General features: G+C 35.5%; 47 protein-coding genes and 3 tRNA genes (1 of these 50 running past the window's edge). 37 read left to right on the top strand and 13 right to left on the bottom strand.

Annotation, left to right across the window (positions count from 1 at the left end):
• Positions 1-1,831: the 5' portion of an ATP-dependent Clp protease ATP-binding subunit gene (locus tag RM706_RS15665; RefSeq protein WP_311353212.1), read on the bottom strand. Its footprint begins 722 nt before the window's first position; only the first 1,831 of its 2,553 coding nucleotides appear in the window; its start codon is at positions 1,829-1,831; its stop codon lies beyond the left edge, outside the window.
• A 259-nt stretch (positions 1,832-2,090) separates the two neighbouring features.
• Between RM706_RS15665 and gyrA the strand changes: the two genes are divergently transcribed.
• Positions 2,091-4,622 carry a DNA gyrase subunit A gene (gyrA, locus tag RM706_RS15660; RefSeq protein WP_311353211.1) on the top strand — a complete coding sequence of 844 codons (2,532 nt, stop codon included), beginning with the start codon at positions 2,091-2,093 and terminating at the stop codon, positions 4,620-4,622.
• A gap of 34 nt (positions 4,623-4,656) precedes the next feature.
• Entirely contained in the window at positions 4,657-5,907 is a 1,251-nt protein-coding gene (locus RM706_RS15655; RefSeq protein ID WP_311353210.1) for a tetratricopeptide repeat protein, read from the top strand.
• A 49-nt stretch (positions 5,908-5,956) separates the two neighbouring features.
• Here the strand turns inward: RM706_RS15655 and RM706_RS15650 are convergent, their stop codons facing one another.
• On the bottom strand, positions 5,957-6,709 hold the full coding sequence (locus tag RM706_RS15650) for a C40 family peptidase (RefSeq protein WP_311353209.1): 753 nt from the start codon (positions 6,707-6,709) through the stop codon (positions 5,957-5,959).
• Positions 6,710-6,726: 17 nt separating this feature from the next.
• Positions 6,727-7,902: an acetyl-CoA C-acyltransferase gene (locus RM706_RS15645; RefSeq protein WP_311353208.1), complete on the bottom strand. Its 1,176-nt coding sequence runs from the start codon at positions 7,900-7,902 to the stop codon at positions 6,727-6,729.
• Positions 7,903-8,018: 116 nt separating this feature from the next.
• Here RM706_RS15645 and RM706_RS15640 point away from each other — a divergent pair, with 116 nt between their 5' ends.
• The 5 genes from RM706_RS15640 to RM706_RS15620 all read left to right on the top strand — a co-directional run bounded on the left by RM706_RS15640 (position 8,019) and on the right by RM706_RS15620 (position 11,745).
• Entirely contained in the window at positions 8,019-10,058 is a 2,040-nt protein-coding gene (locus tag RM706_RS15640; RefSeq protein ID WP_311353223.1) for an HD family phosphohydrolase, read from the top strand.
• Between the two features lie 121 nt (positions 10,059-10,179).
• Positions 10,180-10,263, top strand: a tRNA-Ser gene (locus RM706_RS15635).
• Between the two features lie 27 nt (positions 10,264-10,290).
• A tRNA-Pro gene (locus RM706_RS15630) sits at positions 10,291-10,365 on the top strand.
• Between the two features lie 44 nt (positions 10,366-10,409).
• Positions 10,410-10,486, top strand: a tRNA-Arg gene (locus tag RM706_RS15625).
• Positions 10,487-11,061: 575 nt separating this feature from the next.
• Entirely contained in the window at positions 11,062-11,745 is a 684-nt protein-coding gene (locus RM706_RS15620) for a DJ-1/PfpI family protein (protein WP_311353207.1), read from the top strand.
• 171 nt (positions 11,746-11,916) lie between these two features.
• On the opposite strand, the gene RM706_RS15615 is transcribed toward RM706_RS15620, so the two are convergent.
• Complete coding sequence (locus RM706_RS15615; protein WP_311353206.1) at positions 11,917-12,360, bottom strand: Lrp/AsnC family transcriptional regulator; 444 nt, start codon at positions 12,358-12,360, stop codon at positions 11,917-11,919.
• A 118-nt stretch (positions 12,361-12,478) separates the two neighbouring features.
• On the opposite strand from RM706_RS15615, the gene RM706_RS15610 reads away from it, so the two are divergent.
• The 15 genes from RM706_RS15610 (at position 12,479) to RM706_RS15540 (ending at position 28,184) form a co-directional block, all read left to right on the top strand.
• Complete coding sequence (locus RM706_RS15610; RefSeq protein ID WP_311353205.1) at positions 12,479-13,261, top strand: hypothetical protein; 783 nt, start codon at positions 12,479-12,481, stop codon at positions 13,259-13,261.
• 7 nt (positions 13,262-13,268) lie between these two features.
• Positions 13,269-13,790: a DinB family protein gene (locus RM706_RS15605; RefSeq protein ID WP_311353204.1), complete on the top strand. Its 522-nt coding sequence runs from the start codon at positions 13,269-13,271 to the stop codon at positions 13,788-13,790.
• A 55-nt stretch (positions 13,791-13,845) separates the two neighbouring features.
• Positions 13,846-15,612, top strand: a complete 1,767-nt coding sequence (locus RM706_RS15600) for a hypothetical protein (protein ID WP_311353203.1) — start codon at positions 13,846-13,848, stop codon at positions 15,610-15,612.
• Between the two features lie 200 nt (positions 15,613-15,812).
• On the top strand, positions 15,813-16,289 hold the full coding sequence (locus RM706_RS15595; protein ID WP_311353202.1) for a hypothetical protein: 477 nt from the start codon (positions 15,813-15,815) through the stop codon (positions 16,287-16,289).
• Positions 16,286-16,636: a nuclear transport factor 2 family protein gene (locus RM706_RS15590; RefSeq protein ID WP_311353201.1), complete on the top strand. Its 351-nt coding sequence runs from the start codon at positions 16,286-16,288 to the stop codon at positions 16,634-16,636. The genes RM706_RS15595 and RM706_RS15590 overlap by 4 nt, the downstream gene beginning before the upstream one ends.
• A 64-nt stretch (positions 16,637-16,700) precedes the next feature.
• Positions 16,701-19,334: a DUF5916 domain-containing protein gene (locus tag RM706_RS15585; RefSeq protein WP_311353200.1), complete on the top strand. Its 2,634-nt coding sequence runs from the start codon at positions 16,701-16,703 to the stop codon at positions 19,332-19,334.
• A 4-nt stretch (positions 19,335-19,338) separates the two neighbouring features.
• Positions 19,339-19,800: a GNAT family N-acetyltransferase gene (locus tag RM706_RS15580; protein ID WP_311353199.1), complete on the top strand. Its 462-nt coding sequence runs from the start codon at positions 19,339-19,341 to the stop codon at positions 19,798-19,800.
• 6 nt (positions 19,801-19,806) lie between these two features.
• On the top strand, positions 19,807-22,380 hold the full coding sequence (locus RM706_RS15575) for a M1 family aminopeptidase (protein ID WP_311353198.1): 2,574 nt from the start codon (positions 19,807-19,809) through the stop codon (positions 22,378-22,380).
• A gap of 71 nt (positions 22,381-22,451) precedes the next feature.
• Positions 22,452-23,288 (top strand): DUF5694 domain-containing protein, encoded by an 837-nt coding sequence (locus RM706_RS15570; protein WP_311353197.1) that lies wholly within the window; start codon positions 22,452-22,454, stop codon positions 23,286-23,288.
• Entirely contained in the window at positions 23,285-23,791 is a 507-nt protein-coding gene (locus RM706_RS15565) for a hypothetical protein (protein WP_311353196.1), read from the top strand. The genes RM706_RS15570 and RM706_RS15565 overlap by 4 nt, the downstream gene beginning before the upstream one ends.
• A 99-nt stretch (positions 23,792-23,890) precedes the next feature.
• Positions 23,891-24,400 carry a hypothetical protein gene (locus RM706_RS15560; RefSeq protein WP_311353195.1) on the top strand — a complete coding sequence of 170 codons (510 nt, stop codon included), beginning with the start codon at positions 23,891-23,893 and terminating at the stop codon, positions 24,398-24,400.
• A 661-nt stretch (positions 24,401-25,061) separates the two neighbouring features.
• Positions 25,062-26,057, top strand: coding sequence for an endonuclease/exonuclease/phosphatase family protein (locus RM706_RS15555; RefSeq protein WP_311353194.1), 996 nt, complete (start codon positions 25,062-25,064; stop codon positions 26,055-26,057).
• A 170-nt stretch (positions 26,058-26,227) separates the two neighbouring features.
• Positions 26,228-26,749: a 5' nucleotidase, NT5C type gene (locus tag RM706_RS15550; RefSeq protein ID WP_311353193.1), complete on the top strand. Its 522-nt coding sequence runs from the start codon at positions 26,228-26,230 to the stop codon at positions 26,747-26,749.
• The gene (locus tag RM706_RS15545; RefSeq protein WP_311353192.1) at positions 26,746-27,462 is read left to right on the top strand and encodes a carboxylesterase family protein; all 717 of its coding nucleotides are present in this window, start codon (positions 26,746-26,748) and stop codon (positions 27,460-27,462) included. The genes RM706_RS15550 and RM706_RS15545 overlap by 4 nt, the downstream gene beginning before the upstream one ends.
• On the top strand, positions 27,462-28,184 hold the full coding sequence (locus RM706_RS15540; protein WP_311353191.1) for a M15 family metallopeptidase: 723 nt from the start codon (positions 27,462-27,464) through the stop codon (positions 28,182-28,184). Before RM706_RS15545 ends, RM706_RS15540 begins: the two co-directional genes overlap by 1 nt.
• 23 nt (positions 28,185-28,207) lie before the next feature.
• On the opposite strand, the gene RM706_RS15535 is transcribed toward RM706_RS15540, so the two are convergent.
• Genes RM706_RS15535 through RM706_RS15525 form a run of 3 tightly spaced genes read right to left on the bottom strand, consistent with a single transcriptional unit; the run spans position 28,208 to position 31,148 of the window.
• Positions 28,208-29,386 carry a class I SAM-dependent methyltransferase gene (locus tag RM706_RS15535; RefSeq protein ID WP_311353190.1) on the bottom strand — a complete coding sequence of 393 codons (1,179 nt, stop codon included), beginning with the start codon at positions 29,384-29,386 and terminating at the stop codon, positions 28,208-28,210.
• Between the two features lie 7 nt (positions 29,387-29,393).
• Complete coding sequence (locus RM706_RS15530; protein ID WP_311353189.1) at positions 29,394-30,494, bottom strand: AI-2E family transporter; 1,101 nt, start codon at positions 30,492-30,494, stop codon at positions 29,394-29,396.
• 3 nt (positions 30,495-30,497) lie between these two features.
• The gene (locus tag RM706_RS15525) at positions 30,498-31,148 is read right to left on the bottom strand and encodes a DUF4159 domain-containing protein (protein WP_311353188.1); all 651 of its coding nucleotides are present in this window, start codon (positions 31,146-31,148) and stop codon (positions 30,498-30,500) included.
• Positions 31,149-31,190: 42 nt separating this feature from the next.
• Here RM706_RS15525 and RM706_RS15520 point away from each other — a divergent pair, with 42 nt between their 5' ends.
• Positions 31,191-31,970, top strand: a complete 780-nt coding sequence (locus RM706_RS15520) for a DUF1223 domain-containing protein (RefSeq protein WP_311353187.1) — start codon at positions 31,191-31,193, stop codon at positions 31,968-31,970.
• On the opposite strand, the gene RM706_RS15515 is transcribed toward RM706_RS15520, so the two are convergent.
• Genes RM706_RS15515 through tsaD form a run of 4 tightly spaced genes read right to left on the bottom strand, consistent with a single transcriptional unit; the run spans position 31,967 to position 34,642 of the window.
• Positions 31,967-32,671: a 16S rRNA (uracil(1498)-N(3))-methyltransferase gene (locus tag RM706_RS15515; protein WP_311353186.1), complete on the bottom strand. Its 705-nt coding sequence runs from the start codon at positions 32,669-32,671 to the stop codon at positions 31,967-31,969. The genes RM706_RS15520 and RM706_RS15515 overlap by 4 nt on opposite strands.
• A gap of 7 nt (positions 32,672-32,678) precedes the next feature.
• Positions 32,679-33,275: a GNAT family N-acetyltransferase gene (locus tag RM706_RS15510; protein ID WP_311353185.1), complete on the bottom strand. Its 597-nt coding sequence runs from the start codon at positions 33,273-33,275 to the stop codon at positions 32,679-32,681.
• A gap of 12 nt (positions 33,276-33,287) precedes the next feature.
• Positions 33,288-33,617 carry a TfoX/Sxy family protein gene (locus RM706_RS15505; RefSeq protein ID WP_311353184.1) on the bottom strand — a complete coding sequence of 110 codons (330 nt, stop codon included), beginning with the start codon at positions 33,615-33,617 and terminating at the stop codon, positions 33,288-33,290.
• Between the two features lie 2 nt (positions 33,618-33,619).
• Entirely contained in the window at positions 33,620-34,642 is a 1,023-nt protein-coding gene (tsaD, locus tag RM706_RS15500; RefSeq protein WP_311353183.1) for a tRNA (adenosine(37)-N6)-threonylcarbamoyltransferase complex transferase subunit TsaD, read from the bottom strand.
• 48 nt (positions 34,643-34,690) lie between these two features.
• Between tsaD and RM706_RS15495 the strand changes: the two genes are divergently transcribed.
• The 4 genes from RM706_RS15495 to RM706_RS15480 all read left to right on the top strand — a co-directional run bounded on the left by RM706_RS15495 (position 34,691) and on the right by RM706_RS15480 (position 42,246).
• Positions 34,691-39,166: a translocation/assembly module TamB domain-containing protein gene (locus tag RM706_RS15495; protein ID WP_489752981.1), complete on the top strand. Its 4,476-nt coding sequence runs from the start codon at positions 34,691-34,693 to the stop codon at positions 39,164-39,166.
• 134 nt (positions 39,167-39,300) lie between these two features.
• Complete coding sequence (gene pfkA, locus RM706_RS15490; protein ID WP_311353181.1) at positions 39,301-40,287, top strand: 6-phosphofructokinase; 987 nt, start codon at positions 39,301-39,303, stop codon at positions 40,285-40,287.
• A gap of 31 nt (positions 40,288-40,318) precedes the next feature.
• Positions 40,319-41,320 (top strand): type I glyceraldehyde-3-phosphate dehydrogenase, encoded by a 1,002-nt coding sequence (gene gap, locus RM706_RS15485; protein WP_311353180.1) that lies wholly within the window; start codon positions 40,319-40,321, stop codon positions 41,318-41,320.
• 74 nt (positions 41,321-41,394) lie between these two features.
• A complete protein-coding gene (locus RM706_RS15480) occupies positions 41,395-42,246 on the top strand; it encodes an N-acetylglucosamine kinase (protein ID WP_311353179.1) in 852 nt (283 codons plus the stop codon).
• Here the strand turns inward: RM706_RS15480 and RM706_RS15475 are convergent.
• Positions 42,239-42,619 (bottom strand): RidA family protein, encoded by a 381-nt coding sequence (locus tag RM706_RS15475; RefSeq protein ID WP_311353178.1) that lies wholly within the window; start codon positions 42,617-42,619, stop codon positions 42,239-42,241. The genes RM706_RS15480 and RM706_RS15475 overlap by 8 nt on opposite strands.
• A gap of 52 nt (positions 42,620-42,671) precedes the next feature.
• Positions 42,672-45,380, bottom strand: a complete 2,709-nt coding sequence (locus RM706_RS15470; RefSeq protein WP_311353177.1) for a putative LPS assembly protein LptD — start codon at positions 45,378-45,380, stop codon at positions 42,672-42,674.
• Between the two features lie 131 nt (positions 45,381-45,511).
• On the opposite strand from RM706_RS15470, the gene RM706_RS15465 reads away from it, so the two are divergent.
• The 10 genes from RM706_RS15465 to RM706_RS15420 all read left to right on the top strand — a co-directional run.
• Positions 45,512-46,765, top strand: coding sequence for an N-acetylmuramoyl-L-alanine amidase family protein (locus RM706_RS15465; RefSeq protein WP_311353176.1), 1,254 nt, complete (start codon positions 45,512-45,514; stop codon positions 46,763-46,765).
• Between the two features lie 66 nt (positions 46,766-46,831).
• The gene (locus RM706_RS15460; protein WP_311353175.1) at positions 46,832-47,797 is read left to right on the top strand and encodes an MlaD family protein; all 966 of its coding nucleotides are present in this window, start codon (positions 46,832-46,834) and stop codon (positions 47,795-47,797) included.
• A gap of 7 nt (positions 47,798-47,804) precedes the next feature.
• Positions 47,805-49,127 (top strand): 4Fe-4S dicluster domain-containing protein, encoded by a 1,323-nt coding sequence (locus RM706_RS15455; protein WP_311353174.1) that lies wholly within the window; start codon positions 47,805-47,807, stop codon positions 49,125-49,127.
• Between the two features lie 10 nt (positions 49,128-49,137).
• Entirely contained in the window at positions 49,138-49,923 is a 786-nt protein-coding gene (locus RM706_RS15450) for a (Fe-S)-binding protein (RefSeq protein ID WP_311353173.1), read from the top strand.
• A 1-nt stretch (position 49,924) separates the two neighbouring features.
• On the top strand, positions 49,925-50,407 hold the full coding sequence (locus RM706_RS15445; protein ID WP_311353172.1) for an ABC transporter ATPase: 483 nt from the start codon (positions 49,925-49,927) through the stop codon (positions 50,405-50,407).
• Positions 50,408-50,508: 101 nt separating this feature from the next.
• A complete protein-coding gene (locus RM706_RS15440) occupies positions 50,509-53,421 on the top strand; it encodes a serine hydrolase domain-containing protein (RefSeq protein WP_311353171.1) in 2,913 nt (970 codons plus the stop codon).
• Positions 53,422-53,450: 29 nt separating this feature from the next.
• Positions 53,451-54,593, top strand: coding sequence for an N-acetyl-alpha-D-glucosaminyl L-malate synthase BshA (gene bshA, locus RM706_RS15435; RefSeq protein ID WP_311353170.1), 1,143 nt, complete (start codon positions 53,451-53,453; stop codon positions 54,591-54,593).
• Between the two features lie 3 nt (positions 54,594-54,596).
• Positions 54,597-55,034: a hypothetical protein gene (locus RM706_RS15430; RefSeq protein ID WP_311353169.1), complete on the top strand. Its 438-nt coding sequence runs from the start codon at positions 54,597-54,599 to the stop codon at positions 55,032-55,034.
• 120 nt (positions 55,035-55,154) lie between these two features.
• Positions 55,155-56,333: an OmpA family protein gene (locus RM706_RS15425; RefSeq protein ID WP_311353168.1), complete on the top strand. Its 1,179-nt coding sequence runs from the start codon at positions 55,155-55,157 to the stop codon at positions 56,331-56,333.
• 204 nt (positions 56,334-56,537) lie between these two features.
• Positions 56,538-57,671, top strand: a 1,134-nt coding sequence (locus RM706_RS15420; RefSeq protein WP_311353167.1) for an Ig-like domain-containing protein, incomplete at its 3' end; no start/stop codon positions are given.

Raw genomic sequence — 57,671 nt, 5'->3', positions numbered from 1 at the left:
CCATGTATTCACTCATATCAATTCGTATGAGTGTATCTTCAGAATCAAATAGTTCTTTTGCAAGAACTTTAGCAAGTTGAGTTTTACCAACTCCTGTCTGTCCCAAGAAAATAAATGAGCCTATAGGTTTATTCGGATCCTTAAGGCCAGCTCTGTTGCGTTGTATTGCTTTTGCAACTTTAGCAACAGCTTCATCTTGACCAATAACATTGTCTTTGATTAAAGTTGGCAATTCCGCAAGCTTATTGCTTTCTGTTTGTGCTATTCTATTAACAGGTATGCCGCTCATCATTGAAACCACATCCGCAACATTGTCTTCAGATACCGTTTCACGATTTAATTTACTATCCTCTTCCCATCTTGCTTGTGCTGAGGCCAAATCTTTTTCCAGTCTTTTTTCATCATCTCTCAGCTTTGCAGCCTCTTCGTACTTCTGTTTCTTGACTACACTATTCTTAAGCTCCCGCACATCTTCTAATTGTCCTTCAAGCTCGAGAATTTGTTTGGGAACATCCATATTAACAATATGAACTCTAGATCCAGCTTCATCTAATGCATCAATGGCCTTGTCAGGCAAAAACCTATCGGTCATGTACCTGTTCGTCAATTTCACACAGGCAAGAATAGCCTCATCAGTATAAAGAACATTGTGATGGTCTTCATATTTGCCCTTGATGTTCATTAAAATTTCTATGGTTTCTTCTACCGAAGTAGGTTCGACCATTACTTTTTGAAAACGCCTTTCTAAAGCACCGTCTTTCTCTATATACTGTCTGTATTCATCTAAGGTAGTGGCACCTATACATTGAATTTCACCTCTGGCAAGAGCTGGCTTGAACATATTGGAAGCATCAAGACTGCCAGTAGCACCACCTGCACCCACTATGGTATGTATCTCATCAATAAAAAGGATAATATCATCATTCTTTTCGAGTTCGTTCATGACCGCCTTCATACGTTCTTCAAACTGTCCTCGATATTTAGTACCGGCAACTAGTGATGCCAAATCTAATGTGACTACCCGTTTTCCGTATAAAATTCTGGAAACCTTTTTGTTGATAATTCTAAGGGCAAGACCTTCAGCTATCGCACTCTTACCAACACCAGGTTCGCCAATCAATAGCGGATTGTTTTTCTTTCTTCTACTAAGAATCTGCGATACGCGTTCAATTTCTTTCTCACGACCAACAACGGGATCAAGTTTATTTTCCTCCGCCATTTTAGTCAAATCCCTTCCAAAATTATCTAAAACGGGAGTTTTAGACTTCTTATTTCCTTTTTGAGAACTTGAAGAACCAAAAGTACTTTCTTTAGAATCACCACTGGTATCCTCAGGTTCACCCGGGAATGATTCTGAAGTTGGAGAATCTATATAATCATCATCACTTGTAATCATAGATTTAAATTGCTCTTTCACATTATCATAATCTACTTTCAATTTGTGAAGCAATTTTGTGGTCGGATCATTCTCATTTCTGAGAATGCACAATAATAAATGTGCTGTGTTAATAGACGAACTTTGAAAAAGTTTAGCCTCTAAAAAGGTGGTTTTTAAAGCTCGTTCTGCTTGTCTTGTTAAGTGTAGGTTCTTTTTATCTTTTTGCAGAGAACCCGTGTTTGGATTAGCAGGACTTAAAATCTCTACTTTCCTTCTTAGGTGATCCAAATCAACATCAAGTGCATCTAATATATTTATTGCTTTACCATTGCCGTCTCTTAACAGGCCAAGCATTAAATGTTCAGTTCCGATAAAGTCGTGACCAAGACGTAAGGCTTCTTCTTTGCTGTAAGCAATTACATCTTTGACCCTTGGGGAAAAATTATCATCCATAAAATCTCTTTTCAGCAATTAAAATTAATAAAAGTATCCTTACCAAGGTCAAATACCGTACCCTTAATCGATAAACAAGGTTGAAATCACGAAAAAAGACAGCTTTTGGCTACATTTTAACGCTAATTTTGCTGCTATTATTGCCGGGGTTTCATGTTGATAATTTTTTTAATAAACTCTTTTAAACTTGTATGGTAACATATGATTTTCTGTATATTGCTACGATGTTTTAACCACAAAAAACAATTAAGATTTTAGCATGGCTGAAGGAGAAAAATTGATACCTATCAACATCGAAGATGAGATGAAGTCTGCCTACATTGATTACTCAATGTCGGTCATTGTGTCACGTGCCCTGCCAGATGTCAGGGACGGATTGAAACCGGTGCATCGTAGAGTGCTTTTCGGGATGTATGAATTGGGCGTGCGATCTAGCAGTGCGCACAAGAAATCTGCTCGTATAGTTGGTGAGGTATTGGGTAAATATCACCCGCATGGAGACACCTCTGTTTATGACAGTATGGTGCGTATGGCCCAAGAATGGAGTTTGCGCTATATGTTGGTTGATGGACAAGGTAACTTTGGCTCAGTAGATGGCGATAGCCCTGCTGCGATGCGTTACACTGAGGCACGTATGCGCAAGATTGCTGATGAAATGTTGGCAGATATTGACAAAGACACAGTAGATCACCAATTAAATTTTGATGATTCTTTAAAAGAACCCACTGTTTTGCCTACTAGGGTTCCAAGCTTATTGGTCAATGGAGCATCTGGTATAGCAGTTGGTATGGCAACTAATATGCCACCTCATAACCTATCGGAGGTTGTTGCCGGTACTGTGGCATATATCGACAATTCTAATATCGAGATTGAAGAATTAATAACGCATATAAAAGCACCAGATTTTCCCACAGGCGGCATAATTTATGGGTATGATGGTGTGAAAGAAGCATTTCATACAGGTCGTGGACGTGTCGTTATGCGTGCAAAAGCGACTTTCGAAGAAGTTCAAGGTAGGGAGTGTATTATTGTTACAGAGATTCCATATCAAGTCAATAAGGCTGATATGATTAAAAAGACCGCTGATTTGGTCAATGATAAAAAGATTGAGGGGATATCTACAATTAGAGATGAATCTGATAGAAAAGGTATGCGCATCGTCTATATTCTCAAGCGAGATGCCATCCCTAACATCGTACTTAATATGCTCTATAAGTACACGGCCCTCCAATCTTCGTTCAGTGTCAATAATATTGCCTTAGTAAAGGGAAGGCCTCAATTATTGAACTTGAAGGAAATGATTCACCATTTCGTTGACCATAGACATGAAGTTGTTGTTAGACGAACCAAGTTTGAGCTTAAAAAGGCTGAGGATAGGGCACACATTTTAGAGGGGTTAATTATCGCTTCAGACAATATTGACGAAGTAATTGCTATAATAAGGGCATCTTCGAATGTCGATGAAGCTCGAACTAGCCTGATGGAACGCTTCAAGCTTACTGAAATTCAAGCAAAAGCGATTGTAGAAATGCGTCTGCGTCAATTGACTGGTTTAGAGCAAGACAAACTAAGAGAAGAGTATGATGCACTTTTAAAGACTATTGAAGATCTTAAAGATATTCTTGATAAGAAAGAACGCAGAATGCAAATCATTAAAGATGAATTGCTAGAGGTAAAGGCCAAATATGGAGATGATAGACGTTCAGAAATCAACTTTGCAGGTGGAGATTTGAGCATTGAAGATATGATTCCTGATGAGCAGGTGGTCATTACAATTTCACACGCGGGCTATATCAAAAGAACACCGTTATCGGAATATAAAACTCAGAATAGGGGTGGGGTCGGCCAAAAAGCTTCATCTACTAGAAATGAAGACTTTTTAGAGCATCTTTTTGTTGGCACCAATCACCAATATATGTTGTTCTTTACGCAAAAAGGAAAATGCTTTTGGATGCGGGTTTATGAGATTCCTGAAGGAAGCCGTACATCAAAGGGAAGGGCAATCCAAAACCTTATCAATATAGAGAATGAGGACAAAGTAAAAGCTTTTATTTGTACTCAAGACCTTAAAGATGAAGATTATGTAAATAGTCATTATGTAATCATGGCGACCAAGAAAGGCACTGTTAAAAAGACTTCTTTAGAGCAGTATTCAAGGCCACGTCAAAATGGAATCAATGCAATTACAATTCGTGAAGATGATGAGTTGTTAGAAGCAAAGCTTACAACTGGAACCAGTCAGATTTTCTTAGGATTGAAATCAGGAAAGGCCATTCGCTTTGAAGAAAGTAAAACAAGACCAATGGGAAGAAATGCTGCAGGTGTGCGCGGTATTACCCTGGCAAATGTTGAAGATGAGGTAATAGGAATGGTTTCTGTTCATAATTTTGAGGACAACCTACTTGTCGTCTCGGAAAATGGATATGGTAAAAGATCCAATATTGATGATTATCGCGTAACTAATAGAGGTGGAAAAGGAGTAAAAACCATTTCTATTACTGATAAGACCGGCGGACTTGTGGCTATAAAGAATGTCACCGACTCTGATGATTTGATGATCATCAATAAATCTGGTATTGCCATTCGTATGGGAGTGGAAGATTTAAGGGTTATGGGAAGAGCCACTCAAGGGGTTAAACTGATCAACTTAAAGGGTAACGACAGTATTGCAGCTGTAGCTAAGGTAATGAAAGATGAAGATGCTGTGGATGAGATAGATATCCGTGATATTGAAGTCAATGGTGAAGATGGCACGGCTATTGATAATGGTAGTGACGAAACACAAGAATAAATAGATAAACACTAAATTTTAATTACTCAAGACAATGAAAACTAGAATTTTAATACTTCTTGCCTTTGCGGTATCAATGGTAGGATTTTCTCAAAAGAATGAAATTAAAGCTGCCGATAAGGCGATGAAAAGTGGTAATGCTGAAGAGGCAAAAACTATCATAGAGGGTGCAATGTCCCTAATAGACGGAGCAGATGCTAAATATCAAGCTCAAGCATACTCTATATTAGGCAATGCCAAGGTCAATTTATCTGAATTTGATGGCGCCATTGAAGCTTTCAATAAAGTAATTTCAGTAGAAGAAGCTTCTGGAAAGCAAAAATATAGCGCAGATGCTCAGCAAAAGATGGTACAAATGACTGGTGATTTGGTCAGTGCTGCTGTAGAAGATAATAATAATAAAAACTATAAAGAAGGCGCTAGCAAATTATACACTGCATACAAGTTAAGCCCTAGCGATACAATTTACCTCTACTATGCAGCGAGTGGTGCTGTTAATGCTGGACCTGATAACTATGACCAAGCTATAGCTTTTTACGAAGAATTAAAAGACTTGAATTATGATGGTAGTGAAGTGAAGTTTACTGCGGTAAATGTAGCAACTGGTGAAGTTGAAGCAATGGATAAAACCACTCGAGACCTTTATGTTAAAGCTGGTACGCATAAAGATCCTAGCGAAGAAAGAACACCATCTAAGAAAGCTGAGATTGTTAAGAATATTGCCTTGATTTATCAAGAACAAGGTAAAAATGACCAAGCTTTGGCTGCTTATGACGATGCCATTTCAAGTAATCCAGATGATGTGAATTTGGTATTAAATAAAGCAAATTTATATTATGCGATGGGAGAAAAGGATAAATTTAAGGAGTTGATGAACCAAGCTTCCAGTATGGCTCCTGACAATCCTGATTTAATGTATAACATTGGAGTCATTAGTATGGAACAAGGAAATCTTGAAGAAGCTCGTGCTGCGTATAATAAGGTTTTAGAAATAGACCCAACTTATGTAAATGCACAACTAAACCTATCAACTTCTTATGTTAATGAAGGAAATGGTTTAATTGATGAGATGAACACTTTGGGAACTTCAAGGGCAGATACAGCTCGTTATGATGAACTTAAGAAAAAGAAGGATGATTTGTTTCTTGAAGGAGCAAAGATTTTAGAGGGAGCTCTCAAAACAAATCCTAATAATGAAGGTGTTCTTGCCCAATTGAAAAATATTTATGGAGCAATGGGCGACAACGAAAACTTCATGAGAATCAAAAAGTTAATGGGAGAGTAATTTCTTTAAAATTGTATAAAAAAAGGCCTCAAGTCATTGAGGCCTTTTTTTATACAATCTTTTTTATGACTCTCAATTTATGTGAATAGTTCTTTTCTTGAACATTGAATATTCCAGTATGGTCAATCCTATCAATTCGGACTTTACCATGTGCATGAATTATATAATTATCTTTTAGAATTATTCCTACGTGATTTATGATTCCGTCATTGTCGTCAAAAAAGACTAAGTCACCTGGTTCACTTTCTTCAATAAAACTTAATGGTTCGCCTTGTGAGGCTTGTTTTTCCGTTTCTCTAAACAGTTTATAGCCATTAATTTTATAGACCATTTGTGTTAATCCCGAAGCATCTATCCCAAAAGGGGTTTTACCACCAGATAAGTAAGGTGAATTCAAATATAATAAGGCAGTCTTTACCAAATTGGATTTTGATTGTGTTACAGTTGTTGCATTGCCTTCAAAAGAATGATCGATTAATTTTGAAATATCGATTCGAGAACCTAGCAAAATAGGCAAAAGTAGTTGTTGATTGGAACTAACATGGGCTATAAAATCAGTATTTATTCGTTGCTCTTTTTTAGTATGAATAGCTTTGAAATCTGATTCTAGAATGAGTTGGTATTGCTTGTTATTTATCCATCCTTCATGATTATCAAAAGCGACTTGAATTCGACTGTAGTACTTTCGTCTTTCTTTTACTTTAAAATGATCACCGTATAACAATTGGGTGACCATTTCATCATTGACATTGGTGCCGTTTCTAACTGGTACTACACTTAAGTGGCAAATTCCGTATTGCATTTAATTACCAGACTAATTTAGCTACGTTCAATTACCATGGCTGAAGCACCACCACCGCCATTACAAATAGCTGCTGCTCCAATTTTTGCATTGTTTTGTTGCAGTATATGTATTAGTGTAACCAAAATCCTAGCACCAGAGCAACCTAATGGGTGACCTAAAGAAACCGCGCCTCCATTTACATTTACATTGCTATCAGTTAAGCCAAGTAGTTTTGTGTTCGCCAAGCCAACTACAGCAAAGGCTTCATTGAATTCAAAATAATCTACATCTTCAATAGAAATACCAGCCTTATCCAATGCTTTTGGAAGTGCTTTCGCAGGAGCTGTTGTAAACCACTTTGGTTCTTGGGCTGCATCAGCATAACTTTTTATAGTGACAAGTGGTTGCAATTTTAATTCGGATGCTTTTTCAGCACTCATAAGTATTAGGGCGGCCGCTCCATCGTTTATGGTAGATGCATTTGCTGCAGTAACTGTACCATCTTTTGTAAATGCAGGTCGTAAAGATGGAATTTTTTCAATCCTCACATTTTTGTATTCTTCATCTTCAGAAACTAGTATGGGTTCACCACGTCTTTGCGGAACTTCAACAGGAACTACCTCATTTGAAAATTTTCCGGCCTTCCATGCATCTGATGACCGATTATAAGACTGAATTGCATAATTATCTTGATCTTCTCGGCTAAAATCATGCTCTGAAGCGCACGCGTCAGCACAAACTCCCATAGCGTTTTGATCATACACATCTACTAAACCATCTTTTTGCATACCGTCAACAAGTGATGTAGGACCAAACTTTACCCCATTTCTCATGTGCACATAATGAGGAATCAAACTCATGTTTTCCATTCCACCAGCAACTACGATATGGGCATCACCTAAGGCTATGGCCTGTGCTGCCTGCATTACTGTTTTCATGCCAGAGGCACAAACCTTATTTATAGTGGTACAAGGCACCGTATCCGGTATGCCTGCATAAATCGCTGCTTGCCTTGCTGGAGCTTGGCCCGTACCTGCTTGTACTACATTGCCCATTAGAACTTCATCTACCATTTTTGGAGATAAATTAATTTTATCTAAAGCATCTTTTATGGCAATAGAGCCTAATTTTGGAGCTGGAATACTTGATAATGAACCCATAAAACTTCCAATGGGTGTGCGTACTGCAGAAACAATGACAACTTCCTTCATTATGCATAAATTTAATGTTGCGAAAATACTAAAATTAAACGCATTTACTTTTAAAGTGAGGTCTGTTCAATGCATGAATTTATATTTTTCTATTTTTGAGAAGAGGTAAGAGTACTATGGGAAAATCGTTGGACAATTTCTACAAAAAGCAATCACTCTTTTACAAGTATTTTCTTTATCTGATTTCTATTGCGCTTATTGTTTTTTTCTTCCCAAGAGGAGGGAAGTTCAAGTATGAATTTCAAAAAGGAAAACCCTGGCAGTATGAAAACCTTTATGCACCCTTTGATTTTTCGATTAAAAAGACTGCTGAAGAGATTGAAAGTGAACAAAAAAATCTTACTGACAATATCTTAGTATACTATGCCTATGATGATGCTATTTATCAAAGTGCCCAGCAAAAATATTCACAAGAGTTTGAAAAGACTTTTCCAATAGATGCATTGGCCGCATCAAAAAGGCGAGACCTTTTTAGACTAGGCAATAATCTACTTGACTCCATTTATAAAAACGGGGTATTTGAACAGACTATTTCAGGAAAAGGAATTTTGCTGGTGGTAAATAATGAGGCCAAGAATTTACAACCTGACCAAATAGTAGATTTCACTAGAGCAGAGATCATTATTCAAAATGAATTAAAAAACATTTACCCAGAAGCTTTGCGAACTCAATTAACGGCTTTGTTGAAAGGGGTAATTCAGACAAACACTTCTTATGATAAGAATTTATCAGATAAAGCTTTAGAAGATGAATTATCTAAAATTTCGTTTACCAGGGGCGATGTACTAGAAGGAAAACTAATCATAGCCAAAGGAGAAGTGGTAGAATCTGAAAATTTTAATATCCTGAATTCTTTGAAAGAAGAATTTGAATCTGAATTGTGGAAAGGTAGTAACTATTATTTTATACTTTTTGGTTATACGGTTTTAGTGGCGTTGGTATTGATGATGTTGTTTTTATTCTTGAAAAAGTATCGGCCTGAAATCTATTCAAACAATACTAAGGTCACTTTTATTTTTGTGAATATTCTTTTAATGGTTTTCGTAACTACTTTGGTCGTAAAGAACAATGAAAGTTATGTTTATGTCGTTCCACTTTGCATTCTCCCCCTAATACTTAAAAACTTCTTCGATGCCAGATTGGGACTCTTTGTACACGTGTTGACCATCTTGATATTAGGTTTTGTAGTACCAAATAGTTTTGAATATATATTTCTGCAGATTATTGCAGGTATTGTCACTATTTTAACTGTTTCGGAGCTTTACAAAAGAGCAAATTTGTTTATATCTGTCGGCCAGATTACACTTATCTATATCACTGGTTATTTCGCATTTCATACCATTCATGAAGGCAACTTAGAGAACATTGAATTAATAACCTTCGGAATTTTTCTTTTAAATGGAATGATTACACTTTTCGTACAGCCATTAATATATCTTTATGAAAAAATATTTGGTTTGGTATCAGATGTGTCTTTGTTAGAGCTATCTGATACCAATTCAAAACTTTTAAAAGAATTATCGAATAAAGCTCCTGGCACATTTCATCATTCGCTACAGGTAGCAAATCTCGCTGAAGCTGCTGCCAATGAGATTGGGGCAAATTCAATGTTGGTAAGGGTAGGGGCATTGTACCACGATATTGGTAAGATGAACAATCCTACTTATTTTATTGAGAATCAAATTACCAATGTAAATCCTCATGATGATTTACCCCCGAAAGAGAGTGCTAAAATCATTATTGACCATGTAATAGAAGGAATTGAACTAGCGAGGAAAAATGGGCTTCCAGATAGAGTGATTGATTTTCTTAGAACCCATCATGGTACGACATTAGTATATTATTTCTTTAAAAAACAGCAAGAGTTGGACCCAGAAGTAGAAGATTCACAATTTAGATACCCAGGACCCATACCTTTTTCAAAAGAAACTGCAATTTTAATGATGGCTGATTCCGTAGAAGCAGCATCAAAAAGTTTAAAGTCTCCTACCTATATGATGATTGATGAGTTTGTTGAGAAAATCATAAAAGGACAAATGCAAGCCAATCAATTTCTAAACGCCAATATTACCTTTAAAGAGATTGAGACTGTAAAAAAAGTGTTGAAACAAAAATTGACCAATATATATCATTTAAGGGTGGAATATCCTGAATAGTAAATTCATGGGTCGATAAAATTATTCTTTAAAAAACCACTAAAAATAGTTGCGTTGTTGATAATGAAAAAGTATTTTTGCATCCGCGTTTTGCGCAGGTTCTTATACAGACAAGATTAAAGGAGAGGTGCCGGAGTGGTAACGGAGCAGATTGCTAATCTGTCGACGCGTAAGTGTCGCATGGGTTCGAGTCCCATTCTCTCCGCAATTTCTTTTAACAAAAGATAGCCATCGGGGTGTAGCGTAGCCCGGTTATCGCGCCGCGTTTGGGACGCGGAGGTCGCAGGTTCGAATCCTGCCACCCCGACAAAAACCGAATCGGAAGATTCGGTTTTTTTATTTTATTGATAAGGTCGCGTAGCTCAGCTGGATAGAGCATCTGCCTTCTAAGCAGACGGTCATAGGTTCGAATCCTATCGCGATCACCAGAATTCACAGGGCCTCAGAGGTTTATTGCTTCTCTGAGGCTTTTTTATTTGCAAACGCTTCAAAATTCAGCAAATATTAATGTTTATCAAACCAATTAGAATCAATTAAAATGCATTCTTCTTTGGTAATCCATATTCCTATATTTTCGAATAAGCACAAAAAACTTTTGGATGAATCTTCACCCTAATTTTTGCACAAAATTTTTGTTAGATTTTTTTTGATATACTAGAATATTATAAGCTTAAGGGGGAAATGGATAGGTTGACGGAATATGATAATTTTATCCTTAAAGAGAAATAGAGGTCCGAACGCAAGCAAGTTTTTTAATTGCTGGAACATATTACAAATGAAAAAATCAGGATTTTGGGCTTAGAGCACAAAACTGAGTTTCACTAGCTTATTTGTTGCTGATAAATTTTAAAAGAGTAATTACACTTTGTTAAAATTTAATTAGGCATACAGGTTATTAATATTAATAATTTAAATCATAATAGCTGAATAACCTAATTAACTAATATAGTGTTTCGTTCTTTATAAAGATCTTTGTTTTGAACAATTCAAAGTAATAATCAGTATGAAAAATATTCTTATATCTATTTTATGCCTTGCTTCATTCGGTATTCTAAAAGCTAACAAAAATGATAAGGTAAGATTAGATTCTATAACTGAAGGGAAGAGAACTGTTGGGATATTAATTTTTAAAAATGCTGAAGTGTTGGATTTTGCAGGTCCTTTTGAAGTATTTTCAGTATCAAATCAGATTCATAATAATGAATTATTTGAGGTAAGTGTTGTAGCCAAAACAAAAGAGCCGATTATAGCAATGAACGGACTTTCGGTTAATCCTGATTACTCATTTAAAGATGCACCAGATTTTGACGTATTAATTATTTCTGGTGGTATGGGAGCCAGTCTAGTGGCGCAGGATGATGAAGCTCTAAATTGGGTGGCTAAAATGGTTGAGAAGTCAGAACTAACAATGAGCGTATGTACTGGAGCTGCTATCTTAGGTAAGATTGGTAAATTAGACGATAAACCCTATTGTACCCATAATACGGTTTATCCATTCATAGAGAAAATGGTGCCTAGTGCAAAGCCTCAAAAGAATAAGCGTTTTATCCAATCAGATGAGAAAATTTTTACATCAGCCGGTATCTCCGCCGGAATTGATCTTTCCTTTCATATAGTTGAAAAATTCTATGGTAAAGAAGTTGCTAAGAATACTGCAAATTATATGGAGTATAAGGGTTATGAATAAGTAATTACTAATAATATTCTTTTTTCATTGATTTATAGTGAAACTAAATTGCCAAATCATTGATAAAATAAATATTCTGTGGCCTGTGGTATCTCTTCCTCAAACGCTGTCCGGATATCTTTAAAGAAAAGACGTGAAAATAAAAGATACTAATCAAAGCTTATCAAGCTATCAGAAATGTTCGCAATAGATTTTACCATCCATGACAGAGTTCAAAATCAAGGAAGTTGTAAGTTCTCCATACACAGCTAATCTCACATTAAGTTCTTCTAGATGTTTAGGGTCGCGTACAACACCTCTTAAAAGCATACAATCTCTACCTGTAAGTTTGTGACACTCACTAATTTCGGGAACAGTTAAAATAAACTCCTCAAAGCGCTGGGTTTGCCCAAACCGAATTTTAATAGTAATATAAACCCCTAGGGAATAACCTAGTTTATCTAGGTTTACTTTTGTGTTATATGATTCTATAACGCCTGCATCTTCCATTTTTTGAATGCGCTCTGCTACCGTCGGAGATGAAAGCCCAACTTCCTTTGCCAAATCTTTCAACGCCACACGAGCATTCTCTTGTAACATTTGCAGAATTTTCCAGTTAATTTCATCAATTTTCATTTATAAGGATATTTTTAATAAAAACATTATTTAATAAATAAAATATAAAATAATTTCAAATATAATAATTAATTTCTTGTGGTAATTATAATAATTTTATATCACTAAATTTTTTATGATGAAAAGATTGAGTTTGTTCATATTATCAATTTGCTGTTTTAACTGTTCTATTGATGATTCGGAAAATGATATTAAGGACCTCCTAAGGATTCAGCTCGGTTTGGTTGACTACATGACCGACTATGATGGAGATACCACCTGGATTTATCAATATGACAATCACAAAAGACTTACAAAAATTACTTATAGTGACTTAGAGAATAAAAATGAAATACAATTTTTATTCAAGTATGAAAATAATTTTCTTATAGAAATAGAGCGTGATTATATCACTTTTCCTGAATTTTCTTATAAAATCAAATATAATTATGAAGATGATAAAATTAAGAGAGTGACAATTTTAAAAAGTGATAATATCATCAGTACCAGGAATTTAAATTACAATGACATTGATAAGGTCATTTCCATAAATAGAAACGATGAAAAGCCTTATGTTCGTTTCATTTATGATGATCAAAATAAAAATGTTGTTGAAGCTATATTTCTATTGGTAGACTCTTGGACAGGTGAGGAATATGAGCAAGTACATCATTTTGAATATGATGATAGAAAAAAGCCAAATTTTGGACTTCCTTTTACTCCGGGTTTTAGGCCTGAGGTATGGGGTGAAAGTACTAAATGGGAAGTAAGCCTTTCAGAAAACAATATGATTCTTGACAAACATGGAAAGCGAAGTTTTCAAATAGAATATTTAAACGATTTGATTCCAAAGGCAATAACTTATATACCACAAGAATACACAACTGTCGACCCTATAATTCAAAATATAATATATAAATAAACTAAAAATGACTGTAATATCCGATTTAAATGAAGTTGAATATCATCCATATTATTCGAGATATATAAATAAACTTGATGAGTCTACGGGTTTAATTGAATCTTTTCAACTTGCATTGGTCGAAGTGGTAGACTTTTTTAATAATATACCATCTGATCTTCATCTTTTTAGATATGAAGAAGGTAAATGGACCATAAAAGAGGTTTTTCAGCATTTAATTGATACTGAAAGGATTTTTATGTACCGATGCTTTAGGATTGCGAGAAATGATAAAACTGTTCTTGCTGATTTTGACCAGTCAATATACATACAACCTTCTAGGGCGAATGAAAAGAGTATAGAAGTATTGATCGATGAATATCAGATTTCAAGAGCTAACTCCATTGGGCTTTTATCTAGTTTGACCGTAGATGATTTGAAGCGCGTTGGTAAAATCCAGCTAGGTCCAATGTCTTCAAGGGCTGCTGCTTTTACGATTACGGGCCATGAAATATGGCATATGGAAATCATAAACAAAAGATATTTATGAAATAAAAAGACGCTCTAATGCACGGTCATTATTAAACGAATTCGAATACATTATTATGAGATATTTATCATCTAAAATTTTAATAGTTTTTCTATTAGTATGTTCTGAGGCATTCGCTTGTACCATATTTTCAGCCATCGCAAAAAATGGTCAAGTGTGGGTTGGAAATAACGAGGATAACAACTTCAGTTTTTATAATTATATAAACGTTTTCCCAAAAAACCAATCCATAAAATATGGGTACTACACCCTTTCTTATGATTCCCCCGAAAATGGTAAAAACTTTAATATTCAGGGTGGAATGAATGAAGCGGGATTGTTCTATGATTTTAATATACTCACTGAATCGGGTGTACAGTACATTATAAACAACCTGGATAAAAAGAAATCTTTCCCTGGTGGTGATCAAGCAATTTTGAGTCATATACTGGCTAATTTCGGTACTGTTCAGGAGGTAATAGATTTCTTTGAAGTCTATTGGTTTGATATAGGTTTTAAGGGTGCTCAAATGCATTTAGCAGATAAATATGGGAATTTCGGCATGATAGACCCCACCGGTAGTCGTATTTTGAAAAATGCCCCTTATCAATTATCTACAAATTTTAGTATTTGTGCCAAAGAAGATGCTGGCACTTGCTGGAGGTATCCAATTGCAAAAGAAGTTTTAGAAAATAAAGGACCTAGTCTTGATACTTTTAATGCTATATGCAAAAAAACCGCTCAGAAGGGGCCATTAGCAACAATTTACTCGAATATTCAAAATCTCACTACTGGAGATATCTGGTTTTTTTTTGGTCTTGATTATGAAAACTCATTTAATGTTAATATTAAAGAACTATTGGGTTGGGGGCAAAAATCCTATTTGATGAGAGATTTATTTCCCAAACACCCATTGAGTCAGGCCTATAGTCTCTATAAAGCAGGTCATGAAGAAGAGGCATTAAAGACACTTAACTCTTTTGAACTGGATCGTGAGATGAAGAATACAGTTCTTGCAGCATTTGTAACTAATCAAATTGGTAGTCAGTATGATTTGAACGCTTTGCCATTTTTAGAGGAATATCTAAAATCAGACCCTATTGGACATTGGATGATTGGTGCTCGTGCAATCGCATATTATAATAGAGGAAATAAAGGAAAAGCTATTGCAATAGTAAAAGAATATCAGAAAAAATACCCAGACACCAGTATGGATGTACCTTATATACTTACACGTTTTAATGGGGAGTTTGAAAAAGGGTTCAATACGACAATAAAACTTAATGAGAACAGGGATGCCAGAGATGTTTTTGTAAAAGGTTTACCTGGGGGTATATACAATTATATGTCCAAGTCCAATGATGGTTGGGTGTTGAAGGTGAACTTGCCCGATGGAGTTTACGACTACAGTTTTGTTGTTGATGGACGAGAGGTTTTTGATGAGAAGGTTAAACTGTATACTAAGAATAACCCATTTTCTCAGAAAGAAGAAAGAACGCACAGATTGGCTCTTAATACTAGTTTAGAAGCTTATGATACCAGAATTAGGGTAGTCGTTCCAAATGCTTCTGATGAAGTATATATTGCGGGTAATCAAAGGAGTTTAGCTAATTGGGGGTCGGTTTTTCGAATGGAAAGGATATCGGATTTTGAAAGAGAAATTAATGTTAAGCTACATTATCCAACAATGTTAAAGTTTACCAGAGGTAACTGGGCAAGTGAAGCAGTAGTTGAAGGGCTACCATTTGATAATGAAGAAAACTCATATCCTCCTATCCAATTAAAAAAGAAAATTAACGCCGTGGAGTTCAAAATCATAGATTGGAAAGACCAAATTCCATAGTTCTGATTGCTGGATTTAAAACAGTTATATGATGTTAAAAGTTAGACCAAGTTGTGACGCTAATTTTTTACCTAGACCAATAAAGCCAATCGCCATATTAAATAGATTTCCTTCATCAACAAAGGAGTAGTTGAAAGGAAAACTTGAGAACAAGTTGATGAAATGAGAGATAAATATCCAACCATAAAATCATAAGAATGATGAGCAGTGTTTTTGAAGTATATAAACCTAGAACCATACAGTTCAGCGAGCTTTTGAATAGTAGTGATTGGGCTATTAAAATCTATACTATAACTAATAAACCCGAATTCGCTTCTGATCAGATACTTCAAAATTGCAAACGACATTTGCCTGTATGGCTTGGTCAAATAGAAAATGCTAAACTACCTACTTACAGACAGGCATTCTTGATTATTCATGAAGCTAGGGAAGGTGTTTGGATTCTGTTAAACTGGTGGACTGGTGGTGAGATGGTTGAATCTAAAGTATTTTTTTCAAGCTTCGACACACCTGATATCATAACAGATTCTCCTTACAATACAAATTCTTTGTTGTGTGTTTGGGAACTTGAGGTGTTTGCACATGAAAGAGCGTCTTGGATTAAACATATTCTATCAAAGGCAAATCAACCAGATTATATAGGATATATAAAAGCAACTTTTTGTAAAGCAGTATGACAGAGCAACATTTATTGACTTTCGCAGAAGCTTGGTCAACTAAAAATATAGACGAGGTTATGCGGTTTTTTACGGAAGATTGTATGTACCGACCGTCAATCATTTCGGATGGAAAAGAAAGTTATTCGGGTAAGAGTGAAGTAGCCCAAGCAGTAGAAAAAATGATGAAGTTGGACAATTCATTGTCTTCGAAAGTGTCCAATATCTATATAAATGGGGATTTTGGTTTTTGGGAATGGAAATATAAGTTATCAAATAATAGGAACGTAACCGGTTGCGATCTTTTTAAATTTAGAGATGATCTAATTACTATTAAAAATGCCTTTAGAAAAATGGAAGAAAAATAATATACAATTTAACTAATTGTAATTTCCTATAAAATATATATAACTATTTAAAATTCAGTACTTTATGCAAAAAATATATTTTTTTGCCTTAGCTCTTTTTTGCCTTTTTTGTAGGGTTGTATGTGCCCAGGATACAATTCCAAAACGTATCTATAATACTACATATATAGAAGGTAATAAATCTCCTAAAATTGACGGTCTAATCAACGAAGACACATGGAATATAGTTGATTGGAGTGAAAACTATGTTGAATTAAGTCCTGATGAAAACACAGACCCATCTTATCCTACAAAGCTCAAAATTATATACGACGATAAGAGTTTGTACGTTGCTTTTAAGTGTTATGATGATGAACCAGAGAAAATAGTAAGCCGCCTATCGCGTAGGGATGGTTTTGATGGCGATTGGGTAGAAATCAATGTGGGTAGCCTAGGTGATCTTCGTACAGCGTACTCGTTTACCATATCTGTTTCTGGAGTCCAAGGGGAAGAGTATATTACAAATGATGGCCAAAATTGGGACAATACTTGGAATCCTATTTGGTATGCCAAAACAAACATCGATGATGAAGGATGGACTGCAGAAATTAAAATTCCGTTAAGTCAAATACGTTTTGGTAAGGCAGACAATCAAGTCTGGGGGATTCAGTCTACTAGACGTTTTTTTAGGAAAGAAGAAAGGTCTGTTTGGCAGCGCACTCCATTAAATGCACCAGGATGGGTAAGTAGTTTTGGAGAGCTACACGGACTTAAAAATTTGAAGCCGCAACGCCAATTAGAAATTCAACCATATACCGTTGTATCACAAAACGAATTAGGGAAGCAAAGTGTAAATCCGCTTATAAAAAACAGTGAAACCAAATTAAATGCAGGACTTGATGGTAAACTTGGCATTACAAATGACCTTACACTTGACTTTACAATAAATCCAGATTTTGGTCAAGTAGAGGCAGACCCTTCAGCAATTGCCTTAGATGGTTTTCAAATTTTCTTTCAAGAGAGACGCCCATTTTTTATTGAGAACAAGAATATTTTTGATTATGCCTTTTCGAGTTCTGTAAATGGGGGTCGCACTTTTGGTTTTGATAATCTTTTCTACTCTAGGCGTATTGGGAGGTCACCGCAAGGGTTTCCGAATTTACAAGAAGGTGAATTCAACTCACAACCCAATATTTCTACAATTTTGGGTGCCGCTAAATTTAGTGGTAAAACAAGAGATGGCTGGTCTATTGGAGTTCTTGAAGCTACAACTACAAAAGAAATAGCAACGATTACAGATGGCACTTCAGAAAGACAAGAGGCTGTAGAACCTTTTACAAATTATCTCGTTACGAGGGTTCAAAAAGACTTTAACAATAACAACACTTTTATTGGAGGAATATTTACGGCTACCAATCGTAGCCTAACAGACAATCTAGATTTTCTTCATACATCTGCATACACAGGGGGTTTTGACGTTACCCATAACTGGAAAAACAGAACGTATTATGCTAAAGCGAACCTTATTTTTAGCTCGGTAACTGGTTCAGAAAACGCAATAAATAGAACACAGCAATCTATCACTCATTTATTTCAGCGAGAAGGTGCCGACCACGTAAATGTCGACCCTAACGCTACCGCTTTAAATGGTACAGGAGGGAATGTACAAATAGGTAAAGGTGCCGGGAATTTATTATTCCAAACAGGTGTTACTTGGCGTTCACCAGAATTAGAACTCAATGATATTGGATTTCAATTAAGAGCAGATGACTTTCGCTATTATGGCTGGATAGGATATAGAACCACAAAACCTTTAAAATCTATGCGTTCTTGGCGATTAAATTATAATCACTTTGCGGCCTTTGATTTTGGAGGGAATCTCAATGAGCTCATCTTTAATACCAATGCTTGGTTTAACTTAAAGGATAACACCTGGTTTAACGGATCTGTAGATTTTAAACCTATTAATTTTAATAATTTTTTATTGCGCGGAGGTCCTAGATTTAAATTACCCTATGAATACACACTTGGTGGACGCTTTACTTCTGATAGTCGCAAAAAGTTACGTTTTGGAGCAAACGCCTCAACTCAACGAATGGCAGAAAATGCATTGAATCGTCTTTCCCTAGGCGGTTCAGTTACCTACCAACCGACCAATGCACTTACGGTTTCGTTGTTGCCATCTTACACAAAGACTAAGGATAAATTACAATATGTAAGCACCTCCAATTTCGAAAATAATTTAAGATATATTCTGGGCACCGTAAATCAAGAAACGCTCAATTTTCCTTTGCGCATCGATTACATTTTGACACCTACTTTAAGTTTACAATATTGGGGGCAGCCATTTATTTCACAAGGAGTCTATGATGATTTCAAGTTCGTAGATGACCCTATTGGAAATAGTTTAAATCAACGAGTAACGTCATATTCCAACACCCAAATTCAACTAGAATCGGGAAACTATCTCATAGATGAAAATACCGACGGAGTTTCAGATTATAATTTCTTTCAACCTGATTTTGCTTTTATACAATGGCGTTCAAATATGGTATTGCGTTGGGAATATATACCCGGCTCTGAGTTATATCTAGTCTGGAGTCAAGATGCTTCAAATTTTGGTGATTTTAATAATGGATTAACATCCAATCTTCGATACAATATCAAAGAGCTGAATAACATTTTCTTAGTGAAACTAACATATAGGTTTATTAGATAATAAGATGAAAATTCAAGGAAAAATACGATTTGCAAAGCCGGAAGATATTCCCCAAATAATTCAGCTGTGTCATTTACACGCAGCTTATGAAGAAGCTGAGTATGTTATGGAAAGGAAGGCTGAACTTTTAAAGAAAGACTTATTCGAGACATCTCCGAAACTTTACTGTTTAGTCGTAGAATACGATTCGGTTTTATTAGGGTATGCAACTTATATGAAGCAATATGCTACTTGGGATGCACGAGAGTATATCTATATGGATTGCCTATTCATAAGAGAATTTGCAAGAGGGCTAGGGTTGGGCGAAAAGTTGATAGTGAGAATTCAGAAAGAGGCTACTTTTCTAGATTGCGAATTAATACAATGGCAAACTCCTGATTTTAATACTAAGGCGATGAAGTTTTACAGACGCATTGGCGCTAAATCTAAATCTAAAGAACGCTTCTTTTTGAAGACAAAACAATAGCATACTATGACACATAAGAAAATTACCCTTTTCATAATATTTCATCTTACGTTAATGCTAATAGTAGGATGTACATCTAAAACGTTTAATACCACTACAGATTGGGCAAACAGTCATCTTGATGTTTTACATCAAGATATTGATATATCGGTAGATTTGGATAACAAAAGATTATTTGGGAATACGAGACTTGAAATTTTGCCAAATAAAATTGTTGATAGTATTAGATTGAACGCAGTACAAATGTCAATAAAGTACGTTAAAAATAAGGATGGGAATTCAATTGGTTACACAGTAAATGATTCTTTAATTACGATAAATCTTCAAAATAATATTGACTTTACGGATACTCTCATTTTGGATATCGGTTTTGAAACGTTATACGAAAATCAGTCAGACCCATCTAATATTTGGGGAAGTTTTGGGAATGGAGTGCGATATTTCCAGACAACACAAACAGAGAATGAAAGAAGACAACAACTCTGGGCTTTTGGTGAACCTAATTCTAGTAGATACTGGTTTCCTTCAAATGATAACCCAGAAGATTTACGAACAACGAACATAACAATAAGTGTTGAAAAACACCTTTTAGCAATATCAAGTGGTAGTTTGGTATCATCAGTTCAAAATGGCGATAATATAATTTATAACTGGATTAGTAATCAACAATACAGCCCACATAACACGTTTCTAGTTGTTGGAGCGTATGCAAATGTAGAGCAGAAATATCAAGATGTCAATATCAATAATTATGGATATCCTGATGAAAAGTTAGGAACTAAAGAAAGTGTGATACGCTTACCAGATATGATGAAGTTCTTTTCAGAGTATATGGGAGTAAAGTATCCTTACAAGAGCTATTCTCAAATTTTTGTTCAAGATTTTGGTGGTTGGAAACCTGGTTTAGCAACATCAATTATTACTGAAAATATGATTGATGATAAAACCACCCACGAGGATTTTTTTTATGGTTGGGACTTAACTGAGAGTGAGGCTTTAGCAGCACAATGGTTTGGCAGCTACTTAAAACCAAAAAGCTGGAACGACACTTGGTTGACTAAAGGTTTTTCGCGGTATTTTTCAGGTCTTTATAATGAATATAAAAATGGAAATACTGAGTTTCTAACCTATCAGCTTTCTCCTGATTTGTCTGCTTATTTAAGTGATTGGAATGCTGAACTTCAAACAATAGTAGTCCCAGATAATATTGAGGATGTTGATTATTTTGTAAATAGCAATGCTCCTTACCTCAAAGGGGCTAGGGTATTGCATATGTTGCGCAAAGAGTTGGGAGAGAAAAAATGGAAACAATTAATCCAAACTTATGTAAATGAATATAGCGATAAGCTGATTACTACAGAGGACTTTATCGATGTTGTAAACCAAATTGCCAATAAGCCTATGAATTGGTTCTTTGAACAGTGGATTTATGGGGTTGGACATCCAAAATTCAGGGTAGAACACCGTTTTAATGATGCTAGAAACGAGCTGACATTAGATATTTATCAACAACAAAAAGTGGATTCCACTATTGGAGGTAAGCGTATTCCGTTTTTTAAAGGAAAAATGCTTATTGAGATTAATGAAAAAGTTGAGAGCATTAATATCGAAGCAGCCTATAAAAATACTTTTGTGTTTTCCACAAATACATCCCCAAGTTTAGTAAACTTAGACTTTGAAGATACTTGGATCAAAGAGCAAATATCAATTCAAAAGGAAGCGGAGCAGCTTTTAATTGAACTTAAAACGAGTAAAGATGTTTTGCATCGTATAACAACTATGCAAAGGCTTACTTCTAGAGTGTTGTCTGACACTACTGACGCTGAAATAAGATCAAAAGTGAAGGATGCTCTACTAAGTCAATCTTTTAATGAAGACTATTGGAGAATGCGTCTTACCGCAATTAGTCAATTGGGGCAACTTTTTAACCCTTCTTCTGACTTCAAAATTGTCTTAGATAAAAAAACAGAAAAGGTGTTACTACAGTTGGTGGAAAGAGAAACTTCTTGGGTGAAAGCTTGGACAATTAATTTCTTGGGAAACACTCGGGACCAGAAGTATGTTCCAATATATTTAGAAGGCTTAAAAGACTATAGTGACAGAGTTGTTTTTATGTCTGCAATTGCTTTAGGTAAAAGTAGAGATTCAAAAGCATATACGGCACTTATGGACCTACCTAAAAAGCCTTCTTGGAAAAATCAAAGTTTGATAAGTGCTTTATATGGTTTAAAAGAGTTGAAAGACCTACGCGGTTATGACCTAGCTATGGACGCTCTTTTTGATTCGAATAAGCCACATTGGAATTTGGCCACCCCCATCTGGGATCATAGGTTAGCTGCCGCTTACACATTAAAAGCACTAGATAAAACCGAAGAAGGAAGTAAATTGGTATTCAAAAACTTTAGCAATGCTATTGAAGATGGAAATATGAATGATATTTTTTACAATGCACAAACTCTAGGTATTTTAGGAGGTGAATATTGGTTACAAGCGGTTAAAATGTTGAAAAAAGAATACGCAATTGATAAGAATGTAATTAGGGCCTTAGAGAATTTAGAAAATCAATTTCCGGTAAATTGAAATATGGCGCTTAAAGTGTAACATTTAAGGGTTTTGATTATCCATCAAATAATAATAATAATCACTCAATTATGGAATTTAAAAAATATTTAGTCTGCTGCTTATGTCTTTTCGCAATAACTCTTGCCGCTCAGAATAGTACGAGATATAATGGAGAGGAAACAAATAAAATTAAAGTATTGAATTTTGGTACTTTTCATATGGGGTTAACCACAGATGAGAACAAAACAGAGTTTGACGAAAATGATGAAAAAAATATAAAAGAGGTACACCAAATAGCTGAGAAGCTAGCTCAGTTTAAACCTACGGTGATTTTGGTGGAAACTGTGCCTGATTACAATGCTAGGCTTCAAGAGCAGTACGCTGAATATGCAAAGAATCCACAAAAACGATTCAAAAACCCAAGTGAAATTGAACTACTGGCTTATGAACTAGGAAGACTAGTGGGCGCAAAAAGAATTTATGGCGTAGACCATAAAATGGGATATAATTATAAGGTGGCAAGGGAAATTAATAATCAAATTGACAATCAAACAATAACGGAATATTATAAAAACCCTTTTAAAGGTATTGAAGAGTATGATGATAGTAATGAGAATAATAAGGATATACCATTATTGGATAAATTAAAGTTATGCAATGCTGATAGATATTTAGATTTTCTAATTAGCATTAACTCAGATGTGTTAACCCACGCGGGTACTGATGGTAATTTTGAAGGAGCAGATGAAGCTGCAAAATACTATAAGAGAAACTTGCGAATGTATTCTAATATAAACCGTATTAACTTAAAACCAGAGGATAGAGTTTTTATTTTGATGGGGGCAAGTCACACAGCATTTTTTAGAGATTTTATTAGTAGAAGTCCTAAATATATAATGGTTGACACGTTTAAATATTTGAAATGAGGGTTTTGTTATTTCTTTTTTGTTTGATCCTCGTTTCCTGTCAAGAAAATATAAATAATGACAAATGGGATGTTGTTTTAGCGACGGATAAAAATGGAGAAGTTATCAAAGGTGATAAGGCAAGTTTGATAAACTGCATTAGAAATGGTGCTGACATTAAGATTGGCTGGGGCAACAAGAATAAAAGACATTCTATTGAGCACATTGCACAACCTATTTGGCTAGCGATATTAGATGAAAAAGAAGTTATTGCCCATTTAGAACCGCAGGTACTCTCTAATGTAAATTGGGAAAAAGGGAATGCTAACTACGAAACACTGTCGAAGATTCAAGAAGAGTGGCGCGTAGTCATAACAACCAAAGGCGATTTTGATGCTATTTGGTATAATAGAAAAGAAGATTCTGTAACAACCAGAAGAGTTCAAAACCCTGTTATAAGTTGGTTTGGTAAGCGAACTAAAGAAACATCTAAATCACTTCCTCTGTATTCAGAGAAAAGGTGAATTTGATTTTATAAAAATATCAAAAAAGAATGCATCTTTTTCATTCATTGTAGTCAATAGAAACCTGATTTACAGCTTAATAATTCAAATTTATGTACTGTGAGATACATTTTGTTAGTCTTCATGTTTGTTATTCTTTGTTCCTGCAAAGATGCGTCTTCGCATAATCAATGGCATTTGGCATATAAGAATGATTCAAATGGAAAGACCATATTTGGTTCAAAACAAGATTTAATTCTTGCCATAAGAAATGGTGAGAAAGTTCGTGTTGGTTTTGGAGGTCGACTAAGAAGCGATAGTACTCTGACAATAGAACATACTTTTGAGGCGCAATTCTTAACCATCTTGAACAATAAAGAAGTTTACGCTCAAATGACACCTATTTTGGGCCAAAATCCTTTAATTGAGAAAGACACAACCAACATTTTATTTCGGCCGACACAGTGGAATATTATTGTTGGCACCAATGGATTTTCTGATAGAATTACACTTAGCTTGAACAAAGATTCAATACTTTCTCAAAATCAAAGAAACATGGATGTTTCTTGGTTTCTTATGAAAGTTCCAGTTAATAAAAAAGAAATTGGCATTCCGTTATTTGAACACTAAACTAACTGCTTAAAATAGTGACTTTTTTTTTGCTGAATTCTTTAAAAGTTATCTTAGCATTTCAATGCTCATGGTACTATTTTTCTGTTTTTAAAACAGCAATTTTGATAGTAGAGTATTGATTATTTTAAAAGAAAGTTACCGATTACTTGTTATACTTATCTAGTATTCAAATAAGGCTCAGTAGTATTTAGTTTGCTAGGTCCAAACATAGCTGAAATATTTTGTATTGGCATATTATTCAGCTTCAGTTGAGTTGCAAAATTAGGAACGGAATCAACCGAATCATAAGTTATTAGATTTTTAATTTTTTTGAACGAAGGTTAACTGATATGAATATAAATTTTATTTGTTATTAGATTTTGTGAATACTCTTAAAGAAGCTTCCAAGTAGACGGTCGAAGGTTTGAATCCTTTTGCGATTACCAAGAATACCAGGCCTTCACAGATGTGAAGGTTTTTTTGTTTATACTCCTTACGGAATCTGTGTGTTAAGAAAAAATTAAGGATGCATTATCCTCACTTGCTAAGTTCATAAATGAAAGAAAAAAAAGTAATTTAAGTAGGTATTCTAGTTTCCCCTCTCGATTTATAATTCAATGACAATTTTAGGTTTTTTAAAGCTCCTAAACTTTTCATTTTAACCGTAAAACTAAATATGATGAAATTAAGAATCGCAACATTCAATCTAGAAAATTTAGATGATCAAGAAAATCAGAACCCTTCATTAGAGAAAAGAATTAAAGTTTTAAGACCTCAATTGTTAAGACTTAAAGCTGACGTTATTTGCTTTCAAGAAATTCAAGGGCAAGAGACTGTAGGAGAGCCAAGAGATATTACTGCGCTGAAAGAACTTTTAAAAAATACTCCATATGAAGATTACAATATGGTTTCCACTAAAACACAGGGCAGTGATGAAGTATATGATAAGAGAAATTTAGTTATTGTAAGTAAATATTCTTTTGAGGGAGAACCAGTGCAAGTTAAAAATAGCCTTCTTACACCTCCAAGCTATAATTACGTGACTGACACAGGTGCAGATGCGGACCAGGCCAAAGAGATAAAAATAGAACGGCCCATATTTTATGTCAAAATAAGGGTGAATGATGATACTATTCTTCACGTAATCAACCTTCATTTAAAATCTAGAAATGCTTCTAATGTAACTGGGCAAAAAATAAATCAATTTGCGTGGAGAAACAGCTCGGCCTGGGCAGAAGGGTATTTTGTTTCATCCATGAAACGAGTTGCACAATCCATAGAGACTAGAATGCTAATAGATTCTATTTTCGAAGAAAACCCTAATGCTAAAATAGTTGTTTGTGGCGATTTTAACGCCCATCCTAAAGAAGTCCCTGTTGAGGCAATAGCGGGAAAGGTGGCCAATACGGGCAACTCAGAACTTAATCAATTTGAAATGGTAGCTTGTGAGAATACTATTCCAGAATCTTCAAGGTACACCTATATCTATCGTGGGCAGAAACGATTAATAGACCATATTTTGATTTCCAAAGCTTTGATGCCATTCTACAGGACATCTGAAATACACAATGAAACTTTAGAAGATGAATCGGTTGCTTTTGCTCTAGATTCTAAGTTTCCAGAATCTGATCATGCTCCTTTTATAATTGAGCTAGAATTAGAATCAGTGGAGTAGACTGAAAACAGCAAGGTTTTTTACTAACATATTGGCATTTATGTGCTTAACAACGTTTGGGTTGAGCAGTGTTTTTGGATGAGGTCAATATTTTTTATCTGTTGCTTATCTTTTTAAGCTTAATTTTCTTTATTCATAGTTTTTGGCGTACTTCACATAAAACAATTGAAATGACAATTTTTGTTGATATGGATGAGGTAGTTGCAGATACCTATCAAGCCCATTTAGATATTTACCAAAAAGATTTTGAAACTTCATTTGGCAAAGAAGATTGTGATGGCAAAGAGTTTTGGCAATGCGTACCAAAAGAACACCAGAAAAGTGTAAAAGACCACGCTTGGCAAGTGGGTTTCTTTAGAGATTTAAAGGTGATTAAGGATAGTCAGAAAGTTTTAGAAAAAGTTTCTAAAAAACATCATGTTTATATTGCTTCTGCAGCTATGCAGTTTCCAAATTCGCTAAAAGAAAAATCTGACTGGTTAGATGAATTCTTTCCGTTTATACCATGGCAGAATAGAATTTTATGTGGTCATAAACATATTTTAAAAGGAGATATTTTGATTGATGATAGAAGCTATAACCTTCACAATTTTGATGGCCGGTCAATTTTATTTACATCTCCTCATAATACTAAAACTGTTGATTATGAAAGGGCGAACTCATGGTTAGAAATAGAAGAAAAGTTATTATGAACAGATTAGTTTTGATATCTATACTACTTTCTGTGCTCTTTTTAGGAGGTTGCGCTGGTCAAAGTCGCTTGATTGATAGTGAACTGCAAACCGTTACTAAAGAGAATTTGCAGTATTATCTTTACTACCCTAGGGATTACGATAATAAAGAAGAAACTAACTTTGGATTGCTATTGTTTCTCCATGGAGGTGGAGAGTCTGGGGCTGAACTGGAGGAAATCAAGAAAAACGGACCGCCAAAATTGTTGGTGCAGGGCAAGGAGTTTCCGTTCTTGGTTTTGGCACCACAAAATCCGCATAAGCGAAAATGGTGGAACATTCATGCCGTAAATCAATTACTAGATGAAATTATAGCAACCAATAGAGTTGACCCCAACCGAGTTTATTTAACAGGACTGAGTAGAGGAGGAAGCGCAGCATGGGACTTGGCAGTGCAATACCCTAAAAAGTGGGCGGCTTTGGCCGTGGTCTGCGGAATGGCCCCAGTACCTTATGCCCATTGGATTGATAGAGAATTGCCCATTTGGGTCTTTCATGGAGATAAAGACCCTATTATTTCTGTTGAAGAATCAGATAAAATGGTGGCTAAACTAAAAGAGATGAGTTATAAGGTGAAGTATACGCGTTATAAAGGTGTAGGTCATAATTCTTGGACTAGGGCTTACACCACGGATGACTTGTATGAGTGGATGGAAAACCAAAAAAGGGATTAATGGCACGTTATTTTTTTCTCATTGGATTACTTATTATAAGTGGCTGTAAAAGGTCAGTGAAAGTGCCAAAAACCGCAGTAGATGAAGTAAGGGAAATTGTTTTAGACTCTGTGAGAGATAGTGCAGTTGAAAAACAGATTACGCAAAAAGAGTTTCGTTCTTTCGATAGACTAGCCGATACCACTTTTGTTCGATTGGCAGATTTTAGCGATGATTTTGTCTATGATATGCGTTATGCAACTGAAAATAATTTTTTAAAGGCTAAAGTTTATGATTGTGCGGAATGTTATACCCGTGCAAAGACGGCCAAAGCCTTGATTAAAGCTAATAAAGAATTTATTTCTAAGGGGTTTAAGATAATGTTCTACGATTGCTATCGCCCTAATTCCGTGCAATATAAAATGTGGGAAATTGTACCCAACCCACAATATGTTGCCAACCCTGTAAAAGGCTCCATTCATAATAAAGGCGGTGCCGTAGATATTACTCTGGTTGATTTAGAAGGAAACGAGCTGGACATGGGAACCGATTTTGATTTTTTTGGGAAACGTGCTTACCACGATAACCTAGATTTACCCCAAAACATACTTGACAATAGAAAACTCCTAAAAGAAACTATGGAAAAACATGGTTTTTGGTCTATTCGTACTGAATGGTGGCATTATAATCTATCCAACGGCAGTAATGATAAAGTGGCTGATTTTAAGTGGGAGTGTGAGTAGTGTGAATTGATCATTGTTAAAAATTAAATTTTCTGGCAAAAGACAAAAATAAGCTGGTCATTTAAATCGGTTGTAAAAAATAAATAGCTATCACCACCATCGCTAATCTTTAGCTTTTTACGAATAGTAGCTACCGATTCGGGGAAATTACGCGTAGTAATATTAGCTTTAGTTCCCTTTAATTTTCGAAACTCTTTTTTAGTGTAGGGAAATACGTTTTCAACTTTAAATCTGCGCCCGGGAAAATCGATTGGTTGATTTGAAGTATATAAATGAGAATGTTCATGTAACTTTTTTAACCCAAAAGCCTCGCCAATAGATTTAAACCCACCAGATTTTAATATCGCAGCATTAGGTTCGTAAAGATATTTTTCTGGTAATCCAATTTCAGAAATTAACTTTTTTTCACCACTAAGTGTAAAATCAAATGCTTCTTCAGAATTGATTTGAAGGTTTGTGGTTTTTATTTGAATGGTATCTTCAAAATCTTTTTTTAAAATCCATAGCAACTCTTTTACCTCATTTTTGAAAGCAACAACATGCACCTCTTTTACAGATTTTAAATCTGAAATCCCTTGACTGATGTCTAAAAGGGGAGCGGTTTTTATCATCACGTTTTCTGTTTTCTCAAAAATTGTTTTAAGATTTGCAGGAACATTTGGCAGACAATCTTGTAACAAAAACACTTTTCCCTTAGCATCATTTCGTCGCGATGGATCAATGAAAACCCAATCAAATTTCTTCTCTGAAGTGCTCAAAAAATCAAGTCCATTTTCAACAATACATTTGATGTTTTTTACATTCAAAATATCGAAGTTATAGGCAGCAATTTCTGAAAGGTTTTGATTGATTTCACAATGAATGATACGGTCGAATTCTTTCGAAAAAAAGTAACTGTCCACACCTAATCCTCCAGTGATGTCCAAGAGAGATTTTCCTTTAATAATACTAGCTTTGTACTTCGCTGTTTGCTCAGAACTGGTTTGCTCAATATGCAACTTTTTGGGGTAGTATATTTGCGGAGTAGCGAACCAAGTAGGCAGTTTGTCTTTACACTTTTTTTTGGCTTCAAGCTGTTCTGAGAGTTCTTTTTGGGTTACATCATCAAAAAAGGGCTTTTTAAGCAATACTGACACGATGTCAGTATTCCAATTATTTTTTATAAATTCTTGAAAACCAGTTTTTAAAATAGCTTTATTCAAAGTGTTACTATAAATTTTTAGTCAACTTTTTTACAATACTATTTTCACTCAAAAATTCTTTTAAAATAACCTTAATCGCTGTATAACCGGGTACAGCAATGACCATTCCGACTACACCAAAAAGTAACCCTGCTATAATAATGACCAAGAAGATTTCTAAGGGATGAGACTTCACGGAATTTGAAAAAATAAATGGTTGTGAAAAGAAATTATCGATGAGTTGACCAACTAGCAATCCGATTAAAACATAGGAGGTTTTAGGCAAAATTACAGCACTAAAATCAGCTCCTAAATAACTGGTCATGGTCAGGGTGATCATGATAACCCCACCAATGATTGGACCCACATAGGGAATGATGTTAAAAAGGGAGCATAAAAAGGCAATTACAATGGCATTTTCAACCCCGACAATTAACAAAGTAATCGTGTAGATTACAAACAGAATAAATAGCTGTAAAAGTATTCCGCCAAAATATCTTGACAATAAATTATTGATCTTATCGATAGACTTTACCATGTTGCCCTCTTTTGTATTTGGAACAAAAGTCAAAAGGCCATTTTGAAAAAGTTTGCTATCCTTTAAAAAGAAGAAAGAGATAAATAAAACAGAGAAAAGCCCGATACTAAAATTGCTTAAAACGTTTAAAAAGGAATTCAAAAAATTTGGAATGAAATTTAAATTAAGACCCTCCAAAACATTTTTCTCTAAATCTGAATCTTCTATAATGTCATTTACGTTAGAAGTGGTAATTCCAAAATAATCGACAATTTCAAGATATAAGGTGTTAAGGTTAACTTTTAAGTCTTCAATATCAAGTAGCGAAAGATTTCTACTTTGCTCATTAATCAATGGAATGAACAAGGCTAGAATACCAATGAATATGGCAAGCATTAAAACCATGGTTAAAATGACCGCCAAGGTGTTTGGAAATTTTAATTTCCTTCTCAAAAACAAAACGATTGGCCTACCGAGTAAGGCAATAACTGCGGCAATGGCCAGATAAGCTAAAACTGACTGTATCTTCAGTAAAAAATAAAATGCTATTGCAACAGCAGCGAGAATAAAAACTGCTCTTAGAATTCCATTAGATATGGTTTTTGAATTCATTGGTTAGGTTTTAAAAGCGTAAGCTACAATATTTGCCCCCATTTGAAGGGCCTTTAAACGAACTGCTTCGGGGTCATTATGCACGGAAGGATCTTCCCAGCCATCACCAAGGTCACTTTCAAATGTAAAAAGCAATACCAATCGCCCTTTATGAAAAATACCTAATGCTTGAGGTCGCTTACCATCATGTTCATGTATTTTGGGCAGCCCATCGGTGAAATTGTATTTTTGATTAAATATGGCATGGTCACTGCCCAATTCTTCCAATGCTTTGTCTGGGAACACTTTATTAAGCTCTCTTTCTAAATAAGGGCGCATACCGTAATTGTCATCGATATGTATAAATCCACCTGACAATAAGTAAGTTCTAAGATTTTCAGCTTCTTCACCTGAAAAGAAAACATTGCCATGCCCGGTCATATGTAGTAGTGGAAATTGAAAAATATTTACATCACCTACTTCAACCGTCTGCGGTTTGGCTTCAATTTTAGTGTTTATATTTTCATTGCAAAAGCGGATAAGATTTGGCAAAGCCGTGGGGTTAGAATACCAATCGCCGCCACCGCCGTACTTCAGAATGGCAATTTCTTGTGCTTTTATATGAGTTGTCACAAAAAAAGTTAAAAAAACAAGTGCTTTAGTAAGTTGCTTCATTCAAAAACGAATAATCAGAGAGAATCAAAAATACAGAATAAGATGTATAAAAAAATTATAATTCCGGTTGTTATAGTCATTGCCTTGTCATCCATGGCCTTTTATCAATCCAAAGTAGAAGATGAAGCTATTGACATCCCAACTCCAATAGAATTAGAGGGATATGAGCCAATCGTGGTTTTAGAGCTTTTTACATCGCAAGGTTGCTCTAGTTGCCCGCCCGCAGATATTTTGTTGGACAAGGCTAAATCTAACTACCCAGAAAACGTATTTGCCTTATCTTATCATGTTGATTATTGGAATTATATAGGTTGGGAAGACCCCTTTAGTAAATCAGCATTTAGTGTGAAACAAAGGGCTTATAATCAAAAATTTAGATCAAGAAGTAATTATACACCGCAAATGGTGGTAAATGGTTTGGAACACTTTGTGGGTTCTAATCAGTCTAAGCTGACCTCAAAAATTAGGGCATACAGTGAAAAGGACTCAGAGAATAAAGTTTTAATTTCTAACATAAAAAAAACGGGTGCATCGATTAGTTTTGATTATGCTTTGCAGGGAGAATTGAAAGGAAAAAACTTAAGAACAGTAGTGGTGTTAGATAGCAGGACCACTTCAGTCAAAAGAGGTGAGAACCGCAATCGAACTTTGAAAAACTCCAATATCGTAGTTTCAGAAAACTATTTACGACTGACTACAGAAACGGGTTCTGGTAATATTTCAATACCCAGTTTTGTAAAAGATAACGAATCAATAACATTAATACTTATTGTAGAAAAAGATGATTTAGCCATTACTGGAGCTGCAAAGCATAGTGCCTAATTATTGAGCATGGCTACGACCGTACAGGAATAAATGGCAGCGGTCTCAGTTCTTAAACGGTTTCTTCCTAAAGAAACTGGAGAAAATCCGTTTTCATAGGCCAACCTAATCTCATTGTTAGAAAAATCTCCTTCAGGCCCAATAAGAATGACTACATCTTTATCAGCTTGCAACCTCCTTTTTAGCTCTACTTTTTCACCTTTTTCACAATGGGCTATTAGCTTTAAATCTCCTTCGCTTTTCTCTACGAATTCGTCCATGGTGACCATTGGGTTCAATTTGGGCAAATAGGTTTGTAAAGACTGCTTCATAGCCGATTGCAAAACTTTCTGCAGACGTTCGGGTTTGATTACTTTTCGTTCCGAATGTTCGCAAAGAATAGGTGTAATTTCGTTGACTCCTATTTCAGTGGCCTTTTCTAAAAACCACTCAAAGCGGTCGTTCATTTTAGTAGGAGCTACAGCTAAATGCAAGGAATATGACTGAGGAATGGTCTTGTCTTCAGAAATTATCTGGGCCTTACATTTTTTAATATCCGCATTCAAAATTTCGGCTTTATACAAGTACCCTTTTCCATTCGTAATGTAAAGTATGTCGCCCTCTTTTTTACGAAGTACCTTTACAATATGTTTGCTTTCTTCTGCACTAAAATAAAATTGTTTAAAGCTATTGTCTAGAGATGGGTTGTAGAAAAGTTGCATTGTTTTGCTAATTATATTTGTTAATCTCGTAAAGTAAAGATTTTTTTACCGTTGGCCATTCTGCATTTATTATGGAAAAAACAACGGTATCTCTTAGGGCACCATCTAGGTCGGTTCTATGATTACGCAATACACCATCTTGTTTGGCACCCAATCTAGTAATGGCATTTCTAGAAGCATGGTTGAACCAATGGGTTCTAAATTCAACGGCGACTGTTTCTAACGTTTCAAAGGCATATTGTAATAATAAAAACTTACAAATGGTATTAACTCCTGTTCGTTGGTAAGATTTAGCATACCAAGTGGAACCAATTTCTAATCTGCGGTTTTCCGCTTCAACATTCATATACCTAGTCGTACCAATTATGGCGTTCGTTTTTATATCAATGACGGTAAAAGGTATGGCAGTCTGTCTTTTTTTATTGGATAATGCAGTTTCTATATAGTCACTAATTGTGGTTTCAGAAGGAACGGAAGTAACCCACAAGTTCCATAACTCTCCATCTGAAGCCGCCTTTAAGAGACCATTTTTATGGGCTTTCTCCAATGGAACTAATTTTATTCCGTCTAATTCTAGCTCTATTTTTTGGAACCAATCTTTCATGAATAAAAAAGTTTATGCTAGTTTTGATTTTGCATGTTCCAAACCAAGTTCAATCCAATATTGCAATTGCTCTTCGGTTCGATACCCTTCTTCAGAAACGAATATAAATTCTTTCATTGGTTTACCGGTAAAGTCCATAGGTCTTACAAACTCCTTTGCAAGCTCATCATCAATCTTATTGCCAATAACTCTAACCATTAAATCATTGTTGATTGCACCAATTGTCATTTTTCCTTTGTATAAATAAGCAAGTCCCCCAAACATCTTTTTCTCGGTGAATGCATCTGGAAATATGTTTAGGGCAACGTTAATTCTATTCGATAGGTCTTCATTGTATGCCATGGCTATAAGGTATATCTAGCTTTTGCTGCAATATTTTGCGCTGCAAAATCTTTTTCTAAAAATTTTAAGTATCCAACAATGCCTATCATAGCCGCATTATCGGTACAATATTCAAATTTAGGAGTGTATGTTTTCCAACCTAAACTATTTTCCGCTTCTTTTAACCTAGCTCGAATTCCAGAATTTGCAGCTACGCCACCACCAATTGTAATTTGTTTTATCCCTGTTTGTTTTACAGCTAGTTTCAATTTATCCATTAGAATTTCTAAAATGGTAAATTGAATTGAAGCACAAATATCATTCAAGTTTTCTTCAATGAACCTTGGATTTTCTCGTACTTTCTTTTGAACAAAATAGAGAATGCTTGTTTTTAATCCGCTAAAGCTAAAATTCAAACCGTCAACCTTTGGTTTGGGAAACGGAAACGCTTTTGGATTACCTTCTTGAGCATATTTATCAATTAAAGGACCCCCAGGGTAGGGTAAGCCCAATAGTTTGGCACTCTTGTCAAAAGCCTCACCTACAGCATCGTCCAATGTTTGTCCTAAGATTTCCATATCAAAGTTAGCATTCACTTGTACAATTTGAGTATGTCCGCCACTTAAGGTCATCGCTAAAAATGGGAAAGATGGTGAAGTCTGATTTTCATCCTTTATAAAGTGTGCTAAAATATGAGCCTGCATATGGTTCACTTCTATAAGTGGAATACCAAGCCCTAACGCTAAAGACTTAGCGAAAGAAGTACCGACCAATAAAGATCCCATGAGCCCTGGGCCTCTAGTAAAGGCTATTGCCGATAGGTGTTTTTTGTCGATATTTGCCTTGGCTAATGCTTGATGTACTACAGGTACAATATTTTGCTGATGTGCCCTTGATGCCAACTCAGGTACAACCCCACCATATTGTTCATGTATGTGTTGTGTTGCCACCACGTTGCTTAACACTTTGTCATTGCAAAGTACAGCGGCAGATGTATCATCGCAAGACGATTCAATGGCTAGAATAAAATTTTCTTGACTTTTCACCTATTTTGGAACAGAAGTTGATCGTACAAAGATAAAAGGTAAAGCGCTATCAAAAAATTTAGAAAAATATTGCTTAGAATAGTACTGGTGCTTCTTCTCATTTTAGTGCTATCTTCCATTATTTTTTCACTTCCTGTGGTGCAGACCAAGATTGCGAAAAGAGCTACAGACAGTCTTAATGCTGAATTTGGAACCAATATCAACATTGATAGAGTCCAGTTTTCACCATTCACGCTTGGTGCAATTGTGAAAGATATTTATGTAGAAGATTATCAAAAAGACACCTTGTTCTTCATTAAAAAGCTTTCGACCTCAGTATTGAGCATTCGTAATATGATGAATGGTCAATTGGAGTTTGGTGATATTGATGTGGATGAGCTTTTGTTTAAAATGAAAACTTATAAAGGTGAAACAGATACCAACTTAGATAAGTTTGTAGCTAAATTAGATGATGGCCAGCCAAGAGCGCCTGGCACCCCTCCATTTTTTATGTCATCTACTGAGATAAACCTTAATGATAGCAAATTTTATTTGATTGATGAGAATCTTGAAAATACTGATGTACTGCGCTTTCGTGATTTAAAAGTAAAAGCTACCGACTTTCAAATTCTTGGTCCAGAGGTTGGTATGAGTATCAATAATCTTTCGTTGCGTAGTAGGAGAAATTTACGACTAGAAAAACTTACCACAGAGTTCAAGTATACAAAGCAGCAAATGCGCTTTGATTCTCTGTACATCAATACGCAAGAGTCGATCTTAAAGGGTAATCTACAATTCAATTATAATAGAGAAGACTTTTCTGATTTTTTAAATAAGGTCAATGTTAAAGCAAACTTTGAAGAATCTACTGTTGCATTCAATGAAATCAATGCTTATTTCAATGAATTTGGTACCGATAAAACAGCAAATTTTTCTAGTACTATTGACGGTGTGCTAAATGATTTGTTGGTTACGGACCTAATTTTGCTTTCTGATAATACAGGAGTGCGTGGCGATTTTAATTTTAGAAACCTTTTTAAAGAAGAAGAGCCTTTTATTATGGTGGCAAAAATGGATAATGTCACCTCAAGTTATTATCAATTGCGCGGATTGCTGCCCAATATTTTAGGAAAATCCATACCCACTTCTTTTCAAAAGCTTGGACAATTTACAGTTAGGGGAGATGCTGAAGTAACTGATAGTTCAGTCGATGTTCAAGTAAATTTGAATACAGCTATCGGTAGTAGTTACTCAGACCTTCAAATGACCAATATCAATAATATTGACGATGCTTCATATCGCGGATTTATATCGTTGATCGATTTTGACTTAGGGGAATTTATTGATAATCCTAAGTTTGGCAAGACGTCATTAGATGTTAATGTTGAAGGTCGTGGTTTTATTGCCGAATACCTCAATACAGAAGCGATAGGTGAAGTGTATAGCATTGATTTTAATAATTACACTTATAAGGGATTAAAACTTTCTGGAATCATTAAAGAAGAGCTTTTCGATGGTTCTCTGATTAGTACAGATGAAAATTGCAAGTTCGATTTTAAAGGTTTAGCAGATTTTAGTGAAGAACGTAGCGATTTTAACTTTATCGCTAATGTTGACTATGCCGATTTTAAGAGGCTTAATTTTATTTCTGACACAATTTCTATTTTTAAGGGGAACGTAAAAATGGATATTGCAGGTAACTCACTTGACAATATTACGGGTGATGTAAAATTTGAAAACACCATTTATCAAAATAAAAACAATACCTATAACTTTGACGATTTTGCGATATCCTCAACCTTTGAAAATGACTCTTTGCGAAATATCCAGATCATATCTCCTGACATTATAACGGGATATATGAAAGGTAATTTCAGAATTGCTGAGTTAGGTAAACTATTTCAAAATTCTTTAGGTAGTATTTATACAAATTATAAACCATTTGAAATCTCAAATGGACAAGAAATAGCATTTAATTTTAAAATATATAATAAGATTATCAGCATATTTCTACCTGAGGTCAATTTTGGGCCTGATACTTTTATTAGGGGTAATATAGTTGCCGATGAGGGAGACTTTAAACTAACATTTAAATCACCTGCAATTGAGGCATATAAAAATGAGTTTGAGAATATCGAACTCAAAATTGATAACAAAAACCCACTTTTCAATACATTTTTGGCTGTAGATAACATGAAAACAGTCTATTACGACCTAAAAGATTTTAATTTAATCAACACTACATTAAAAGATACTTTGTTTTTTAGAACTGAGTTTAAAGGAGGGAGTCAGTTCAATGACAGTTATAACCTAAATTTTTATCACACGTTTAACCAAGATAACAAATCAGTTATTGGTTTAAAAAGGTCTGAAATCAATTTTAAAGGAAACAATTGGGTATTGAATAAAACCGGCAATAGACAAAATAAGGTTATTGTTAACAGAACTCTAGATAGTATTCAGATTCGTGAAATCGTCATGGACAATGGTAAAGATGAACAGATTCGTTTAAAAGGCCAATTGGCGGATTCTACATATAAAGACCTAGAATTACAATTTAAGATTGTCTCGCTAAACAAAATAACACCTGCAATTGATAGTTTGAAATTAGATGGACAAGTGAATGGTTTTTTAAATATTCTTCAAAAAGATGGCAAGTATCTACCATCTTCAAGTTTGGACATCAATGATTTTTCAGTAAATGACCTGCATATGGGTGATATGGAAGTAGTTGTGTTTGGTAATAATGATTTATCAGAGTTTGGAGTAAATTCTTGGCTAACTGATAATGGGCAAGAAAAATTTAGCGTGAGCGGTAAAATCAATAACTCTAAAACAGAAACTACTTTAGATTTATTGGCATCTTTAAATGATTTTAAGTTAGAACCATTCGCGCCTTTAGGGGAAGATATTATTTCGAATATTAGAGGTTTTTTAAGTGGAAATGTTCGGGTAACAGGTGATGTTAATAGTCCAAATTTTAATGGTACACTTTCCATGGATGAAGCTGGTTTGGGCATATCTTACCTTAATGTAGATTATGATTTTGCACCATTGTCTAGAGTACGGTTGTTTGACCAAACTTTTTATTTTGATAATATAGTATTGAATGATGTCACTTTTGATACCAAAGCAACATTAGACGGTACTATTACTCATAATGCTTTTAGCGATTGGAATTTAGGACTTAATCTGAGTACCAATAATGACCGTTTTTTAATCTTGAATACTGATTTTGATGAAGATGAACTCTATTACGGTACTGGCTTTGTAAACGGAACGGGCAGTATTTTTGGTTCGACCAACGCCTTAAATATTGAGTTTGATGGGGCATCTGCAAGAGGCACACAATTGAAGATTCCTTTAAGTGATGTAACTAGTATTGGCGATTATTCATTTATCAATTTCATAGAAAAAGATGAAAGCAATGTTGTGGTTGGAGAACGCGTTTTAGACAATTATCAAGGATTAGAACTTGCTTTTGATTTGGCTGTAACTCCAGATGCCGAGGTAGAAATTGTGGTAGATCGTGAGAGTGGCAGTACACTTAAAGGTACCGGTGAAGGGCTTTTACTATTTGAAATCAATACCAATGGTAAGTTCAATATGTTTGGTGAATTTGTTGTGGTAACCGGTGAATATCGGTTTAGAAGAGCTGGTCTTATTGATAAAACTTTCACTGTAAGGCCAGGAGGCACAATTCTTTGGGAAAGAGATCCATTGGAAGCTGAACTAAACTTGGAGGCTGTTTATAAACTAAATGCCAATCCTGCGCCATTACTTGATAACCCAAATTATGCCCGTAGAATACCTACAGAGGTGGTGGTGCGTTTAGATGGAGAATTAGAAAGCCCAACTATTGATTTTAATATTGAATTTCCGGGTACAAATTCAGTAATCAAATCTGAACTGGAATATCTCTTACAGGATCCTACTATTGAAAGTAACAATGCTTTTTTCTTACTAGCTCAGGGAACCTTTGTGAATAATCAGACAACTGGTCTGAATCAACAAGCGGTAACAGGTAATTTGATTCAAACCGCATCTGGACTTTTGAATCAAGTACTGGGCGGTAATGACGGTAAGTTTAATTTCGGCTTGTCTTATGAACAGGGGTACGAAGATGTAAACGCGGGAATCAATACTGAAGATCGAATAGGAGTTACCGTATCTACACAAATTTCAGACCGTGTTTTGGTTAATGGCAGAGTTGGTGTACCAGTAGGCGGTGCAACGGAGACAGTTATAGCAGGAGATGTTGAAATACAAGTCTTGTTGAACGAAGATGGTACTTTGAGTGCCAAATTTTTCAATAGACAAGGAGAGATACAGCAATTTTTAGCTGAACAAGGCAATAATAACACCCAGGGCATCGGATTATCATATCAAGTAGATTTCAATAATTTTAATGAACTGATGAACAAGATCTTCAAATCAAAAAAGAAAGAAGAATTGCCAGAAGTTGAACCAGAACTTAATTCAAACGTGATGGGAAAGGATAGTTTAATTCGCTTTTACACTAAAAAAAATACCTTTAAAGAATAAAATGACAGGTTCTTGTGAAAATTTGTTTAAAAAACTTAACGAAATCGTTTGCGTCTATTAGATATTTTAAATTAGTTAGTGTCTCATTTTTTTATTGGAATAAGTTTGCTAGTTTTGACCTCTCAAAATGAAAAATGGCCAATAAAATCAGTAAAGTAGCCGTATTAACTTCAGGTGGTGATTCACCAGGAATGAATGCTGCTATAAGATCTGTTGTACGTACCTGTGCCTTTATGAAATTGGAGTGTATTGCCATATATCGTGGTTACCAAGGGATGATAGATGGAGACTTCGAACCTATGAACGCTCGAAGTGTAAACAATATAATAAATAAAGGAGGAACTATCTTAAAGTCAGCTAGATGCGAAGAGTTTCGAACACCGGAAGGTCGTAAGGAAGCACATGAACAGTTGTCAAAAGAAGGGATTGATGCCCTAGTTGTTATAGGTGGTAATGGAAGTTTTGCTGGAGCATTAAAGCTTAACGAGGAGTATAATTTCCCAGTGATGGGTATACCAGGTACTATAGATAATGACATTCTTGGCACTTCATATACTATTGGTTTTGACACGGCCATAAATACAGTAGTAGAAGTAATTGATAAAATACGTGATACTGCTAGTTCGCATAACCGATTATTTTTTGTTGAGGTGATGGGTCGCGATGTTGGTCATATTGCCTTAAACGCGGGTGTTGGTGCCGGCGCTGAGGAAATTTTGATTCCGGAACAAAATTTAGGTTTAGAACGACTTCTCGATTCTTTAAAAAGGAGTAAAAAGTCGGGCAAATCTTCAAGCATTGTTATCGTTGCCGAAGGAGATAAAACGGGTAAAAACGTATTTCAATTGAAAGATTATGTTGAAGAGCATTTGCCAATTTATGATGTAAGGGTTTCAGTACTTGGTCATATGCAAAGAGGGGGGAACCCAACATGTTTTGATAGGGTCTTGGCAAGTAGAATGGGCGTAAAAGCGGTTGAAGCCTTGCTGGAAGACAAAACTAACTATATGGTGGGCATCAGAGATCATAAATTAATCTTGACTCCTATCAGTGAAGCTATAAAAGCACATACCCCTGTTGATGAAGAACTAATCAGGGTATCTGATATAATGACAACTTAAAACAAAAAAAGTAAACTTTAAAAGCAATAAAATGGCACAGGTAAAAATTGGTATTAATGGATTTGGAAGAATTGGACGTTTGGTCTTTAGGGCTTCTGTCAAGAGAGATAATGTTGAGGTGGTAGCCATAAACGATTTGTTAGATGTAGAACATCTTGCATATTTGTTAAAGTACGATTCTGTTCATGGAAAGTTTGACGGAACCGTTGAGGTAAAAGACGGTCACCTAGTAGTTAATGGAAAAACCGTTCGTATTACTGCAGAAAGGGACCCTAAGAACCTAAAATGGGACGAAGTAGGAGCTGATTTAGTGGCGGAATGCACAGGTATTTTTACAACACTTGAGACAGCACAGTATCATATTGACGGTGGTGCTAAGAAAGTAGTAATTTCTGCCCCATCTAAAGACGCTCCGATGTTTGTAATGGGTGTCAACCATCATGAAGTTAAGGCGACTGATACTATTGTTTCTAATGCTTCGTGCACGACAAACTGTTTGGCTCCTTTAGCTAAGGTCCTAAATGACAATTTCGGTATTGAAGAAGGATTGATGACCACGGTACATGCTACAACAGCTACCCAACTAACAGTTGATGGCCCCTCTAAAAAGGATTATAGAGGTGGTAGAAGTGCGATGTTAAACATTATCCCTGCATCGACTGGTGCTGCTAAAGCAGTTACGAAGGTAATACCTTCATTAGTAGGTAAATTAACCGGTATGGCCTTTAGAGTGCCCACCGCGGATGTTTCTGTTGTGGACTTAACGGTGCGTTTAGAAAAAGAGACTTCTTATGAAGAAATTAAAAAAGTATTTAAAGGAGCTTCTGAAGGAGAGTTAAAAGGTATTTTAGGTTATACTGAAGATGCTGTAGTTTCACAAGATTTTGTTTCAGATCCGCGTACAAGTATTTTTGATGCTGGTGCTGGAATTGAATTAAATTCTAAATTCTTTAAGCTGATTTCTTGGTATGACAATGAAGCTGGTTTCTCAAACAAGATGTTAGATTTAGCTAGTCACGTTGCTAGCCTATAGAAATTAATAATATTCATATATTCCTGAAAATTTGGTAATTTCCTTATTTTCAGGAATATTTATTTTAAAAGGTTATGGTTTTAATCGTTGATAGTGGAGCAACAAAATCTGATTGGATAGCTCTAAGTGAAGAGGGCGAACAACTTTTTGTCACCCAAACCCTTGGGCTTAGTCCTGAAGTTTTGACCCGAGAGGTCATCGAAGACAGATTGGCCAATAACTTTGAACTTTCAAAAAACAAAGAACAGGTTTCTCAACTTTATTTCTATGGTGCAGGATGCGGAACTGACCGTATGAAAAAGTTTTTGAAAGAAATTTTTAAAGATTTTTTTCCAAATGCCAAGGCTGAAGTACGAGAAGATACTTTTGCTGCTATATATTCGACTACAAAGATTGGACATCAAGGTATTGTCTGCATTTTGGGAACAGGGTCTAATTGCAGTTATTATGATGGACATCAACTTTTTCAAAAAGTAATCTCATTGGGTTATATTCTAATGGATGATGGTAGCGGTAATTTCTTTGGCAGAAAATTACTTCGAGACTATTACTTCCATAAAATGCCACAAGATTTAGGAATTCAATTTGCAAAGGAATATGAGCTGGATGCCGATGTTATCAAGGATCACTTGTACAAGCAACCGAACCCAAATACTTATCTAGCGACTTTTGCACGTTTTATAATTGAAAATAAAGAACATCCTTATTGTCGTGGTGTAATTGATAAGGGTTTTCAACAGTTCGTAAATAATTATATTATGCAGTTTGAGCTTGCAACAAAAGTGCCTATCAGTTTTGTGGGTAGCATAGCACATTTTTTACGGGAAGAATTGACCACGGTAATTGAACGAAACGATTTGATACTAGGTGTTATTAGACAAAGACCAATTGAAGGTTTGGTTGAATTTCACAAAAGCACTATCTAACTGCAATCATAGATATTTCAACATTGACAAACATCGGTAGGTTGGCTACTTCAACGGTTTCTCTAGCGGGTGCTGTATCTGCATCAAAATGATTACCGTATACTTCGTTTACTTTAGAGAACTGGTGCATATCTTTTAAGAAAATTGACGTTTTTACAACATTTTCAAAGGTCATGCCTGCTTCTTCCAGAATAGCTTTTAGATTTTGCATACATTGCTTAGCCTCAACTTTGACATCGCCTTCTATCAATTTTCCAGTAGCTGGGTCTATTGGGGTTTGCCCAGAAATATAAAGGGTGTCTTTGACTAGAATAGCTTGATTATAGGGCCCAATGGGTGCAGGAGCTTTAGAAGTTGTAATAATTGTTTTCATCTGTTATAAATTTTAACAAGTTTAAAGAATAAAGATTATTTTTTTCTAATATTTAGCGAACTAAACGCTGACTTCTGTTCTCCCACTTAAGATCTTGTAATATTGAACTGCTTATCCCAATAAAGAAAAACCAATTTTCGTTTCTTCCAAAAGGCACCCAATCAAATCTTAGATCAAAGCTTTTCAAGTTTCTTCTGAATCCCAATTGAGTTTGGGCAAAACCTTGGTTGATAAAATCATAACCAGAACTTACTCTAACATCCCATCTGGGTGATAGTTCAACACTACCAGAAAACATTAGATTTGCTCTGTTGATATCATTTTGGCGATTGGTATTGTTATAACTCATACCAAATCGCATACTTAAATCCCATGGCAGTTTATTACCGTATAACGGATTTTCAATATCTTCTTCTGGTTTCCTATCATTACTTTGTCTGTTATCCAATCCGAACCCAAAAAGATCGTCTGTACTACCGCCACTAGCGGCGCGGTATTCATCACTCACTGCTTTTGCTTCATCAGGATCTTTTTTGTCTTTGCCGAATATTGCACTTGATAGAGAGTACGAAACATCAAACCTACCTGTGGTAAAACGTAGAAGACTTCCTCCATTCTTAACATTAAAGGTATTAATTCTTCTACCATTATTATCAATAGTGTAGGGATCTAAAGTACCAGCAAAATTTATGCTCATTTTATTGTCAAACAAGCTGGTGGCCCCATTCATGCTAATCGGAGAAAGTTTTAGAGAATCTGCTTCAAAATTATAAGAGGTAGAAAAATTGAGATTTTTTAAAATAGAAATCTTTTTCGGTTCCGTAGCGGTTGAATCTTTATCTCTTACCTTGGCTTCAAGTGTATTTTGAAGTGAAAAAGTCATTGAGTTTCCCCTTGTTAAACTTGGAGCGCCATTTAAAGTGCCTTCAAATCGACTGTATAAAACTTCTTCACCATCGAAGTTTTCATAAGTGTCATAAAATTGCTCAAAAGATGGAGTGTAGCTCCAACCTACCTGTGGCCTTACAACATGCCTAAGGGCCTGTATTTTTTTGTCCTCTCCAAAATTTAAAGTTCCATATAGCGTTGTACCGATACTCGAGCTAATACCATATCTATTATAGCGATCAAAACCAGAGATAGTATCTAAAACAACCTCTCTATTGCTTTCTGGATCATCTGGATCAAGGCCACGACGAAATGTTTCAAAAGTCCAAACATCTTCATAATTACCACCTACCGTAACACTGAAATACTTGGCGACTTTAAAATTGGTACTTATAGGTAATGTATGTCTTGCCCCAATACGGGCATTATCAAACATACCTGGTCTTAAAAACAAAGAATCTGTCGTTGCAATTCTGTTTTCTGCTCTTAGATTATATTGAAAGTTGATGTTTTGAATCAAACCTTTTTTAATACCATCTCTTTTGGCAAATGGAAAAATACGTTCCATACTTGCATTTAGTGTAGGTAGGGTCAAGTTAATTTCTTGCGTCTGCGTATTTTGGTTGTGGGTTGCCGTTAAACTCATATTCACCGATGGATAATTCGGAAATGTTTTTGAATACGAAATAGAAGATGAAAGGTTGTTATTCTGAGTATTTTGAACATTTATTTGATTGAACGAATTAGTGAAATATTCACTGCTACCTAAGTTTACAGAGGCTGAAAAACGAGAATTTGGGCTAGATTTGGGATCTTGTGAATGCGTGATTTGTAAATTATAAAGGGTTGTACGCCTAAAATCATCAAATCCTTTTTGACTAAAAATTTGATTTTCAAATCTAAAATTCACGGTACCTTTAAAGCGGTATCTTTTGACATAATCTGAACGCATTCGAAACCCATAACTGCCATTGGTGAAAAAATCACCAAGAAAACTTAAATCCACATACTCATTTATAGGTAGATAATACCCACCGTTTTGTAAATTGTATCCGCGATTAGGGTCATTGCCAAAGGTCGGAAATATCAATCCTGCAGTACGTCCAGTTGTTAACGGAAAATAAGCAAAGGGTAGCGCTATAGGTGTGGGTACGTCTACCAAATAAAAATTACTGAAACCTGCAATAATCTTTTTTCCAGGTACAAATTTGGCTTTTCTAATACGAATATAATAATCAGGATCAACAGTATCTTTTGAAGTAGTGAGTTTTCCGTCTTTTAAAAAATAAACAGAGTCATTCTCTTTTTTAGTGATGTCTGCCAAGACCTTCATGGCATCTTGCCCCAAAGAACCTAAACCAGCCTGCTGCTCAGTTCTTGAGTTCCAAATCAACGCCTTTTGGGTATCAAAATTAAAGCGAATGGAATCAGGGATCACAACTTGGTCGCCTTGCTTGAAATACGGCAATTGTGAATATACACCAGTGGAATCTTTAATACGACCAGCATACACCTCATTTTTGACATAATCCATTATTATGATACCCGCTTTTAATTCGGTATCTTGATAATAGATTTCTGCTTCATCATATAGATATATTTTTTTGTCTTTTTGACTAAGCTTTACATAATCTTTTGCCTTATACTTAATTTTGCCCAGTAGCAACTGTTTTTTACCTGATGTAGAATCAATTTGAATAGAATCATTTGATATTGAATCATTTGCAATAGTAACTGGCATTAAAGGAGCCCTGATAGTATCTTTTATGGCTTTAATGGGTAGGGGCACAATAGGATTCTCTTGGGCAGCAATAGAAACTGTCGCAAAAACCAGCAGGAATAGGAAAAGATAGAGATGTTTGTTTGCTTGCAACGTGATAAATCCTATTTTTGTAGTAGGTTGGCTCAGTTTTTGAAGCTCAAACTTACATATATTTTTTATTCTGTTAATTGGGCATTACAATAAATTTAACCTGGTCAGGATAGTAAAAATAAGCAGTTCATATGATTAAAACTCGGTTCTTTTCCACCATTTTATTTGGGTTTGTTTTCTTCTTTTCATCTTTTATCAATAATAATACCGAAATACAGTTAAAAAATAAGTTTATTGTTGTTCTAGATGCTGGGCATGGTGGTCATGACCCAGGAAATCTTGGAAATGGTTTTTTAGAAAAAGACATTGCACTGGCCATCGTATTGGAAATTGGTAAGGTTTTAGAAAAGAATCCAGATATTAAGGTAATCTATACACGTGATGATGATACGTTTATTGATTTATTTAAAAGAGGTGAGATAGCTAATCAGGCCAATGCAGATTTATTTGTTTCAGTGCATTGTGATTCCCACAATTCCGATGCCTATGGTGCGGGTACTTTTGTTTTAGGGCTTCATGCTAACAAGCAAAACTTTGAGGTTGCCAAAAAAGAGAACTCAGTAATTTATCTTGAGGACAATTACGAGCAAAAATATGCTGAGTATGATATTAATTCCCCAGAATCCATAATCGGTTTAACCATTATGCAAGAGGAGTTTTTAGACCAGAGTATTGAGCTTGCTAAATTGTTACAAACCAATTTTACTGTGCGATTAAAGCGTAAAGACCGTAAGGTAAAGCAAGCAGGCTTTATAGTGTTGCATCAAACGTTTATGCCCAGTGTATTGATTGAAACAGGATTTTTAACTAATAAGAATGAGGGTTCATATTTGGATTCTGAAAGAGGTAAGAAAGAAATGGGTACAGCTATCGCTAATGCTATTTTAAGTTATAAAGATGGGGTAGAGGCCAATCTTGAACCCATATCAATTATAGAAAAAACAAACTCGACGAATGAAGAAGCTAAAATTGTAGAAAAAACTTCTGAGCCAGCTGAAAAAGAGAATACAGAGAAAACTAGGGAAGTAATTGTACAAGAGGTTGAAAAGCAATCAGAAATTGCAAGCAACGATACAGGAAAGCCAGTAGAGGAAACTGAAAAAACTGATATAGCCACTGCTGAGGATGTACCGATTATTATTTACAAGGTACAGTTGATGGCTAGTTCTAAAGCAGTTCCTCTCGATGCTAAAAATTTTAGAGGATTGGATAGCATATCTAAAGAATCTTTTAAAAATCTTTATCGATATATGTATGGGAATGCTAAGTCTTATGAACAGGCAAAATTGTTGAAATCAAAGGCGGATGCTAAAGGATACACCACTTCTTATATTGTAGCTTATAAAGAGGGTATGCGAATTCCATTAAAAGAGGCTTTAAAATGAGTATTATCTTTGTGAGCCTGTCTTAAAAATATTTCTAATTTTGTTTAGAACAGTAAATCCAACCTTTTGAAACTATCTAGGGAAGTAAAGACCGGAATTTTAGTAATATTAGGAATCCTAGCCGTAATCTTCGGTTTTAGTTATTTAAAATCTTCTTCCTTCTTTGATGACTCTTCAACATTTTATGCAGTATATGATAATGTCGGTGGTTTACAAAGTGGAACCCAAGTTTCCATCAATGGTCTTGTAGTTGGTAATGTCACCAGTATACGATTTAAAGACAATCAGTTTAAATCGATAGTAACTTTTAGCATTAATGAAGGTTATGGATTTTCTAAAAATAGCTTGGCTGAAATTTATGATACAGGAATCATTGGAGGCAAAGGCATACAGATAATACCTGTATTTGATGACGGAGTTACTGCAAAATCTGGAGATACATTACAATCGCGTGTCAAACCCGGTCTTACTGATTTAGTGCAAGAAAATCTTACGCCATTGCAGATGAAGGTTGAAGGTGCAGTCACACATGCAGATTCTCTTTTAATGAATGTTAATGACGTTTTGGACTATAAAACCAGATTAGAATTACGTCAAAGCATAGCAGGTCTCAATAAACTAGTCTCAAGTTTTCAAGTTACTGCCAGTGCATTAAACCAAGTTTTGACTGACAATAAAGAAGAATTGGACAGCTCCATCAAAAATGTAAATACGATTACTGCAAACTTTTCTGAGTTATCAAAAGAATTGGCAAAAAGTGATTTGGCGGGTACCATTAGTGGTTTGCAAGGCACTGTTGATAACCTGAATATGGTGCTTTCCAAAATAGAGAAGGGTGAAGGCTCTCTGGGCAAATTAGCTCATGATGATGAGTTTTATAACAACCTTTCAAATGCTTCAAGAGAACTTGATTTATTATTGCAAGACTTTCGCCTGAACCCAAAGCGATATGTTAATGTATCAGTTTTTGGAAAAAAACAAAAAGAATACGAGTTACCAGAAAATGACCCTGCGGCTACTAAAGAGAATTAATTAACTTATGGAATATCTTCCTAATATCATATTTGCAATAGCTTTAGCTATTGGCTTTGGTTTTTTTGCCAAAAATGTAAGAAAGCTTTCTAGAAACATTAAGCTGGGGCGCCATGTAGATATTAGTGATAACAAACCACAGCGGTGGAAAAACATGGCTAGAATAGCGCTTGGACAAACAAAAATGATTGTGAGACCCATTGCAGGTTTGATGCACGTAATTGTTTATGTTGGGTTTGTCATTATTAATATTGAAGTTTTAGAAATCATTATCGATGGACTTTTGGGTACGCACAGAATATTTGCTCCATTGGGATCAGTTTATGATTTTTTAATAGGCGCTTTTGAAGTTTTAGCCCTTTTGGTCATTGTTGCCGTGATAGTTTTTTGGTTAAGACGAAATATTGTTAAGCTGAAACGCTTTATAAAACCTGAAATGCAAGGATGGCCCAAAAAAGATGGTAATCTTATTCTATATATAGAACTGGTGTTGATGATGCTGTTTTTGACCATGAATGCCTCAGATTTTCAATTACAGCAATTAGGAGCTGCACATTATGACAAGGCAGGAGCTTTTCCAGTAAGTCAATTCATAGCGTCTTTATTTGAAGGAATGTCCATTTCAGGTTTGATACTAATTGAACGTGCCGCTTGGTGGCTTCATATTTTAGGAATTCTATTCTTTCTGAACTATCTGTACTATTCAAAACACTTACACATTCTTTTGGCTTTTCCGAACACATATTATGGGAAGGTGAAACCACAAGGTGAGTTTAACAATGTAGAAGCAGTAACCAATGAGGTTAAATTGATGCTAGACCCATCTGCCGATCCTTTTGCCGCTCCCGCAGAAGATTCTGAAGAACCAGAAAAGTTCGGTGCATCTGATGTTCAAGACTTAAACTGGGTGCAATTATTGAATGCATATACGTGTACTGAATGTGGAAGATGCACTTCAGAGTGTCCAGCGAATCAGACGGGAAAAAAACTTTCGCCTCGCAAAATAATGATGGACACTCGCGATCGTTTAGAGGAGGTAGGGAAGAATATAGATGCTAACAACGGGGTATTTGTCCCAGATGGCAAACAGCTCCTAGATGATTATATTACAAAAGAAGAACTATGGGCCTGCACAACATGTAACGCTTGCGTTGAGGCGTGTCCAGTAAGTATTGACCCTTTATCCATTATTGTTGAAATGAGAAGGTATTTGGTTATGGAACAGTCTGCAGCACCTACGGAATTAAACAATATGATGTCCAACATTGAGAACAATGGTGCACCATGGCCCTACAGCCAAATGGATCGTTTAAACTGGGTAGACGAATAAAGCTATTATTATGAGTGAGGAACTTAAGGTCAAAACCATGGAAGAATTTATTGCTCAAGGGGCACAACCAGAAATATTATTTTGGGTGGGCTCTGCAGGTAGCTACGATGATAGGGCTAAAAAAATATCTAGGGCCTTTGTGAAAATATTAAATAGAGCTAATGTCGACTTTGCTGTTTTAGGTTCAGAAGAAAGCTGTACGGGCGATGTGGCAAAGCGGGCAGGTAATGAATTCTTGTTTCAAATGCAGGCTATGATGAATATTGAAATTTTGAATGGCTACGAAATAAAACGAATTGTAACGTGCGATCCTCATTCTTTCAATACCTTAAAAAATGAATACCCAAGTCTATGCGGAAACTATAAGGTTATTCATCATACACAGTATATCAAAGAATTGATAGATGGTGGGCGTTTGTCGATTGAAGGTGAAGCGTATAAAGGAAAACGCATTACATTCCATGACCCTTGCTATTTAGGAAGAGCTAACTCGGTTTATGATGCGCCAAGGGAGATCCTCAAGAAAACTAACGCAGCAATTATTGAAATGAAACGTCATAAAAAAACAGCGTTGTGTTGTGGAGCCGGTGGTGCACAAATGTTCAAGGAACCTGAAAAAGGTGACATGGATATTAATGTGTTGCGTACCAAAGATGCTTTGGAAACCAACCCCAATATTATCGCTACCGGATGTCCTTACTGTAATACCATGATGACTGATGGGATTAAAGCTCACGAAAAAGAAGAAAGTATTACTGTTTTGGATGTAGCTGAACTTATCGCAAACTCTATTTAAAATGTTAGTGACCTTTGAATCTCTCTTAGATACCTCAAGAATTTGGATTTACCAATGCAATCGTAGTTTTTCAGAAACGGAACTTGCTGAGGTTGAAATGGAGTTGGGTGAGTTTTTAAAGCAATGGACTGCGCATGGCAGCGATTTAAAAGCGGGCTTTGAAATCAAATATAAAAGATTCATAATTATTGGTTTGGATCAGACCCAAGCTAGTGCCTCTGGTTGCTCAATTGATGCATCGGTACACTTTATTCAAGCTCTAGAGAAAAAGTATGACGTGGATTTATTGGATAAAATGAATGTATCTTATAAGCAAGGGGAGTTTGTAGCTTATAAAACTCTTGTTGACTTTAAAAAGATGGCAAAGCAAAGAGCTGTATCTAAAAACACAGTAGTTTTTAATAATTTGGTAGCCACAAAACATGAATATATAGAAAATTGGGAAGTTCCTGCTTCTGAGAGTTGGCATGCCCGTTTTATGTGAATTTTATCCGAAAAACCTCTGATTTTCCCTATTTTCTTTAGTTTCTTCGATGAAATACAATATTTTTAGATGCTATAAGTTGATTCCCTAGACAATTTAGTATGCTTAGAAACTTTTACTTAACCTTATTTTTACAGGTTTTTTACATTTCCTTCGCTCAAAACGACCCCTTGGTGACTGTCGATACATTGGAGCAGCAAAGTTGGGTCAATGCTAAATATGAGGCAATGTCCATTGAAGAGCGAGTTGGGCAGCTTTTTATGGTAAGCGCCGCTTCAAATCAGAATAAAACAGCAACAGATAAAATTTTACAGTTAATTAATGAGCACCATATAGGAGGTGTTATCTTCTCTAAAGGTGGACCTGGGAGACAGGCGAAACTAACCAATGCCTATCAAAAAGCTTCTAAAACTCCATTGATGATCGGTATGGACGCCGAATGGGGGTTGGCTATGCGATTAGATTCCACTTATGCTTTCCCATGGAATATGACGTTGGGTGCTATTCAAGATAATTCTATTGTGAAGGATGTAGGTCGTCAAATAGGTAAGCATGCAAAAAGATTAGGAGTGCATATTAATTTCGCTCCTGATATCGATATTAATATCAATCCGAAAAATCCAATAATTGGTAATCGTTCTTTTGGAGAAGATAAGTCAAATGTATCTGGAAAAGGCATAGCCTTTTTGAAGGGAATGGAGAGTATGGGGGTTTTGTCTTCAGGAAAACATTTCCCTGGGCATGGTGATACCGCTGCTGATTCACATCATTCTTTACCCTATTTAGATTTTACCAAAGAGCGATTGGATAGTATCGAATTATATCCTTATAAAGAATTGATAAAAGAAGGTTTAAGTAGTGTCATGGTGGCGCATTTGGATATTCCTAGCCTTGAAAAGCGCGATGGTTTCCCATCCTCCCTATCTAAATCAATTATTACGAATGTTCTCAAAAATGAACTTGGTTTTAAAGGACTAGTGTTTACAGACGCTTTGAACATGAAAGCGGTCTCAGAATTTGCCCCAGAGGGTGAAGTAGAACTTTCTGCTTTTATGGCGGGAAATGATATGTTGTTGATGCCTGTAAATGTATTGAATGCTAAAGAAAAAATACTAAAAGCTTATAAAAGAGGTGAAATAACTGAGGAAAGATTGTCTGAATCGGTCAAGAAAATCTTAATGGCGAAATACAAGGCTGGGTTGTCGAATTATGAACCTGTTGAGGTTGATAATTTATATGAGGATTTGAATACTATTGAAGACGACCTAATTTATGAAAGAGCAATTGAAAATGCTATAACCGTGCTTAAAAATAGGTTTTCGTTGTTGCCCATTAAAAAATTGGAAAAAAAGAAGATTGCCTATATTAGTTTTGGAGAGGAATCAGGGCAACATTTTGCAAATACCCTACTGAAATATGGAGATGTGACTGAAATTGAGGCTAAGGATATCTTATCTTATAAAGAGCAATTAAAAGAATTTAATACTGTCATTATCGGGCTGCATAAAAGCGATGAAAGCCCCTGGAAAAGCCATAAATTTTCTCAAAATGAGCTTTTTTGGCTTCAAGAGATTTCAAGAATGCGGACTAGTAATACCATCTTAGCCGTATTTACTAAGCCATATGCCTTACTTGATGTTGTTAATTTTGAAACTATAGATGCCGTAATCGTTGGTTATCAAAATAGTAAACTGGCACAGGAAAAAACCGCACAGGCTATTTTTGGAGCTATTGGAGCAAAAGGACGATTGCCGGTATCTGCCAATTGGGTTTTTCCAGTGAACTCTGGAACCGATATCCCAGCAATTTCACGTTTGGGATATAGCATACCAGAAAGTGTAGGATTAGACTCTAAAAGATTAGCAGCTGTTGATAGTTTGATGCGAATTGGCATTGATTCAATGATGTATCCAGGTGCTCAGGTTCTAATAGCAAAAAATGGAAAAGTGGTTTATAACAAAAATTTTGGAAAACCAACGTATAATAGTGCTGATAGTATATCTGATAACCATATCTATGATTTAGCATCTTTGACCAAAATATTGGGTACGCTGCCGATGATAATGAAAATGGAGGAGGAGGCAAAAATCAGATTGAATGATACTTTTCAGGATATGATTCCTGATTATAAAGACTCTGAATTAAAAAACGTTACGGTACTGAAAGCATTGTCACATTACGGACGCTTACCTTCTTGGATTGCCTTTTATGTAAACACTTTGGATAAAAACAGAAAGCCTTCCATGGAGTTTTACAAAAGCTTTCCTACGGAAGATTACTCGATAAAAGTAAGCGATGGCCTATACCTTGCCAACGTGTATCAAGATTCTATTTATAATCGAATAGGCAGACAAGAACTTAAATCAAACCGATATCGCTATAGCGATGTTGCTTATTATGTTTTCAAAAAGTTTATTGAAGAGACCTATGGTAATTCTTTGGACACTTTAGTGGATAATTTTTTATACAAATCATTGGGCGCCACGCACACAGGGTATAATCCTATCGAAAGCTTTGAAAAAGATAAAATAGTACCATCTGAAGAAGATAATTATTTCAGGTATCAAACTGTCCAAGGTTATGTTCATGATATGGGAGCTGCTATGCAAGGTGGTGTAGGTGGTCATGCGGGGCTGTTCAGTAATGCGAATGACGTTGCTAAAATAATGCAGATGTACCTTCAGGGTGGCTATTATGGTGGTGAACGTTTTTTGGACAAAAGAACAGTTGAAAAGTTCAACAAGTGTTATTTCTGTGACAAAGATGTGAGACGGGGGGTAGGTTTTGATAAGCCACAATTAAAGGAAAAAGGTCCTACCTGTGGATGCGTATCAAGAAAAAGCTTCGGGCATAGCGGTTTTACAGGAACTTATACATGGGCCGACCCCGAAGAAGAGTTGGTTTATGTTTTCTTATCAAATAGAACATATCCAAGTATGCGAAATAACCTTTTGGTGAAATCTGGACTACGCACTAGAATACAGCAGGCAATTTATGATTCCATTATAAATTAGACGATAAAATATAACTTAGTTTTGTTGGTATGAAAATAGCTATCGTATGTTACCCTACCTTCGGTGGTAGTGGAGTAGTGGCAACTGAATTGGGAATTGCACTAGCCGAAAGAGGTCACGAAATCCATTTTGTGACCTATAAGCAACCTGTTAGATTAGAATTACTAGATAACAATATTCACTTTCATGAAGTTCATGTTCCAGAATACCCTCTTTTTAGATACCAACCATATGAGCTTGCACTTTCTAGTAAATTGGTCGACACCATAAAACTATATGGTATTGAACTGTTACATGTTCATTATGCCATTCCACATGCTTATGCGGGCTATATGGCAAAGAAAATGCTTAAAGAAGAAGGAATCTATATTCCCATGATAACGACCTTACATGGTACTGATATCACTTTAGTGGGTAATCATCCTTTTTACAAATCTGCAGTTACATTCAGTATAAATAAATCTGATGTAGTGACTTCGGTTTCTGAGGATTTAAAACAAAAAACATTGAAAATCTTTAATGTGGAACAAGATATTAGTGTAATTCCCAATTTCATTGACAGTAAAAAGTATAGTTCTGGCTATACGGACTGTCAAAGATCATTAATGGCAAATGAAGATGAAAAGATTATCACTCATATCAGTAATTTCAGAAAAGTAAAACGAATACCAGATGTCATCAAAGTATTTCATGAAGTACAGAAAGAGATTCCTGCCAAATTAATAATGGTAGGGGAAGGTCCAGAGAAAGAGTATGCAGAGCAATTATGCGAAGAACTAGGTATTGCCGATAGTGTACTTTTTTTGGGTAATAGTAATGAGATAGATAGAATTCTATGTTTTTCAGATTTGTTTTTATTACCTTCTGAAACCGAAAGTTTTGGTTTGGCAGCTTTAGAGGCCATGATTAATAAAGTTGCTATTATTTCAAGCAATACCGGCGGTATTCCTGAAGTTAATAAAGAAGGAGTGACCGGTTTTTTAAGTGATGTCGGGGATGTGAATGATATGGCAAAGAACGCTATTTACCTTTTGAGTGATGGTATCATTTTAGAGGAGTTCAAAGAAAATGCCAAAAAGATAGCTTCCAAGTTTGATATAGTTAACATATTACCACTTTATGAAGAAGTCTATGAAAAGGCATATAAATCGAGATTTAAAAACTCATACTAACTTATGTTTCGCCTTATTCTAATTGTTGCAATTTTGACTTTTTCATGTAAAAGCCAGAAAAATGAGCAGTTTAGTTCAGGAATGAATACCGATAACGATTTGATTTTAGTACTTGAAGATAATTTTGCCACCGACACACTTTTAACGATAACCATAAATGACCAAAAGGCGTTAAATAGTTTCTTTGCGAAAGTAAATAGAACCAGAAAGCCAGGTATACCAGTTCCAACAATTGATTTTAATAAAGAAATGATTGCAATAGTTTGTGCTGGAGCACAAAAGGGTGTTGAATCCATTCGACTTTTTAGGGCTAATGAAACTGAAACTACTATTGAAATAGGGATAGAGAAGTTAAAGAATAAATCTGATTCTAAGTTGATTTCATACCCTTTTTGCATTTATAAACTTCCCAAGACAAACAAAGCCATTACTTTTGATTAAATCATTTATATTTTTATTTTCAGCAAATGGTCGAGAATAATGAACCATTAAAAGTGCAATTAGTATTCTTTTATACATTTTAAGTTAAATTTGCCTTCGTAATCCCCAAATTACCAGATTATGAAAGCTATAAAGCTTAGTTTGCTAGTTGCTGTATTATTTTCCACACAAATTAATTGGGCACAAGATGTTCAGTTGACAAAAAAGGATAGTATTGTTGTAAGCTCTTGGATTTTTGGCGTTGGCTTCAACGCTGTTGACGATGCAGGTTCTGAATTTGAAAACGTGTTTAATTTTAGCGATAATTGGAATGCCGTACCATTTCCGTCAAGGATTAGTATAGGTAGGTATTTTAAGAGTGGTGTCGGTTTGGAAGCTGTAGGTACTTATAACACCTATAAAGAAGGAAAAACAATCGATGGTCAGTTGAATACAGAAGATATTGATTACTATGCCTTAGATTTAAGGGTAAATTACGATTTAAACAAGATTTTAGGGGAGACTGGTTTTTTTGACCCTTATGTTGGTATAGGTGTGGGCTATACTGATGCAAATAATCAAGGACGTGGTACTTACAATGCGAGTGTGGGATTTAGAACCTGGATTTCGGATAGATGGGGTTTAGATTTTAGCTCAACTGGAAAATGGACCATGAACTCTGAAAATTCTACTAATCATATACAACATGCTGCTGGCGCAGTTTATCGGTTTGATATCGAAAAAGGGCTTTCGGCTAAAGGACTGGAAAAACTTGCCCTACTTGAGGAAATAGAAAAAGAACAGCAACGAGTTCAAGATTCTATTGCTGCGGCAAACCAAGCAGAACGTGAAGCTAGGGAACTTGCAGAACGTTTAAAAAGAGAGGAAGAAGCAGCCAAATTGGTTGCCTTAGAGAAGGAAAGGTTAGAGAAAGAGAATTCTAAGCGGAGTTTGATAGAACAAGAAATCAAGGCATTGGGCTTTGTTTATTTTGATTTAAATTCATCTTATTTGAGCAAAAAAGATAAGGAGCTTTTGGATAAATTGTCTGAAATTCTGACTGATAACCCTACACTGATTATAAAAATATCGTCACATACTGACTCGAGAGGCACAGATAAATATAACCTCTGGTTATCTGAGCGACGACTTGATAGAACTTTAAGCTATTTAAGTGAAAAAGGAGTGCCTTCTGATAGAATTCAAAGCGAAGCTAAAGGAGAAGCAAATTTGACAAATGAATGTAATAATGTAACTCCTTGCTCCGAAGAGAAGCATAAGCAGAATAGAAGATCTGAATTTTCTGTAGTTAAAACTTAGAATACTCATTTTATTCGAAGGTTTGAAAATCATTTCAAATTTGTCAATGAATTTTGATTCTAGAATGGCATTTAAATACACGAATTAAGTTTGGTCTTAAAATTTACCAATCATCGATTAAATAACAAGTTGAACTGCTTTTATTTTTAGCAAGCGTAATGACAAATTATTTTTACAAAAAAATAACCCCCGAATTAAAAATTTATGAAAACTGTTAGGTTAATTCTACTTTTTACAGTTTTTTGCTCACTTCCTTTTTACGGTCAATACGATAAAGTGGTGGTTATTGGCGCGTCAATTATGGAGTTTGTCTATGACAGGGATATTAATAATCCAAATACTGCAAGAACAAACCAATGGAATGCACTGGGGGTCAATGTAGATGTGTATGGCTATGGTTTTGCAGGAGATGCCATAGATGATATCATTCCAGAAGTAGCTACCGCGATTTCAACGCATCCCTCCAATACACTTTTTATGATACATATTGGGGGTAATAATGTAACGGCCACTAGGCCCTATGGTACCGCCACGCCAGCACAATTACAAGAAATAAGCGATGATTATGATGCCCTAATTGCCTCTATTCCAACGGCCAGAAGAAGTGACGTGGTCATCATGCCCTTAACGTTTCGTCTTTATGATTATCCAGTTGAGGATTTGGTCAATAATCAGGAGTTGGGTAGTCTGCCATACAATGAAGATATTCTTATTCCAAAAATCGCTGCAAATTGGCCTGAGCAGATGAATATTGATGGGAACCCCATTGTGGACATTTACAACTTTAGCCTTCAAAACTTTAATACGTATTTTGACTTGACAGCTGTCCCTTTTGATGAGGTCCATCCTTCGTCACGAGGGGAAGACGAATTGTCTGAATTTATGTGCTTAAGGGCTGCCTACTTTATAAATGGGGGTGCTGTACCAGATCCACTTACTTCTAACATTGTGGTGACGGGGGTTGACATCGTTGAGAGTGAGGTAACCATCGAAACCGGTCAGACGTTTACACTTAGTGCAAACGTTGTGCCTGCTAATGCATCGGATCCAACAGTGGAATGGACAAGTGATGATTCTTTAATAGCGACTGTCACCAACTCAGGTTTGGTCACGGCACTGGCGTCGGGCACAACAATGATTACCATAACCACACAAGATGGCGGATTCACAGATCAAGTAATCATAAATGTTTCTGATGATACCGATGGGGACGGTATTCTTGATTTTGAGGAAGTAAACCTAGGCACTGATGAAAACAATCCCTGCAGCCCTGTCCAGGCTGCCGGTTACACGGACTATGATGCCGGGAACGCGATATGGGCAGCTGCGGACTGTGAC

It is taken from the genome of Croceitalea rosinachiae (assembly GCF_031846445.1).
Classification (GTDB): Bacteria; Bacteroidota; Bacteroidia; order Flavobacteriales; family Flavobacteriaceae; genus Croceitalea; species Croceitalea rosinachiae.
The sequence above is the reverse complement of the archived record's forward strand: the minus strand, read 5'-3'. Positions and strand labels throughout refer to the sequence as shown.

Coding starts and splice junctions, on each gene's coding strand:
- RM706_RS15455 (WP_311353174.1), top strand. CDS start 47,805: ATGGAATATCTTCCTAATATCATATTTGCAATAGCTTTAGCTATTGGC.
- RM706_RS15525 (WP_311353188.1), bottom strand. CDS start 31,148: ATGAAGCAACTTACTAAAGCACTTGTTTTTTTAACTTTTTTTGTGACA.
- RM706_RS15425 (WP_311353168.1), top strand. CDS start 55,155: ATGAAAGCTATAAAGCTTAGTTTGCTAGTTGCTGTATTATTTTCCACA.
- RM706_RS15440 (WP_311353171.1), top strand. CDS start 50,509: ATGCTTAGAAACTTTTACTTAACCTTATTTTTACAGGTTTTTTACATT.
- RM706_RS15585 (WP_311353200.1), top strand. CDS start 16,701: ATGCAAAAAATATATTTTTTTGCCTTAGCTCTTTTTTGCCTTTTTTGT.
- RM706_RS15475 (WP_311353178.1), bottom strand. CDS start 42,619: ATGAAAACAATTATTACAACTTCTAAAGCTCCTGCACCCATTGGGCCC.
- RM706_RS15550 (WP_311353193.1), top strand. CDS start 26,228: ATGACAATTTTTGTTGATATGGATGAGGTAGTTGCAGATACCTATCAA.
- RM706_RS15555 (WP_311353194.1), top strand. CDS start 25,062: ATGAAATTAAGAATCGCAACATTCAATCTAGAAAATTTAGATGATCAA.
- pfkA (WP_311353181.1), top strand. CDS start 39,301: ATGGCCAATAAAATCAGTAAAGTAGCCGTATTAACTTCAGGTGGTGAT.
- RM706_RS15520 (WP_311353187.1), top strand. CDS start 31,191: ATGTATAAAAAAATTATAATTCCGGTTGTTATAGTCATTGCCTTGTCA.
- RM706_RS15580 (WP_311353199.1), top strand. CDS start 19,339: ATGAAAATTCAAGGAAAAATACGATTTGCAAAGCCGGAAGATATTCCC.
- RM706_RS15530 (WP_311353189.1), bottom strand. CDS start 30,494: ATGAATTCAAAAACCATATCTAATGGAATTCTAAGAGCAGTTTTTATT.
- RM706_RS15600 (WP_311353203.1), top strand. CDS start 13,846: ATGAGATATTTATCATCTAAAATTTTAATAGTTTTTCTATTAGTATGT.
- RM706_RS15620 (WP_311353207.1), top strand. CDS start 11,062: ATGAAAAATATTCTTATATCTATTTTATGCCTTGCTTCATTCGGTATT.
- RM706_RS15640 (WP_311353223.1), top strand. CDS start 8,019: ATGGGAAAATCGTTGGACAATTTCTACAAAAAGCAATCACTCTTTTAC.
- RM706_RS15605 (WP_311353204.1), top strand. CDS start 13,269: ATGACTGTAATATCCGATTTAAATGAAGTTGAATATCATCCATATTAT.
- gyrA (WP_311353211.1), top strand. CDS start 2,091: ATGGCTGAAGGAGAAAAATTGATACCTATCAACATCGAAGATGAGATG.
- RM706_RS15540 (WP_311353191.1), top strand. CDS start 27,462: ATGGCACGTTATTTTTTTCTCATTGGATTACTTATTATAAGTGGCTGT.
- RM706_RS15450 (WP_311353173.1), top strand. CDS start 49,138: ATGAGTGAGGAACTTAAGGTCAAAACCATGGAAGAATTTATTGCTCAA.
- RM706_RS15445 (WP_311353172.1), top strand. CDS start 49,925: ATGTTAGTGACCTTTGAATCTCTCTTAGATACCTCAAGAATTTGGATT.
- RM706_RS15505 (WP_311353184.1), bottom strand. CDS start 33,617: ATGGCATACAATGAAGACCTATCGAATAGAATTAACGTTGCCCTAAAC.
- RM706_RS15510 (WP_311353185.1), bottom strand. CDS start 33,275: ATGAAAGATTGGTTCCAAAAAATAGAGCTAGAATTAGACGGAATAAAA.
- RM706_RS15575 (WP_311353198.1), top strand. CDS start 19,807: ATGACACATAAGAAAATTACCCTTTTCATAATATTTCATCTTACGTTA.
- RM706_RS15610 (WP_311353205.1), top strand. CDS start 12,479: ATGAAAAGATTGAGTTTGTTCATATTATCAATTTGCTGTTTTAACTGT.
- gap (WP_311353180.1), top strand. CDS start 40,319: ATGGCACAGGTAAAAATTGGTATTAATGGATTTGGAAGAATTGGACGT.
- RM706_RS15565 (WP_311353196.1), top strand. CDS start 23,285: ATGAGGGTTTTGTTATTTCTTTTTTGTTTGATCCTCGTTTCCTGTCAA.
- RM706_RS15590 (WP_311353201.1), top strand. CDS start 16,286: ATGACAGAGCAACATTTATTGACTTTCGCAGAAGCTTGGTCAACTAAA.
- RM706_RS15480 (WP_311353179.1), top strand. CDS start 41,395: ATGGTTTTAATCGTTGATAGTGGAGCAACAAAATCTGATTGGATAGCT.
- RM706_RS15465 (WP_311353176.1), top strand. CDS start 45,512: ATGATTAAAACTCGGTTCTTTTCCACCATTTTATTTGGGTTTGTTTTC.
- RM706_RS15655 (WP_311353210.1), top strand. CDS start 4,657: ATGAAAACTAGAATTTTAATACTTCTTGCCTTTGCGGTATCAATGGTA.
- RM706_RS15615 (WP_311353206.1), bottom strand. CDS start 12,360: ATGAAAATTGATGAAATTAACTGGAAAATTCTGCAAATGTTACAAGAG.
- RM706_RS15430 (WP_311353169.1), top strand. CDS start 54,597: ATGTTTCGCCTTATTCTAATTGTTGCAATTTTGACTTTTTCATGTAAA.
- RM706_RS15515 (WP_311353186.1), bottom strand. CDS start 32,671: ATGCAACTTTTCTACAACCCATCTCTAGACAATAGCTTTAAACAATTT.
- RM706_RS15645 (WP_311353208.1), bottom strand. CDS start 7,902: ATGAAGGAAGTTGTCATTGTTTCTGCAGTACGCACACCCATTGGAAGT.
- RM706_RS15570 (WP_311353197.1), top strand. CDS start 22,452: ATGGAATTTAAAAAATATTTAGTCTGCTGCTTATGTCTTTTCGCAATA.
- bshA (WP_311353170.1), top strand. CDS start 53,451: ATGAAAATAGCTATCGTATGTTACCCTACCTTCGGTGGTAGTGGAGTA.
- RM706_RS15650 (WP_311353209.1), bottom strand. CDS start 6,709: ATGCAATACGGAATTTGCCACTTAAGTGTAGTACCAGTTAGAAACGGC.
- RM706_RS15595 (WP_311353202.1), top strand. CDS start 15,813: ATGAGCAGTGTTTTTGAAGTATATAAACCTAGAACCATACAGTTCAGC.
- RM706_RS15545 (WP_311353192.1), top strand. CDS start 26,746: ATGAACAGATTAGTTTTGATATCTATACTACTTTCTGTGCTCTTTTTA.